At 63.1% G+C, this 56,238-nt stretch carries 54 protein-coding genes and 1 riboswitch (1 of these 55 running past the window's edge); of the genes, 17 read left to right on the forward strand and 37 right to left on the reverse strand.

From position 1 onward, the window contains the following. Positions 1-67 precede the first annotated feature (67 nt). A complete protein-coding gene (gene phaR, locus BLT09_RS12425) occupies positions 68-691 on the reverse strand; it encodes a polyhydroxyalkanoate synthesis repressor PhaR (protein WP_091593551.1) in 624 nt (207 codons plus the stop codon). A gap of 312 nt (positions 692-1,003) precedes the next feature. On the opposite strand from phaR, the gene BLT09_RS12430 reads away from it, so the two are divergent. Together BLT09_RS12430 and phbB are read left to right on the forward strand one after the other, a co-directional pair. Next, positions 1,004-2,182: an acetyl-CoA C-acetyltransferase gene (locus BLT09_RS12430; protein ID WP_091593553.1), complete on the forward strand. Its 1,179-nt coding sequence runs from the start codon at positions 1,004-1,006 to the stop codon at positions 2,180-2,182. Between the two features lie 122 nt (positions 2,183-2,304). Further along, positions 2,305-3,030 carry an acetoacetyl-CoA reductase gene (phbB, locus tag BLT09_RS12435; RefSeq protein ID WP_091593354.1) on the forward strand — a complete coding sequence of 242 codons (726 nt, stop codon included), beginning with the start codon at positions 2,305-2,307 and terminating at the stop codon, positions 3,028-3,030. Between the two features lie 87 nt (positions 3,031-3,117). On the opposite strand, the gene BLT09_RS12440 is transcribed toward phbB, so the two are convergent. After that, on the reverse strand, positions 3,118-4,320 hold the full coding sequence (locus BLT09_RS12440) for an FAD-dependent oxidoreductase (protein WP_236473460.1): 1,203 nt from the start codon (positions 4,318-4,320) through the stop codon (positions 3,118-3,120). Between BLT09_RS12440 and BLT09_RS12445 the strand changes: the two genes are divergently transcribed. The 6 genes from BLT09_RS12445 (at position 4,279) to BLT09_RS12470 (ending at position 11,153) form a co-directional block, all read left to right on the forward strand. Next, a complete protein-coding gene (locus BLT09_RS12445) occupies positions 4,279-5,037 on the forward strand; it encodes a TetR/AcrR family transcriptional regulator (protein WP_236473465.1) in 759 nt (252 codons plus the stop codon). The two genes, BLT09_RS12440 and BLT09_RS12445, sit on opposite strands and share 42 nt — an antisense overlap. Continuing rightward, positions 5,034-5,402 carry a hypothetical protein gene (locus BLT09_RS33660; RefSeq protein ID WP_139172591.1) on the forward strand — a complete coding sequence of 123 codons (369 nt, stop codon included), beginning with the start codon at positions 5,034-5,036 and terminating at the stop codon, positions 5,400-5,402. The genes BLT09_RS12445 and BLT09_RS33660 overlap by 4 nt, the downstream gene beginning before the upstream one ends. Before the next feature lie 324 nt (positions 5,403-5,726). After that, positions 5,727-9,113 (forward strand): helicase-related protein, encoded by a 3,387-nt coding sequence (locus BLT09_RS12450; protein WP_091593360.1) that lies wholly within the window; start codon positions 5,727-5,729, stop codon positions 9,111-9,113. Between the two features lie 14 nt (positions 9,114-9,127). Further along, positions 9,128-9,514 (forward strand): RNA-binding S4 domain-containing protein, encoded by a 387-nt coding sequence (locus BLT09_RS12455; RefSeq protein ID WP_091593362.1) that lies wholly within the window; start codon positions 9,128-9,130, stop codon positions 9,512-9,514. Positions 9,515-9,765: 251 nt separating this feature from the next. Then, positions 9,766-10,104 (forward strand): ferredoxin FdxA, encoded by a 339-nt coding sequence (gene fdxA / locus BLT09_RS12465; RefSeq protein WP_023803892.1) that lies wholly within the window; start codon positions 9,766-9,768, stop codon positions 10,102-10,104. A 467-nt stretch (positions 10,105-10,571) separates the two neighbouring features. Further along, positions 10,572-11,153, forward strand: coding sequence for a CarD family transcriptional regulator (locus tag BLT09_RS12470; protein WP_027152934.1), 582 nt, complete (start codon positions 10,572-10,574; stop codon positions 11,151-11,153). 194 nt (positions 11,154-11,347) lie between these two features. On the opposite strand, the gene BLT09_RS12475 is transcribed toward BLT09_RS12470, so the two are convergent. The 3 genes from BLT09_RS12475 to BLT09_RS12485 all read right to left on the reverse strand — a co-directional run bounded on the left by BLT09_RS12475 (position 11,348) and on the right by BLT09_RS12485 (position 13,733). Then, positions 11,348-12,121 (reverse strand): amino acid ABC transporter ATP-binding protein, encoded by a 774-nt coding sequence (locus BLT09_RS12475; protein WP_091593365.1) that lies wholly within the window; start codon positions 12,119-12,121, stop codon positions 11,348-11,350. Then, positions 12,118-12,798, reverse strand: coding sequence for an amino acid ABC transporter permease (locus BLT09_RS12480; RefSeq protein WP_023803896.1), 681 nt, complete (start codon positions 12,796-12,798; stop codon positions 12,118-12,120). The genes BLT09_RS12475 and BLT09_RS12480 overlap by 4 nt, the downstream gene beginning before the upstream one ends. 161 nt (positions 12,799-12,959) lie before the next feature. Further along, a complete protein-coding gene (locus tag BLT09_RS12485) occupies positions 12,960-13,733 on the reverse strand; it encodes an amino acid ABC transporter substrate-binding protein (protein WP_027152931.1) in 774 nt (257 codons plus the stop codon). A 345-nt stretch (positions 13,734-14,078) separates the two neighbouring features. On the opposite strand from BLT09_RS12485, the gene BLT09_RS12490 reads away from it, so the two are divergent. Next, complete coding sequence (locus BLT09_RS12490) at positions 14,079-14,942, forward strand: RNA polymerase factor sigma-32 (RefSeq protein WP_091593367.1); 864 nt, start codon at positions 14,079-14,081, stop codon at positions 14,940-14,942. Between the two features lie 230 nt (positions 14,943-15,172). On the opposite strand, the gene BLT09_RS12495 is transcribed toward BLT09_RS12490, so the two are convergent. From BLT09_RS12495 to thiB, 4 genes are all read right to left on the reverse strand, one after another. Then, entirely contained in the window at positions 15,173-16,600 is a 1,428-nt protein-coding gene (locus tag BLT09_RS12495) for a M48 family metalloprotease (protein WP_167366415.1), read from the reverse strand. 291 nt (positions 16,601-16,891) lie between these two features. Continuing rightward, a complete protein-coding gene (gene thiQ / locus BLT09_RS12500; protein WP_091593371.1) occupies positions 16,892-17,662 on the reverse strand; it encodes a thiamine ABC transporter ATP-binding protein in 771 nt (256 codons plus the stop codon). Beyond that, the gene (thiP, locus tag BLT09_RS12505; RefSeq protein WP_091593373.1) at positions 17,659-19,278 is read right to left on the reverse strand and encodes a thiamine/thiamine pyrophosphate ABC transporter permease; all 1,620 of its coding nucleotides are present in this window, start codon (positions 19,276-19,278) and stop codon (positions 17,659-17,661) included. Before thiP ends, thiQ begins: the two co-directional genes overlap by 4 nt. 93 nt (positions 19,279-19,371) lie before the next feature. Further along, positions 19,372-20,385, reverse strand: a complete 1,014-nt coding sequence (thiB, locus tag BLT09_RS12510; RefSeq protein ID WP_091593374.1) for a thiamine ABC transporter substrate binding subunit — start codon at positions 20,383-20,385, stop codon at positions 19,372-19,374. A gap of 43 nt (positions 20,386-20,428) precedes the next feature. Beyond that, positions 20,429-20,542: riboswitch (TPP riboswitch) on the reverse strand. 102 nt (positions 20,543-20,644) lie between these two features. Between thiB and BLT09_RS12515 the strand changes: the two genes are divergently transcribed. From BLT09_RS12515 to BLT09_RS12530, 4 genes are all read left to right on the forward strand, one after another. Further along, a complete protein-coding gene (locus tag BLT09_RS12515; RefSeq protein ID WP_023803904.1) occupies positions 20,645-21,289 on the forward strand; it encodes a thiamine diphosphokinase in 645 nt (214 codons plus the stop codon). A 1-nt stretch (position 21,290) separates the two neighbouring features. Further along, on the forward strand, positions 21,291-23,111 hold the full coding sequence (locus BLT09_RS12520; RefSeq protein ID WP_091593376.1) for an ABC-F family ATP-binding cassette domain-containing protein: 1,821 nt from the start codon (positions 21,291-21,293) through the stop codon (positions 23,109-23,111). Between the two features lie 63 nt (positions 23,112-23,174). Then, positions 23,175-23,417 (forward strand): type II toxin-antitoxin system CcdA family antitoxin, encoded by a 243-nt coding sequence (locus BLT09_RS12525; protein ID WP_091593381.1) that lies wholly within the window; start codon positions 23,175-23,177, stop codon positions 23,415-23,417. Beyond that, positions 23,417-23,716: a CcdB family protein gene (locus tag BLT09_RS12530; RefSeq protein ID WP_091593383.1), complete on the forward strand. Its 300-nt coding sequence runs from the start codon at positions 23,417-23,419 to the stop codon at positions 23,714-23,716. Before BLT09_RS12525 ends, BLT09_RS12530 begins: the two co-directional genes overlap by 1 nt. A gap of 26 nt (positions 23,717-23,742) precedes the next feature. On the opposite strand, the gene BLT09_RS12535 is transcribed toward BLT09_RS12530, so the two are convergent. Both BLT09_RS12535 and BLT09_RS12540 read right to left on the reverse strand, forming a co-directional pair. Next, the gene (locus BLT09_RS12535) at positions 23,743-25,377 is read right to left on the reverse strand and encodes a hypothetical protein (RefSeq protein WP_091593384.1); all 1,635 of its coding nucleotides are present in this window, start codon (positions 25,375-25,377) and stop codon (positions 23,743-23,745) included. Between the two features lie 73 nt (positions 25,378-25,450). Further along, positions 25,451-26,749 carry an adenylosuccinate synthase gene (locus tag BLT09_RS12540; protein WP_091593387.1) on the reverse strand — a complete coding sequence of 433 codons (1,299 nt, stop codon included), beginning with the start codon at positions 26,747-26,749 and terminating at the stop codon, positions 25,451-25,453. 316 nt (positions 26,750-27,065) lie between these two features. Between BLT09_RS12540 and BLT09_RS12545 the strand changes: the two genes are divergently transcribed. Continuing rightward, positions 27,066-27,956, forward strand: coding sequence for a DMT family transporter (locus BLT09_RS12545; protein WP_091593389.1), 891 nt, complete (start codon positions 27,066-27,068; stop codon positions 27,954-27,956). A 104-nt stretch (positions 27,957-28,060) separates the two neighbouring features. Here the strand turns inward: BLT09_RS12545 and serA are convergent, their stop codons facing one another. The 5 genes from serA to glmM form a co-directional block, all read right to left on the reverse strand. Beyond that, the gene (serA, locus tag BLT09_RS12550; protein WP_091593391.1) at positions 28,061-29,659 is read right to left on the reverse strand and encodes a phosphoglycerate dehydrogenase; all 1,599 of its coding nucleotides are present in this window, start codon (positions 29,657-29,659) and stop codon (positions 28,061-28,063) included. A 181-nt stretch (positions 29,660-29,840) separates the two neighbouring features. Next, positions 29,841-31,016, reverse strand: coding sequence for a phosphoserine transaminase (locus BLT09_RS12555; RefSeq protein ID WP_091593393.1), 1,176 nt, complete (start codon positions 31,014-31,016; stop codon positions 29,841-29,843). A 204-nt stretch (positions 31,017-31,220) separates the two neighbouring features. Then, positions 31,221-32,081 (reverse strand): outer membrane protein, encoded by an 861-nt coding sequence (locus BLT09_RS12560; RefSeq protein WP_091593395.1) that lies wholly within the window; start codon positions 32,079-32,081, stop codon positions 31,221-31,223. A 191-nt stretch (positions 32,082-32,272) separates the two neighbouring features. After that, positions 32,273-33,106, reverse strand: a complete 834-nt coding sequence (locus tag BLT09_RS12565; protein ID WP_091593397.1) for an outer membrane protein — start codon at positions 33,104-33,106, stop codon at positions 32,273-32,275. Between the two features lie 224 nt (positions 33,107-33,330). Further along, positions 33,331-34,683 carry a phosphoglucosamine mutase gene (glmM, locus tag BLT09_RS12570; RefSeq protein ID WP_091593398.1) on the reverse strand — a complete coding sequence of 451 codons (1,353 nt, stop codon included), beginning with the start codon at positions 34,681-34,683 and terminating at the stop codon, positions 33,331-33,333. 510 nt (positions 34,684-35,193) lie between these two features. Here glmM and BLT09_RS12575 point away from each other — a divergent pair. Next, positions 35,194-35,859: a hypothetical protein gene (locus tag BLT09_RS12575; protein ID WP_091593400.1), complete on the forward strand. Its 666-nt coding sequence runs from the start codon at positions 35,194-35,196 to the stop codon at positions 35,857-35,859. 435 nt (positions 35,860-36,294) lie between these two features. Here BLT09_RS12575 and ftsH read toward each other — a convergent pair whose 3' ends face one another. The 10 genes from ftsH to ybgC all read right to left on the reverse strand — a co-directional run bounded on the left by ftsH (position 36,295) and on the right by ybgC (position 46,723). Further along, positions 36,295-38,223, reverse strand: coding sequence for an ATP-dependent zinc metalloprotease FtsH (gene ftsH / locus BLT09_RS12580; protein WP_091593402.1), 1,929 nt, complete (start codon positions 38,221-38,223; stop codon positions 36,295-36,297). Positions 38,224-38,346: 123 nt separating this feature from the next. Then, positions 38,347-39,726 carry a tRNA lysidine(34) synthetase TilS gene (gene tilS, locus BLT09_RS12585; RefSeq protein WP_091593404.1) on the reverse strand — a complete coding sequence of 460 codons (1,380 nt, stop codon included), beginning with the start codon at positions 39,724-39,726 and terminating at the stop codon, positions 38,347-38,349. Positions 39,727-39,796: 70 nt separating this feature from the next. Continuing rightward, positions 39,797-40,858 (reverse strand): tol-pal system protein YbgF, encoded by a 1,062-nt coding sequence (gene ybgF / locus BLT09_RS12590; protein ID WP_091593406.1) that lies wholly within the window; start codon positions 40,856-40,858, stop codon positions 39,797-39,799. A 202-nt stretch (positions 40,859-41,060) separates the two neighbouring features. After that, positions 41,061-41,567: a peptidoglycan-associated lipoprotein Pal gene (gene pal, locus BLT09_RS12595; protein ID WP_027152911.1), complete on the reverse strand. Its 507-nt coding sequence runs from the start codon at positions 41,565-41,567 to the stop codon at positions 41,061-41,063. Between the two features lie 243 nt (positions 41,568-41,810). Further along, positions 41,811-42,188 (reverse strand): four helix bundle protein, encoded by a 378-nt coding sequence (locus tag BLT09_RS12600; protein WP_091593407.1) that lies wholly within the window; start codon positions 42,186-42,188, stop codon positions 41,811-41,813. A gap of 53 nt (positions 42,189-42,241) precedes the next feature. Next, positions 42,242-43,525 carry a Tol-Pal system beta propeller repeat protein TolB gene (tolB, locus tag BLT09_RS12605; RefSeq protein ID WP_236473501.1) on the reverse strand — a complete coding sequence of 428 codons (1,284 nt, stop codon included), beginning with the start codon at positions 43,523-43,525 and terminating at the stop codon, positions 42,242-42,244. 87 nt (positions 43,526-43,612) lie between these two features. Continuing rightward, on the reverse strand, positions 43,613-44,770 hold the full coding sequence (locus tag BLT09_RS12610; protein WP_091593411.1) for an energy transducer TonB family protein: 1,158 nt from the start codon (positions 44,768-44,770) through the stop codon (positions 43,613-43,615). Positions 44,771-44,777: 7 nt separating this feature from the next. Next, positions 44,778-45,236: a protein TolR gene (gene tolR / locus BLT09_RS12615; RefSeq protein WP_091593413.1), complete on the reverse strand. Its 459-nt coding sequence runs from the start codon at positions 45,234-45,236 to the stop codon at positions 44,778-44,780. Positions 45,237-45,245: 9 nt separating this feature from the next. Next, positions 45,246-45,956 (reverse strand): protein TolQ, encoded by a 711-nt coding sequence (gene tolQ / locus BLT09_RS12620; RefSeq protein WP_091593415.1) that lies wholly within the window; start codon positions 45,954-45,956, stop codon positions 45,246-45,248. Between the two features lie 293 nt (positions 45,957-46,249). Further along, entirely contained in the window at positions 46,250-46,723 is a 474-nt protein-coding gene (gene ybgC, locus BLT09_RS12625; RefSeq protein WP_091593417.1) for a tol-pal system-associated acyl-CoA thioesterase, read from the reverse strand. A gap of 126 nt (positions 46,724-46,849) precedes the next feature. Between ybgC and BLT09_RS12630 the strand changes: the two genes are divergently transcribed. Beyond that, the gene (locus BLT09_RS12630; protein WP_091593555.1) at positions 46,850-48,100 is read left to right on the forward strand and encodes a glycoside hydrolase family 5 protein; all 1,251 of its coding nucleotides are present in this window, start codon (positions 46,850-46,852) and stop codon (positions 48,098-48,100) included. Here BLT09_RS12630 and BLT09_RS12635 read toward each other — a convergent pair. The 6 genes from BLT09_RS12635 to BLT09_RS35795 all read right to left on the reverse strand — a co-directional run bounded on the left by BLT09_RS12635 (position 48,094) and on the right by BLT09_RS35795 (position 52,021). Next, on the reverse strand, positions 48,094-49,008 hold the full coding sequence (locus BLT09_RS12635; protein WP_091593418.1) for a metallophosphoesterase: 915 nt from the start codon (positions 49,006-49,008) through the stop codon (positions 48,094-48,096). The genes BLT09_RS12630 and BLT09_RS12635 overlap by 7 nt on opposite strands. Positions 49,009-49,133: 125 nt before the next feature. Further along, positions 49,134-50,171 carry a Holliday junction branch migration DNA helicase RuvB gene (ruvB, locus tag BLT09_RS12640; RefSeq protein ID WP_027152903.1) on the reverse strand — a complete coding sequence of 346 codons (1,038 nt, stop codon included), beginning with the start codon at positions 50,169-50,171 and terminating at the stop codon, positions 49,134-49,136. After that, positions 50,171-50,446, reverse strand: coding sequence for an AbrB/MazE/SpoVT family DNA-binding domain-containing protein (locus BLT09_RS12645; protein WP_091593420.1), 276 nt, complete (start codon positions 50,444-50,446; stop codon positions 50,171-50,173). Before BLT09_RS12645 ends, ruvB begins: the two co-directional genes overlap by 1 nt. A 41-nt stretch (positions 50,447-50,487) precedes the next feature. Then, positions 50,488-51,108 carry a Holliday junction branch migration protein RuvA gene (gene ruvA, locus BLT09_RS12650; protein ID WP_091593422.1) on the reverse strand — a complete coding sequence of 207 codons (621 nt, stop codon included), beginning with the start codon at positions 51,106-51,108 and terminating at the stop codon, positions 50,488-50,490. 10 nt (positions 51,109-51,118) lie between these two features. After that, a complete protein-coding gene (ruvC, locus tag BLT09_RS12655) occupies positions 51,119-51,628 on the reverse strand; it encodes a crossover junction endodeoxyribonuclease RuvC (protein WP_091593423.1) in 510 nt (169 codons plus the stop codon). A gap of 9 nt (positions 51,629-51,637) precedes the next feature. Continuing rightward, positions 51,638-52,021 (reverse strand): LysR substrate-binding domain-containing protein, encoded by a 384-nt coding sequence (locus BLT09_RS35795; protein ID WP_413468412.1) that lies wholly within the window; start codon positions 52,019-52,021, stop codon positions 51,638-51,640. Positions 52,022-52,310: 289 nt separating this feature from the next. On the opposite strand from BLT09_RS35795, the gene BLT09_RS12665 reads away from it, so the two are divergent. Continuing rightward, positions 52,311-52,598 (forward strand): hypothetical protein, encoded by a 288-nt coding sequence (locus tag BLT09_RS12665; protein WP_091593425.1) that lies wholly within the window; start codon positions 52,311-52,313, stop codon positions 52,596-52,598. A 247-nt stretch (positions 52,599-52,845) separates the two neighbouring features. Here the strand turns inward: BLT09_RS12665 and BLT09_RS12670 are convergent, their stop codons facing one another. The 5 genes from BLT09_RS12670 to BLT09_RS12690 all read right to left on the reverse strand — a co-directional run. Continuing rightward, positions 52,846-53,196, reverse strand: a complete 351-nt coding sequence (locus tag BLT09_RS12670; RefSeq protein WP_091593427.1) for a DUF2200 domain-containing protein — start codon at positions 53,194-53,196, stop codon at positions 52,846-52,848. Positions 53,197-53,606: 410 nt separating this feature from the next. Then, positions 53,607-54,137, reverse strand: a complete 531-nt coding sequence (rcdA, locus tag BLT09_RS12675) for a protease adaptor protein RcdA (protein ID WP_091593429.1) — start codon at positions 54,135-54,137, stop codon at positions 53,607-53,609. 401 nt (positions 54,138-54,538) lie between these two features. After that, positions 54,539-54,943, reverse strand: a complete 405-nt coding sequence (locus tag BLT09_RS12680) for a hypothetical protein (protein ID WP_091593430.1) — start codon at positions 54,941-54,943, stop codon at positions 54,539-54,541. A gap of 308 nt (positions 54,944-55,251) precedes the next feature. Further along, positions 55,252-56,022, reverse strand: coding sequence for a sulfite exporter TauE/SafE family protein (locus tag BLT09_RS12685; RefSeq protein WP_091593433.1), 771 nt, complete (start codon positions 56,020-56,022; stop codon positions 55,252-55,254). A gap of 111 nt (positions 56,023-56,133) precedes the next feature. Continuing rightward, positions 56,134-56,238 carry the 3' end of an Lrp/AsnC family transcriptional regulator gene (locus BLT09_RS12690; protein WP_091593435.1) on the reverse strand. The gene runs 354 nt beyond the window's last position, so the window shows 105 of its 459 coding nt (coding positions 355-459); its start codon lies off the right edge, out of view — the gene reads right to left on this strand; it ends in the stop codon at positions 56,134-56,136.

The raw sequence follows: 56,238 nt of genomic DNA on the forward strand, positions 1-56,238 counted from the left end.
TTCGAGCGGAGATTTCTGATACGGCCTGCTGATGAGAGATTTCGGCCGGGCTTGGTCCGGCCGGCGATCACGACATCGTGTCGAGCTTGCGCTGCATGGCGGCGATCTGTTCCTTCAGTTCCTGAAGGTCGTCGGGCTTTTCCGACGTCTCTTTCCTGGCCGGCTCCGCCGGCGCTGCGGAAGTGCCATTCGAGCCTGCGGGTGGGCCAGCGGGTGGGAATGGCGTGAACAGGCGCATGGCGTTCTGGAACATCTCCATATTGCGGCGCGTCTGCTCTTCCAGCGCCTTGATCGGCGTGGCGATCTTCATCATGTCCAGCGGCGACTTGCCCAACGCACCCTTCATCTGCTCGCGGAAGCGTTCCTGCTCCTTCGAGAAGGCGATCATCGACTGTTCGAGGAAGCTCGGCACGATCATCTGCATCTGGTCGCCGTAAAAAGCGATCAACTGGCGCAGGAACGGAATCGGCAGCATGTTCTGCCCTTCCTTGTTCTCCAGTTCAAAGATGATCTGGGTCAGCACCGGATGGGTGATGTCGTCGCCGGTCTTGGCGTCCTGGACGGTGAACTCCACGCCCTTCTTGACCATTTCGGCAAGGTCCTCGAGCGTCACATAGGTGCTGGTGCCGGTGTTGTAGAGGCGGCGATTGGCATATTTCTTGATGATAATCGGTTCGTCTTTCGCGGCCATCAGCATCCTCCCGGGACACCGGCGCACTTGAGGTAAGCTGCCGGTAACGATTGCGCCTTTTCAAGGATATGCGCAAAAGCGTCACAATTCCAAGCGGTTTGTGCAGTGCGGCATCAATTAATGCTGCACGGCGGGCTAAAAATGCTGCGCAGCAATGGGCCGGCTGTATCCACCACGATGCGCAACCTGCTTGCGGCGCATGGCCGGTATGCCCATTTCCGGTTTGACTTGGATCATTGAAAGGGCAAGAAAAGCCCTGACGATACAAACTGCGATACCAAAACCTCGATACCTCGAAGTGTGGAGAAGAACATGTCCGCTGCCATCGTTGTCGCCAGTGCGGCGCGCACGCCCGTCGGTTCCTTCAACGGCGCCTTCGCCGCCACGCCGGCGCATGAGCTTGGTGCCGTCGTCATCAAGGAGTTGCTGTCTCGTGCCGGTGTCGAGCCGGCGGAAGTCGACGAGGTCATCCTCGGCCAGGTGCTGACCGCGGCTCAGGGCCAGAACCCCGCCCGCCAGGCATCTATCGAAGCCGGCCTGCCAAAGGAAACCACCGCCTGGGGCCTCAACCAGGTTTGCGGCTCAGGTCTGCGCGCTGTTGCTCTCGGTATGCAGCAGATCGCGACAGGCGATGCCAAGGTGATCGTCGCCGGCGGGCAGGAATCGATGTCGCTGGCCCCGCACGCTCAACACCTGCGTGCCGGCGTCAAGATGGGCGACTACAAGATGATCGACATCATGATCAAGGATGGGCTGTGGGATGCCTTCAATGGCTACCACATGGGCAACACGGCCGAAAACGTCGCTCGCCAGTTCCAGATTACCCGCGAGGACCAGGACCAGCTCGCATTGGCCTCCCAGAACAAGGCAGAGGCCGCGCAGAAGGCCGGCAAATTCAAGGACGAGATCGTGGCCTTCACCGTCAAGGGCAAGAAGGGCGACACCATTGTCGACCAGGACGAATATATCCGCCACGGCGCCACGATCGAGGCGATGACCAAGCTGAGACCGGCCTTCGACAAGGACGGCACGGTGACCGCCGCCAATGCCTCCGGCATCAATGACGGCGCCGCCGCGGTGCTGCTGATGACCGAAGCGGAAGCCGCAAAGCGTGGCATCACGCCGCTGGCGCGCATCGTGTCCTGGGCGACCGCGGGTGTCGATCCGCAGATCATGGGCACCGGGCCTATTCCCGCCTCGCGCAAGGCGCTGGCCAAGGCCGGCTGGTCGGTCGGCGATCTCGATCTGATCGAGGCCAACGAAGCCTTCGCCGCCCAGGCCTGCGCCGTCAACAAGGACATGGGCTGGGATCCGTCGATCGTCAATGTCAATGGCGGTGCCATCGCCATCGGCCATCCGATCGGCGCCTCCGGGGCCCGCATCTTCAACACGCTGGTTTACGAGATGCGCCGCAGAAGTGCCAGGAAAGGCCTTGCCACACTGTGCATCGGCGGCGGCATGGGGGTCGCCATGTGCGTGGAAGCGCTGTGAAGTCATCTGCAAAGCGCCGTCAAGACGGAGCGAGCAAGCCGTGAAACAGTCGGTGGCGAACAGGCTCCGCCGTTAGAGCGTTTCCGTTCGCCGCCCGCCGATCGAGAAAAAGGGAGGATATTATGACAAAGGTAGCACTCGTCACCGGTGGGTCGCGCGGCATTGGCGCCGCGATCTCGATCGGCCTGAAAACCGCCGGCTATCAGGTCGCCGCGAACTACGCCGGCAATGACGAAGCGGCGCAGAAATTCAAGGCAGAGACCGGCATCCCCGTCTACAAATGGTCGGTCGCCGACTACGATGCCTGCGCCGCCGGCATCAAGCAGGTCGAGGCCGATCTCGGCCCGGTTTCCGTTCTGGTCAACAATGCCGGCATCACCCGCGACGCCATGTTCCACAAGATGACGCGCGAGCAGTGGAAAGAGGTCGTCGACACCAATCTTTCCGGCGTCTTCAACATGACGCACCCACTGTGGGTCGGCATGCGCGACCGCAAGTTCGGCCGCGTCATCACCATCTCCTCGATCAATGGCCAGAAAGGCCAGACCGGCCAGGTCAATTATTCGGCGTCGAAGGCCGGCGATATCGGCTTCACCAAGGCGCTCGCCCAGGAAGGGGCGCGGGTCGGCATCACCGTCAATGTCATCTGCCCCGGCTACATCGCCACCGAGATGGTCAGGGCGATGGACGAGAAGGTGCTCAATGAGCGCGTCATCCCGCAGATCCCGGTCGGCCGCCTCGGCGAGCCGGAAGAGATCGCACGCTGCGTCGTCTTCCTCGCGTCAGACGATGCCGGCTTCATCACCGGCTCGACCATTTCAGCCAATGGCGGCCAATATATCACCTGAGGCGTCGGCCTGTTGCCGGTGACCGTTGCACGGGTCTAACCACCCACACGGCCGAGTTCGAGGCCGGGATCCGGATTATTCCGGCTGTCAGGCGACACGCTTCAGCCCTGGTTCGGCTGCCGGCTTGGTCTGGGCGGCGACTGGACCCGGCTGGCGCGAAGGTGGCGGCAGGCGGGCAAGCGACGCCCGGCTGAGGCCCGACAGTTTCAAGGCGATGCGACGCTTCAGAAATGGAGTGAGGTTCAGCGCCGAAAGCACGAGATTGCGGACGAACCGCTTCACCGAATTGCGGGAAAGCGCCATCTCGGTCATCGTGCCCGCCAGTTCAAGCACCTCCTGGGCCGCCGGGCGGCGCAGCGTTTCGTAGAGGTCGAGCGCGGCTTCCGGGCGCACGCCGTTCACCACGTCGCCAAGCAACTGGCCAAGCACGACCGCGTCGATGATGCCGGTGTTCATGCCTTGCCCTCCCGCCGGGCTGTGCACGTGCGCGGCATCGCCGATAAGGAACAGCCGGTCCTTGCGGTACGAGCGGACCAGGCGGTGATGCACGCGAAAACGCGAGCTCCACGCCAGGTCGAGCACCCGGGTTCTTTTCTTGGTCGGACCACGGCTGTCGAGCAGCGCCTGGAGGTCGGTGACCGCGGGGTTTTCCGGTGCGTCATCCATTGTCGCGACGACCCGGTACGAACCGTCCGGGAGCGGCGCCACCACCACCAGCCCGGCCGGTGCAAAGAACAGCGACACTTCCGTCGGCCCAACCGGCCAGTCGAGACGAACATCGGCAAGTACGAACGAAGCGTCATAGGCGGCGCCGCCGAACTCGATGCCGGTCGACCTGCGCACCAGGCTGTGCATGCCGTCGGCACCAACAACGTAGCGTGCCGATATCGGTCTCTCGCGGCCGTTCTCGATCACCGTCACGCGTGCGCCGTCAGCGTCCTGAACGACTGCCTTGGCCTCGACCGAGCGATGAATCACGCCGCCCAGGGCTGCGATCCGTTCGGCGAACACCTGCTCGGTCAGGTTCTGAGGCAGCATCATCAGATAGGGATGCCTCCAAGGAAGCTTGCTGAAATCGAGCTTGAGCAGCGCCCGGTTGCGGTCGCGGATGGTGAAATTCTGCAGCTTCAGGGCAAACTCGCTCAGCCGCTGCGCGACGCCGAGACGCTCCAGCGTTTCCAGCGTCTGCGCGTGGATGACGCCAGCCCGCGAGGTCTGGAGGCCCTGCGCCAGTCTATCGATCAGGACATGATCGACACCGGCCTGGTGCAGCACGATGGACAGCGCCATGCCGGTCGGACCGGCGCCAACGATCAGGACTTCCGTGGTTTCGGGCAACATCTCTCTCTCCATTTATCAACGATCGTTGACTTTCTAGGCGAAGCCATTGCATTTGTCAACGGCTGTTGGCATAAGCATTTCATGACCGAGAATCAGCCGAAAAAAACCGGCAAGTCGGACCGCACGCGCGCCAAAATCCTGGAGGCCGCGAAGCTCCTGTTCGCCGAGCACGGCTATGAAGGCGCCTCGATCCGTGACGTCGCGGCGCATGCCTCGATCGATCCGGCCATGGTGATCCGCTATTTCCGCAGCAAGGACGAACTGTTCGCCAGGGCGGCGGTCGTCGACCTGCAATTGCCAGCACTGCGGGTGATCGACCGAAACGCCATCGGCGAAACGCTGATCAGGCGTTTTCTTGAAGTCTGGGAGGGCCCGGCCAGCGGCCCTGGCATGGCAATTCTGCTGCGTTCGGCGACGTCGAACGAATTCGCCGCGGAAAAATTGCGCGACGTATTTGGCAACCAGGTGAGGCCGGTGATTGCGGCGGTCGCTGACCCCGCCGATGCGGGTCGACGGGCCGGGCTCGTTTCGAGCCAGTTGCTGGGTCTGGCGATGTGCCGATACCTGCTGCGGCTTCCGCCCGTCGTCGCCCTGTCGCACGACGAAATTGTCCAGAACGTCGGCCCTACTTTGCAGCGCTATGCCGTGGGAGAGGATGCGCCTTGAACAAGCCGGGCTGGCATTCTGGTCCTCGTGCAGCGACTGCGCCGACCAACGGACGTGACGCCGATTTGTGCCGAAGCGGCACGCAAAAATTAACGGCGGCCGTGCAGCCTGTGCAAAACCCTGTTAACGGCGTGTGGATAACAGGTGGAAAACCTGTTCACGACACAACATATTGGGGTGAACAAACCGGGAAACATGCGCCAGCGCCGATTCGTAGCCGTTTCGTTCCGGCTTTGAGCGCACCGTTAACGACAAAGGCTGAAAACATCCCCAAATGGTTAAGGCGCGTTAGGAAAGAATTAATAATTTCAGTATGTTGGATGACGCCCGCCGACCTGCGTCGATCGTTCAGCGGCAAAGGTTAACGGCGACGTCAGCCCTGCATGAAACGGGCCAGTTCGGCGATTCAGCATGTGGTGAGACTCGCCGGCGAAAAATCCAGATGTAGCCGTGAACAAAACCTGAATCTGCGCGAGTCAGCGATTCGTAGCCGATTCGTTCCAGACTCGTTCCAACTGTTAAATCGGAACGGCGGAACGGCATGTCGACGCCGACGGAAGGCTTCGAGCTGCCATCGGAATATTCTGCTTTCGCTTCACGCCCAAAATCCCTATGTGTCGGCTGTCACCCGCGCCACCACGGGGCGTGCTCCCGACAACGCGAGGCAGAGAGCCTTAATTTCCAGGTCGATGAACATCCAGCCGAAACACACTGAGCCACTGATCCTGTCAGGCCGCGACGTGACCGCTGTGCTCGGGCCAACCAACACCGGCAAGACCCATCTCGCCATCGAGCGCATGGTGGCGCATGAAAGCGGCATTATCGGCCTGCCGCTCAGGCTGCTCGCCCGCGAGGTCTACTCGCGCGTCTGCGAAAAAGTCGGCGCTCACAAGGTGGCCCTCATCACCGGTGAGGAGAAGATCCAGCCCGACGGCGCCAGATATTCGGTCTGCACCGTGGAAGCCATGCCGCGCGAGACCGACGCCGCCTTCGTTGCCGTCGACGAGGTCCAACTGGCCGGCGACCTCGAGCGCGGCCACATCTTCACCGACCGCATCCTGCATCTGCGCGGCCGCCAGGAGACGCTGCTGCTCGGCGCAGCGACCATGCACGGCATCCTCCAGCGTCTGCTGAAGGGGGTGTCGGTGGTGACGCGGCCACGGCTGTCGCATCTTGCCTATGCCGGCTCCAAGAAGCTGACCCGCCTGCCGCGACGTACGGCGATCGTCGCCTTCTCCGCCGACGAGGTCTATGCCATCGCCGAACTGATCCGCCGCCAGCAGGGCGGTGCGGCAGTCGTGCTCGGCGCGCTATCGCCGCGCACCCGCAACGCGCAGGTGGAGCTGTTCCAGTCGGGTGATGTCGATTATCTGATTGCCACCGATGCGATTGGCATGGGCCTCAACCTCGATCTCGATCACGTCGCCTTCGCCCAGAACCGCAAGTTCGACGGCTACCAGTATCGCAACCTGACGGCGGCCGAGCTCGGCCAGATCGCCGGCCGCGCCGGCCGCCACTTGCGCGACGGAACTTTTGGCGTCACCGGCCAGGTCGATCCACTGGACGAGGAACTGGTCAAGAAGATCGAAGCGCATGATTTCGACCCGGTGAAGGTGCTGCAATGGCGCACCGCGCGTTTCGATTTCGCCAACCTCGACGCGCTGAAGCGCTCGATCGAGACCAACGCGCCGGTTGAAGGCCTGACGCGCGCGCTGCCGGCGGTCGATGCGCAGGCGCTCGAACATCTGTCCCGCGACGAGGACATCCGGGCGCTTGCCACCGACGCCAGGCGCGTGGCGCTGTTGTGGGAGGCCTGCGCCCTTCCCGATTACAGGAAGATCGCGCCGGCTCAGCATGCCGACCTGATCGCCTCGATCTACATGGACCTTGCCAGGCATGGCCATGTCGATGAGAATTACATGGCCGAGCAGGTGCGCCGCGCCGACACCACCGAGGGCGACATCGACACGCTGTCGCACCGGATCGCCCAGATCCGCACCTGGACTTTCGTTTCCAACCGGCCCGGCTGGCTGGCCGATCAGGCACACTGGCAGGAAAAGACGCGCGAAATCGAAGACAGATTGTCGGATGCGCTGCATGAGCGGTTGACGAAACGCTTCGTAGACCGCAGGACTTCCGTCCTCATGCGGCGCCTTAGAGAAAATACCATGCCTGAAGCCGAAATCAGTCCAACCGGAACCGTCCTTGTCGAAGGCCATCATGTCGGCGAGTTGCAGGGGTTCCGCTTCACCGCGGACCAAAGCGCCGGCGGCGAGGACGCCAAGGCGGTGCGCACAGCAGCCCAGAAGGCGCTTGCAGCCGAATTCGAGGCGCGGGCCGAACGCTTCGGCGCCTCGGCCAACGGCGACATCGCGCTCGGCTCCGATGGCACGCTGCGCTGGATCGGCGCGCCAATCGGCACGCTGGTCGCAGGCGACGAGCCGTTGAAGCCGCGCCTGGTGCTGCTGGCCGACGAGCAGCTCACCGGTCCCGCCCGCGACAAGGTCGCGGCGCGCGCCGAGCGCTTCGTCAATTTCCAGATCGAGTCGCTGCTGAAGCCGCTGGTCGACCTCAAGAACGCCGAGCAGATCACCGGCATCGGCCGCGGCATCGCCTTCCAGCTCGTCGAGAATTTCGGCCTCATCAACCGCCGCGACATCGCCGAGGAGATGAAGTCGCTCGACCAGGAGGGCCGCGCCGCCCTGCGCCGGCTCGGCGTGCGCTTCGGCGCCTACCACGTCTTCGTGCCGGCGCTGATCAAGCCGGCTCCGGCCGGACTGGTGACGCTGTTGTGGGCGCTGCAGAACGACGGCAAGGACAAGCCTGGCTTTGGCGACGTGGTTCACGCGCTGGCCTCCGGCCGCACCTCGGTGGTCATCGATCCCACCTTCGACAAGACCTTCTACAAGCTGGCCGGCTACCGCAATCTCGGCCGTCGCGCGGTGCGCGTCGACATCCTCGAACGGCTGGCCGACCTGATCCGGCCAGCAACCAACTGGAAGCCGGGCCTCGGCCAGCGCCCTGATGGCGCCTATGATGGTCAGTCCTTCATGGTGACGCCGCCGATGATGTCGATCCTCGGCGCCACGGCCGACGACATGGAAGAGATTCTGAAAGGCCTCGGCTACCGGGCCGAGCCGAAGCCGGCTGTCGAGGTGAAGGCACGGCTCGAGGCACAGGACAATGCCGCGCGCGAAGCCGCCGCGGCCAAGCAGGCGGCGGAAGAACAAGCCGAACAGGCCAAGGCAGCTGAAGCCGCGATTGCCGACGCAGCCGCCGAGGCGCCGGCCGACAGTTCTGAGCCGGATGCAGTGGCAGAAGCCACGGCGGAGGCTCTCGCGGAACCCGCTGCCGAAGCGGAACCTGTCGCAGAAGCTCAGCTGCAAACTCCGCCTGAGGTCACGGTAGAGGCACTGCCTGCAGCTGAAGCCGCAGCTCGAGAGGCAGCGCCCGAAACCGCCGAGGTTGAGGTCGCACAGGCGGAGCCGGCTTCCGAAGCCTCGCCCGCAACGGCAGCAGTCTCGGCCGAACCTGCCGCGGCGGCGGAAGCCGCCACCGGCGAGGCTGCTCCAGAGGCCGAGAAAGAGGCCGAAGAACCAAAACCCATCCTGTTGTGGCGGCAGGGCCGCTTCGACCAGCGCCCACGCCACCGCCACCACGACAACCGGCCCCGTGACAGGGACAATCGCCCGCGCAGCGGACAAGCCGCGCGCGATGGCCGCAGCAACGCGCCGGCAGAGGCCGGGCAGCAGGCCGGCGCTCCAGGCGACCGGCCCGCCCGTGAAGGACGCCGCGACGGCGACGGCGCCGGCAAGCCGCGCTTCGACCGCAGCAAGTTCAAGCCCAAGCCCCAGGGCGAGCCAGGCGAACGGCGCGACGGCAAGCCGCAGGGCGAACGTCCCGATCGTCGCGAAGGCCGGCCCGACTGGAAAGGCGGCAGGCCGGACGGCAAGGGTGGCGCGCCTGGTGGAAAGCCCGCGTTCCAGCCGAAGCCTCGCGAGGAGCGTCCGGTGCGCTTCGACCCGGATTCCCCCTTCGCCAAGCTCGCCGCGTTGCGCGACCACCTGAAGAAGTAAGTTCGTTCGCTCCGATGGTCACTGATGCCCGCCAGCGCATCGACAAATGGCTGTTCTTTTCGCGTGCGGTGAAATCGCGCTCGCTGGCGGCGAAGCTGGTGGTGGCCGGACGCGTTCGCATCAATCGCGACAAAGCAGCGCAGGCCTCCGATCTGGTCCGCGCCGGCGACGTCCTGACCATCACTCTCGAGCGGCGCATCTTCGTCTGGAAGGTGCTCGGCACCGGCAGCCGGCGCGGTCCCGCCGAGGAAGCGCGCTTGCTCTACGAGGATATTTCGCCGCCGCCGGCACCAAAGGGCGAGGCCGTTGCCGATGCGATTCCCGCACTGCGTGATGCCGGCAGCGGCCGCCCGACCAAGAAGGAACGCCGGGAGACCGACCGGTTGTTCGGCGACGACTGACGCATAACCGGCTTTCGTCGCATCGCCGGCTGGAAATCCATTCCGGAAACACCGGCATCACACGCAATGGCCGCCCTTGCAAGCTGCGGGCAAAGACGTTACCTCACCAAGAAAGCCTACCGCATCGGCCCGAAAATCGATATCGATTTTCCAAGCGCACGATGCGTGGTTTCAAAGTGTTACAGCGTACCTTGTGCGTCCGATTGGACGCCACGTCGCCCTGATAAAAGGGGACGTCCCGGAGCCGACCGATGACCTATGTCGTGACCGATAATTGCATAAAATGCAAATACATGGACTGCATCGAGGTCTGTCCGGTCGACTGTTTTTATGAGGGCGAGAACATGCTCGTCATTCATCCCGACGAGTGCATCGACTGTGGCGTCTGCGAACCGGAATGCCCGGCCGACGCGATCAAGCCGGACACCGAGCCAGGGCTCGACAAATGGCTGCAGATCAACACCGAGTACGCCGATAAATGGCCCAATATCACCGCCAAGAAGGAGCCTCCGGCCGACGCCAAATCCTTCGATGGCGAGGCCGGCAAGTTCGAAAAATATTTTTCCCCCGAGCCCGGCCAGGGCGACTAGCGCTCGACCGCGAAAATCGAAATCGATTTTCGGAAGGACCATGCGCCAGATCAAAGTGTCACATCGTCCTTGCGCGTCCAAAACGGGCGCGTGGCACCGTAACGGCGACGCCGGTTTGATCGGCATCACGCGTGCTGACAGGCACCGCACGTTAACTGCCTTGACAGGCGGAGATCGCGCTTGACCTTCGCGCGTGCAGCAAAACCTTGATTCTTCCGACTTTTTGTGCTACACGAACCAAACATGCCGGTGACACAACGTCGATTTATGGCGCAAACGCCCCAAATCACTGAAAGGTGAATTTTTCAATCCGGACCAGAGTGATCTGGGGCAGGCAGTCGCGACTATGCGATTTGCCGCCCTCGGCTTTTCCGGTGGGTTCGTAGTTGTGCGGCTAACGATCGGTACCCGATCGCGCGAGTTCGACCGGCAGAATGCCGGTTCCACACCAAGGAGTTCATGGCGTAATGGCAACAATCACCCCGCAGAAGAAGTCCAGCGCAGCGCGTCACGGTTTTAAGACGGGCGAGTACATCGTCTATCCGGCGCATGGCGTCGGCCAGATCGTCTCGATCGACGAGCAGGAAGTTGCGGGCCACAAGCTGGAACTGTTCGTCATCGACTTCCAGAAGGACAAGATGCGTCTGAAGGTTCCGGTCGCCAAGGCGACCTCCATCGGCATGCGCAAGCTGTCGGAAGAGGATTACGTCGATCGCGCGCTGAAGGTCGTGCAGGGCCGCGCCCGCGTCAAGCGCACCATGTGGTCGCGCCGCGCCCAGGAATATGATGCGAAGATCAATTCCGGCGACCTGATCTCGATCTCGGAAGTTGTGCGCGACCTCTACCGCGCCGACAATCAGCCGGAGCAGTCCTATTCCGAACGCCAGCTTTATGAGGCGGCACTCGACCGCATGGCGCGCGAGATCGCGGCCGTCAACCGCATGTCGGAAACCGAAGCGGTGCGCCTCATCGAGGTGAACCTCAACAAGGGACCGAAGCGCGGCGCCAAGGCCGACAACGAAGAAGCCGAGCAGGAAGAAGCAGCCTGAGCGCTTCTCGCCTTCGAATTTGAAAAAACCCGGCTTCGCGCCGGGTTTTTTTATTCCTAAGATCGTCGCGTTTGACTGGATGCGACGCGCTTTAGGTTGTTGTTGTTATGCATGTCGTGATCGCAAAACCACCGCGCGCCCTGCATTAGTGATCGTCACCCCAAAACCGCTATGCACTTTTTGGGCGACATGCCTTAAATTTCGCCACCGGTTTCCTTCTCTGCCTCCTGCTTCAGCGTCGCGATAAACCGCTTGGTTCGCTGGCGCTCCGGATTGCTGAACAAAACCGCGGCGGGGCCTTTCTCGACGACGCTGCCGGCGTCGAGGAACACCACCTCCTGGGCGATTTTGGAGGCGAGGCGCAAATCATGCGTCGCCATCACCATGGTGGTGCCCTCGCTGGCGAGCTGGCCGAGCACGTCGACCACCTCCTGCGCCAGTTCCGGATCGAGCGCCGAAGTCGGCTCGTCGCACAGCAGCACTTTCGGCGATGGCGCCAGCGCCCGGGCGATCGCCACGCGTTGCTGCTGGCCACCTGACAACGTCGCCGGCCAGGCGTCGGCCTTGTGCGCCATTCCAACCTTTTCGAGCAGGGCGAGCGCCCGCTCGCGCGCTCGCCCGGCCGGCCATTTCAACACCGTCACCAGCCCCTCCATGACGTTTTCGATCGCCGTGCGGTGCGGAAACAGCTGGAAATTCTGGAACACCATGCCGGTCTGCAGCCGCAGGCGCTGGATGGCCCTGCCGTGAACCTTGCCGCCGGGGTGGAATTCAAGCGCGTCGTCGCCGATGCGCACCGTGCCCGAGGTCGGGATCTCGAGCAGGTTGATACAGCGCAGAAGCGTGCTTTTCCCACCGCCCGAGGGGCCGACAAGGGCGGTGACGCTGCCTTCCTCGATGGTGACGGTCACGCCCTTCAGCACGAGATTGTCACCAAAACGCTTCTCGATGTCGGTGAGGCCGATCATGAGCGCGCCTCGAGGAAGCCGCCATAGCGGTTGAGCCGCTTTTCCAGGCGCGTCTGCAACGCCGACAGCACCGAGCTAAGCGCCAGATAGAGAGCCGCCGCCTCGACATAGAGGATCAGCGGCTCGTAGGTGGTGGCGACGATGCGCTGCGCCGCCTGGAACATCTCCGGCACCGTGATGGCGGCGGCCAGTGATGTATCCTTGACCAGCGAGATGAAGGTGTTGGACAGCGGCGGCACCGCGACGCGGCCCGCTTGTGGAAGGATAGTGCGTCGCATCGCCTGGCCCCAGGTCATGCCGATCGAATAGGCCGCCTCCCACTGCCCCTTCGGCACCGAGCCTATGACGGCGCGGATGATCTCCGACGTATAGGCGCCGATATTGAGTGTGAAGCCGATCAACGCGGCTGAAAAGGCGTCGAGCAGGATGCCGACCGAGGGCAGGCCGTAGAAGATCAGGAAGAGCTGCACCAGAAGCGGCGTGCCACGGAAGATCCAGACATAGAAGCGGACCACGGCGACCAGCGGCTTCGGGCCGAACAGCCGGACGAGCGCTGCGACCAGTCCTACGAAGAGACCGAATGCGAACGACAGCAGCGTTAGCGGCACGGTGAAGATCAGCGCGGCCCATAGCAGCGTGGGCAACGAATCCAGCATCAATTGCAGCCAGTGCGGCACGAAAACTCTCCTTGCGAGATTGCCGCCCAAAAAATCGGCCGGCAGCATCGAGGCGCGACCATACAGTCGTCATATCACGCCAAAAGCGGCGGCCGTCAAAGACGGCTCGCCGCGATACTTGGCCATGCGGGCCGGCAACCGGCCCGCTCCGGGAAATGCGCTTACTTCGAAACGTCCTGGCCGAAGTAAGTGTCGGCGATCTTCTGGTAGGTGCCGTCGGACTTGATATCGGCCAGCGCCCGATTGATGGCGGCGACCAGTTCCGGATCGCCCTTGCGCACGAGGACGCCGGAATAGTCGGCGTTTTCTTCCTGCGCGGCGATCTTCACATTGGCGTCGGGCTTGTGCTTCTTGAAATCGAGGAAGGACAGGCTGTCGTTGATGGTGGCATCGGCGCGGCCGGTAAGAAGCAGCTGGATCGATTGGTCGAAACCATCGGTACCGACGAGTTCGGCGCCGTTCGCTTCGGCGAGCTTGCCGAAATTCGAGGTCAGCGACTGCGCCGCCTTCTTGCCCTTCAGGTCGGCAAAGCTCTTGATGTCGGTATTGTCGCCGCGCACGATCAGCACCGCCTTGGAAGCAATATAGGGATCGGAGAAATCATACTTGGCCTTGCGCTCCTCGGTGATGCCGACCTGGTTGATAACAGCGTCATAGCGCTCGGCGTCGAGGCCGGCGATCAGCCCATCCCATTTGCCTTCGAGGAATTCGGCCTTGACGCCGAGCCGCTCGGCGATCGCCTTGGCAATCTCGACGTCGAAGCCGACCAGTGCGCCCGAGGCATCATGATAGGTGAAGGGGGCATAGGTGCCTTCCGTGCCGACCTTGAAGACACCGGCCTGCTTGATCTGATCGAGATTGGCGCCGGCATGGCCTGATGTGCCTGCCAGTACCTGCAGTGTTGCGGCGACGATAAGCGATTTGAGCCATTTCATTTTTCTGTGATCCCGTCATTGGCCGGCGTCCGGGGCCGGCGTCCGGCGCATTTGTGAGCGCCGGAAACTGACAGATGCAGCCTGGCGAAATAAGGAACCAGATTTCAAAAATGAGACACTTTCGAAATCCAATTCTCAAAACCACATCGACTCACGCCAACCGGCCGAGGAGCGACCGCCGCATCGAGCTTTCGAACAGTGCAATCCACGCGACATCAGCGGCGGAACCATTCGCGCGGGTGGCACGTTTGTTGGCTGTTGTAGGGCGCGGCGTCGCCAATTCAACCACGATGCCAGCTCAGGGGCGAGCGATCGCACCGCAACGCCCGGAACAGGGAGCGTGGCATGATGGAAGATACGGCAGGGCGAACCATGGTCCGCGCGGCGATGAAAGCCCCCTATCTCGAGCGCGACGAGGAGCATCTTCTCGCGCTGCGCTGGAAGGAAGACAACGACCAGCAGGCACTGCACCAAATCGCCATGGCGCATATGCGGCTGGTTATTTCCATGGCCTCGAAGTTCCGCCACTATGGCCTGCCCCTCGGCGACCTGGTGCAGGAAGGCCATGTCGGCCTGCTGGAGGCAGCGGCCCGTTTCGAACCGGAGCGCGAGGTGCGGTTTTCGACCTATGCGACGTGGTGGATCCGTGCCTCGATGCAGGACTATATCCTGCGCAACTGGTCGATCGTGCGCGGCGGCACCAGTTCGGCGCAGAAGGCGCTGTTCTTCAATTTGCGGCGCCTGCGCGCCCGCTTGGCGAACGGTGCCGAGCCGATCTCGAACACCTCGCTCTACCGCGAGGTGTCGGTGGCGCTTGGCGTCTCCGAGGCCGACGTGGCGATGATGGACTCGCGCCTTTCGGCCCCGGATAGTTCGCTCAACCAGCCGCTCGCCGACGATGCGGGCGCCACCGAGCGAATGGATTTCCTGGTTTCGGACGATCCTTTGCCGGACGAAGTCGTGGGTGACACGATCGATGTCGAACGCCGCTCTATCTGGCTGAAAACCGCGCTCGGCGCGCTCAATGCCCGCGAGCTCAGGATCATCGAGGAACGCCGGCTGAGCGACGAGGGCGCGACGCTCGAAGCCCTCGGCGAGGCGCTTGGCATCTCCAAGGAACGCGTCCGCCAGATCGAGGCACGCGCCATGGAAAAGCTCAAGATAGCGCTGGTAAAGCAAAACCCCGAGTTTCTGGCGACCGCCGCCTAGGGTGTGTTGCGATTCAGGTTAGGACGAGTCGGAGTCGAAGACGGGCGCGAAGCGACCAAACCAGGTGGTTTCCGAGAACCGGAGCGGAGCGTACATAAAGTACGTGAGCACCGGCCTACGCCGGCCGTAGCCTTACTGCCGCGACCGCTCATGAGTGCTCCGGCCGGCGAAGGTCGGAAGCGCAGGAAATTGCCGTTTGCGGGCCGGCATCACCTGAATATCGACACACTCTATCTGTCGGTGATGATCTTGACCTTGTCGCCGGCCGAAACGGCTGCGCCGGGCGACATTGCATTGAGCACCCTGAACAGGTCGAGCTTGCGGTCGACGCCGACCATCTGCGCCGCGAGCGAACCCATGGTCTGTCCGGGCCGGACCGTGACGACGCGGATATGCAGCGGCTTCAGCGCTGCTTTTTCGGCCGCGCTCAAGATCCGGAACGAGCCGCTGACCGAGCGCGCCACCGCGTCCAGCGAGGTGCTGGCGGAGGGGGCTGCCGTCAGCAGCCGGTAGACCTGGCCGCCGGCGCGGATCACCGCGATGCCGAACTGCCAGCCCTCGGCGCTGGCATGCGCCGTCGCCGCCTCGTTGCCGTTGATTGTTTCCTGGCGCACGCTGCTTTCATCGAGACCGGCCACCCAGCCGCTGCGGAGGTAGTCGGTCAGCGATCGGTTCCTGTCGATCGAAACGCCGTCGAAGCGGATCGCTATGTCGCCCGGCCCGGTTGCCGTCACCGCCGCGGCCGAGTTGTCGATGATGAAGCCGTCGGGCACCGAGAACGACACGCCGAGCCCCGGATGCAGGAAGGTTTCGCCACGCACATAGCCTTCCTCCGGCGTGTCGCCGTAGAGCAGCCCGTCTATGCCGGCGAGGAAGGCGTCGCGGTCGCGCGTGCCGACGCCGGGCGCGCCGAACTGGCGGGCATGGCGCTGCGCCAGATCGATGCGTTGCGGCGTGTTCGGGTGCGTTGCCAAGAAGTCGAGGCTGGCGTCGGTGGCGCCGCTGATCGAGCGGAAATCGGTGTAGGCCGACATGGACTGCAGGAAGCGGCCGGCGGCAAACGGATCGAAGCCCGCCTCGCCGATCGACTTGATGCCGATGCCGTCGGCCTCCAGCTCCTGATTGCGCGAGAACTGGGCAAGCCGCAGCTTGCCGCGGATCAGTGCCGCCTTGGCGGTCGGGCTGTCGCCGAGCACATCCGAGACGACTTTTGTCGCAAAGCCTTCCTCGGCCTCGAGCTGCTGGCGCTGCAAGCCGTGGTTTGCAGTGACATGGCCCATCTCATGCGCGATGACCGCGGCGAGCTCGGCCGAATCGTTGGCCAGCGCCAACAGGCCGCGCGTGATGTAGAGATAGCCGCCAGGCAATGCGAAAGCGTTGACGTTGGGCGAATTGAGGATCGTGATGCGGTAGGTCTGGCTCGGGTTGGCCGAAACCACCGTCAGGCTGCCGACGACCTTGGCGACCATGCGCTCGAGCTTGGGATCGGAATATTCGCCGCCATAGGTCGCGAGGATGCGCGGATGCTGCGCCTTGGCCATTTCGGCGACCTTGCTGTTGGCGGCAACATTGTCGACGGTGACCGGTTTGCTGGAAGGCTGGAAGCCGGATTCCTGAACGTCCGGAGGCGTGAACATCTGGCAGCTTGCCAACACCATGGCAAAGCCGGCCAGCGCCAGGAAGCGCGCCAGCGGTTTCCTTCTCACTCTGTCTGTGCCGGTCGGCAGAACAGCTTCCTTTCGGCTCTCAGCACATGGCCCGAAAATCGGGCATCGATTTTCAGATCATGCGCAAAATCAACTGCCACAGCGTCCTTCGAGCCCACGAGCGCGGATGGCACCGTAGTGGCAAATCACAACCTATGCCGGACCAGTATCGGAGGACCTAGCCACACTACTTTGACCATGGCAAGCAAACGCCACATCGCCTGAAGCCGGTTTGGCCGTAAATTATGTCCGCTTCCGGGCAACATCTCGTGATCCTGCGCCAAACGGACCTGCACCGATATAGTGCCGAAAGGCTTCCGGTCCAGCCTTGGTAAAGAAATCGGCGACAGTCCCGGTTGCGGCAACCGTGCCATTGTCCAGGAACACCATGTCCTGGCCGATACGGTGGGCGTCCTCCGGCTGATGGGTGACGAACAGCACCGTCATGCGCCGCTCCGCTTGGAGGTCGGCTACCAGATCGAGCATGTCGTCGCGCAAGGCCGGTCCGAGCGAGGCGAACGGTTCGTCGAGCAAGAGCACCGGCCGGTCGCGCACCAGGACGCGGGCGAGCGCGACGCGCTGCCGCTCGCCGCCGGAGAGTTCGCGCGGCAGGCGCCGTTGCTTGCCGGCAAGGCCGACGCGCTTGAGCGCCCCGGCGATTGCAGCGTGGTCGGCCTCGGTCAGCTTGAGCGACGGCGAGCGGCCAAGGCCGACATTTCGTTCGACCGAAAGATGGGCGAAGAGATTGTTTTCCTGGAACACCATCGACACTGGCCGCGCCGAAGGCGGTTTGCCGCCGACATCGCCGCCACCGATCAGCACGCGGCCCGATCGCGGCGTCTCGAAGCCGGCCACCAGGCTGAGCAGTGTCGATTTTCCCGAGCCGCTCGGCCCCATGATGGCGGTGATCTTCGAGGCGGCGAACTCGACATCGAATAAAAACGGCGCTTCGCCATAGCTGAACGAGGCCTTTTCCAGCCGCACAGCCGTGCCGTTTTCGCTGTTGAGCATCATGATCTTTCTCCCCGTCCCAGCCAGTCCGCGGCCAGGACAAGCGCGAGACAGACCAGGCCGAGCAGCAATGCCAGGCCGGCCGCGTCCATCGTGCGGTAGCTGCCCATGCGGGCCAGCAGGAGATAAGGCAGCGTCTGCAGGGAGTCGCTGCCAAACAGGGCAATGACGCCGAGATCGCCGAGCGACAAAGCCATCGCGAACGCGAAACCGGTGGCGAGCGGCCGCCGCAGCGACGGCCAGTCGACCAGCCGGAAACGGTTCCAGCCCGAAATGCCAAGCAGCAAACAGAGCCGTTCGTGGCGTTCGCTCGCCGCATCATAGCCGGGCCGAATGGCGCGGATGGCAAACGGCATCGCCATCACCGCATTGACGGCGACGACCATGACAGGGGCAATGGCAAAGACGTCGCTGACGGTCCGCAGGAGCAGGAACCAGCCGGCGCCGATGACGACGGGCGGCACGACGAGGACGAAGCCGGCGCCGGTATCCGTGGCGTATTCGAGCAGCGTCCTGGCGCCGACGCGACGCCTCAAGGCCAGCGCCCGGCGTGCCATGACCAGCGACAGCGACAGCGCCACTGCAAGCAGCGCCGCCAGCAAGGCGAGCACGGCGCTGGTCAGCGCCGCTTGCCGCACCGCGCTCTCGCCGGCCAGCCGGCCGAGATCGGCGCCAAGGCCTGACGTGACCGTGGCCGCCATCGGCCCGGCGACGAACAGCAAAGCGAGAATGATCAATGCTGCGTTCAGCACGGTCTCAGCGGCGCCGGCCGAAAGATAGCGGCGCGAAGCCACCGGCAGGTTGGCGTCGCCGACGGTATTGGCGCCGAGCCGCATCAATGCCAGCACGACGACGAAGGTCAGCGCGATCTGCAGCACTGTCAGCGTCACCGCGCGGGCAGGATCGAAATCGAAACGCAGCGCCTGGTAGATGGCGACCTCCAGCGTTGTCGCACGCGGCCCGCCGCCCAGCGTGAGTATGATGGTAAAGGATGTGATGCAGAGCATGAAGACAAGCCCGGCGACGCCCGGCAGCGCCGCGCGCAGCGTTGGCCATTCGATCAGCCGGAAGGCGGGCCTGGCGCCCATGCCGAGCTGGCTCGCCAGCCGCCACTGGTCGGCCGGCACTGTCGCAAGCGCTTCGAGGAACAGCCGCGTGGCCAGCGGCAGATTGAAGAAGACATGGGCGACGAGGATGCCGGACAGGCCGTATATGCCCGGCCAGCCCTGACCGCCGATCGCGCTGAGCACGCCGGCAAAATAGCCTGCACGGCCATAGAGTGCCAGAACCCCGAGTGCTGCGACGATGGCCGGCAGCGCGAGCGGCACGGCGAAGAGCTGCAGGATCAGGCCGCGACCAAAGAAGCGCGGATGCCGCGACAGCGCCCGCGCCACGAACAGCGCTGGCACGACGGAGAGCAGTGTCGACAGCAATGCCTGCCACAACGTGAATCGGGCGACGCGGAAGAGGTAGGAATCGAAGGCCGACGCGGCGCCGGACGGATCGCGGGCGCCTTCGACGATGAGCCCGGCGAACGCGCCGCCGATCAGCAGCGCAACAGCGGCAAGCGCAATTGTGCCGGCGGTGACGCGGGGGTCGGCAGGATATCCGGTACGCATGCCGCCCTGCCTAGTTCAACGATCGTCGAAGCAGAAAATATGGCTGAGGCCGAGTTCCCGGGCGCCGTAGAGTGATCATCTCTCAATCACAAGCTACTTGCTCATCACCGACAGCCATTCGTCGACCCAGGCCTTGCGATTGGCGGCGACCTCTTCGGGGCTGAAAAGCAACGTCTTGGTCGGCTTGACGAGCTTGTCGAAAGCCGGATTGAGCGGCTTCTCGGTCTTGCCGGCAGGGAACATCCAGTTGGTCTCGGGAATGACATCCTGGAATTTCGGCCCGGTCATGAAAGTCAGGAACTGTTTCGCCAACGGGTTCTTCGCACCTGATTTGGTGATGCCGGCAACCTCGATCTGCAGATACGCGCCCTCGTCGAAGGACGCTGCCTGATAGCGTTGGGTGTTTTCGGCGACCATGTGATAGGCCGGCGACGTGGTATAGGACAGCACCATCGATGCCTCGCCCTTGGTGAACAGGCCGTAGGCCTCGCTCCAGCCCGGCGTCACGGTGAGCACCTTTGCCTTAAGCTTGGCCCAGGCTTCGGGCGCCTTGTCGCCATAAACCGACTTCACCCACAACAGCAGGCCGAGACCGGGCGTCGAGGTGCGCGGATCCTGAATGACGATCTTTTCATCGGCATTGCCCTCGACCAATTCCTTCAGGCTCTTCGGCGGCGTCTTCAGCTTTTCGGTGTCGTAGACGACGGCGAAATAACCATAGTCGAACGGCACGAAAATATCGTCGCTCCAGCCGCCCGGCACCTTGACGTCGATGACGGCACCATGCGGCGAAAACAGGCCGGTGGCCTTGGCTTCCGCCGTCAGATTGGTGTCGAGGCCGAGCACGATGTCGGCCTTGGTCGCGGCCCCTTCCAGCCTGACGCGGTTGAGCAGGGCGACGCCGTCGGCGACCGCGACGAATTCGAGAATACAGCCGCATTCGGCCTCGAACGCCTTCTTGACCGCCGGGCCTGGACCCCATTCGGCGGTGAAGCTCTCATAGGTATAGACGGTGAGTTTTTCCTGCGCGGATGCCGGCCCGGTGCCGGCGAGAACGGTCGCCGCGAGCAGCACTGCCGAAACAAGTGTGTATAAAAACGTGCGCATCGGCGCCTCCTTCGTTGGCGTTGAAGGGAATTGAGGCGTCGGGTTGTCCGAAACGTCTAATCCCTCCGCCGGTACAAACCGGATCAGGTTCAGCGGGTTGGCAGGTTGCCTCTCAGCCGGTCCGCGAAGATCGCGTCCAGCACCCCGTTAGAGCGCTTCGACACATAGGCCCGGCCCATCTGCGGCGCAAGCGGAAGTTTGCCGGGCATCCAGACCGCGGCCTTCCGTTTCGCAAGCAGGGCTGGTAAGGGCCACGCATATGAGCAAATTCACCATCCTGCTTGGCGGCGACCTTATCCGCACGCCGCTGCTCGACCGCCAGGTCGAAGGCACGCGTGTCATCGCCGCCGACGCCGGCATCAGCCATGCCCGGACTCTGCGCCTGACGCCGGAACTCTGGGTCGGCGACTTCGATTCGGTGCCGGCGGATTTGCCGGACGAGCTCGCCGCCGTGCCGCGCCAGGTGTTTCCGGCAGAAAAGGACAAGACCGACGGCGAACTGGCTATCGCCGCCGCGCTCGAACGCGGCGCGACCAGCCTCGTGCTCGCCGGCGCGTTCGGCGGCAAGCGCACCGACCACGCCTTCCTGCACCTGGCGCTCGGCGTCCGGCTGGCCGAGGCAGGGACAGAGGTGCTTTTGACCAGTGGCGCACAGGAAGGCGTGCCCTTGCTTCCCGGAAAGGCCGGCTTCGACTACGCCGACGGCACGCTGTTTTCGATTCTCGGCTTCTCCGACCTTGCCGGTCTGACCGTGACCGGCGCCAAATGGCCGTTGAACCATGTCGAGGTGGCGTTCGGCTCGTCGCTGACCATTTCCAACGAGGTCAAGGGCCGGCTCGAAGTCGCGCTGGGCAGCGGCCGCGCGCTGTTGCTCGCCCATCCATTCCCCCTACCTGAAAGCTGACATGGCGCCGCCGCTTCTCAATCTCGACGGGATAAAACTGACCTTCGGTGGCACGCCGCTGCTCGACGGGACGGAACTGACGGCGTCGGCGGGCGACAAGATCGCTCTGGTCGGCCGCAACGGCTCGGGCAAGTCGACGTTGCTGAAGATCGCTGCGGGATTGATCGAGCCGCAGGATGGCGAGGTGTTCCGCCAGCCTTCGGCAACAGTGCGCTACCTGCCGCAAATGCCCGACATGGATGGTTTCGCCAGCGTCCGCGCCTATGTCGAGGCGGGGCTCGGACCCGCCGACGATCCCTACCGCGCCACCTATCTGATGGAGCATCTCGGCCTGTCCGGCGAGGAACGGCCGAACGATCTCTCCGGCGGCGAAGCCCGCCGTGCTGCCCTGGCCCGCGTCATGGCGCCGGAGCCCGACATTCTCCTCCTCGATGAGCCGACCAACCATCTCGACCTGTCGGTCATCGAATGGCTGGAGGAGGAGCTTGCCCGCACCTCTTCGGCGCTGATCGTCATCTCGCACGACCGCCGCTTCCTCGAGCGCGTGTCGCGCGCCACCGTCTGGCTCGATCGTGGCCAGACCCGCAGGCTGGACAAGGGTTTTGGCCATTTCGAGGAATGGCGCGACACCGTGCTGGAAGAAGAAGAGCGCGAGCAGCACAAGCTTGGCCGCCAGATCGTGCGCGAGGAGCACTGGTTGCGCTATGGCGTGACGGCAAGGCGCAAGCGCAACATGCGCCGGCTCGGCGAACTGCAGACCATGCGCCAGCGCTTTCGCGGCCATCGCGGCGCCGAGGGTGCGGCGACCATGGTGGCCAGCGACGCCGCCGAATCCGGCAAGCTGGTGATCGAGGCCAGGAACATCGAGAAGAGCTTTGGCGACCTCACCGTGGTAAGGGGTTTCTCGACCCGCATCCAGCGCGGTGACCGCGTCGGCCTGGTCGGCCCGAACGGCGTCGGCAAGACGACGCTGCTGAAGATGCTGACCGGCGAATTGAAGCCGGACTCAGGCACGGTGCGACTCGGCACCAATCTGGAGATCGCCACGCTCGACCAGAAACGCGAGGCGGTCGACCCGCAAGAGACGCTGGCGCAGTATCTCACCGACGGCCGCGGCGAGAACCTTGTCATCAACGGCGAGCAGCGCCACGTCGTCTCCTACATGAAGGACTTCCTGTTCAAGCCGGAACAGGCGCGCACGCCGGTGCGCGAGCTTTCGGGCGGCGAGCGGGCGCGGCTGCTGCTCGCCCGTGTGCTGGCGCGGCCGGCAAATCTTTTGGTGCTGGACGAGCCGACCAACGATCTCGACATGGAGACGCTGGAACTGCTGCAGGAACTGGTCGCCGGTTTTGCCGGCACCGTCATCCTGGTCAGCCACGACCGCGATTTCCTCGACCGCACGGTGACCAGCCTGATCGCGCCGGAAGGCGGCGGCCGCTGGATCGAATATGCCGGCGGCTATTCCGACATGCTGGCTCAGCGCGGCGGCACCAGGCTGGACGACCGCAAGGCACGGCCGAAGGCCGAGACGAGTGAAGTGGCGGCGGCAGCCCGGACCGAGGCAATTGCGCCGAAGGGCCCGGCGAAAAAACTGTCGTTCAAACAGAAATTCGCGCTGGAATCGCTGCCCAAGAAGATCGACGCGGTGACCGCCTCGATATCACGGCTGGAGGACAATATCGCCGACCCGGCCTATTACGAGCGCGACCCGGCCTCATTCCAGAAGACCATCGCCGCGCTCGACAAGGAGCGCGCCACGCTGGCAGCGCTCGAAGAGGAATGGCTGGAACTTGAAATGCTGCGCGAGGAGATGGAGGGGTAGACGCTTCGCCGTTGCTCCACCACGACAATGCGCATACATTATGCGCATTCTGCGGAGGTTATCATGCGAAAGATAGCTATGAATGCGGTTCGTCAGCCGGCAAATCTGTCGATCGACTCAAAGCTCATGAAGGAAGCCAAGGGACTCGATGTGAATGTCTCGCGCGCCGCCGAAGCCGGTATCGCAGAGGCGGTGGCTGCCGAAAAAGCCCGACTATGGAAACTTGAGAATCGCGCCACAATAGAAGCGTGGAACGAATACGTCGAAAAGCACGGTATTCCGTTGGAAGAACATCGGCAGTTCTGATGGCACGCTATGATGTCTTCGCGGGTCGGGTCGAAGGCAGCTATTTGCTGGACGTCCAATCCGACCTGCTCGACGATTTTAGAACACGGGTGGTGATCCCGCTGCTTCCGACAACAATGACGCCGCCGCCGATGCGAAAGCTCCATCCCCTCATCGAGATCAATGGGCGAAAATTGGTTGTGGCCACCCATCTGATCGCCACGGTTCCGGCAAAGGAATTGGGCGAAAGTCGACTGAATATCTCCAGGCATCACGACGACATCGTGGCCGCGCTCGACATGCTGTTCCAGGGCTTCTGAGCCGAAGGGAGGCTGGTGAGCCGGCCTCAGCCCGCCTCTTTTGTTTGCCAGGCCTTCAGCGCCTCGTCGAACACCTTCTCGCCGGGAATGCCCTTTTCCATGGTGAGCAGCGCCCGCCGTCCGGTCTTGTAGACGACCGGCACGTCGATCCATTTCTGGCCCCGCAGCAGGGTCAGATTGGCGTCTTCGTCCGGCTTTGTGTCGTTGAGAGCGACCAGGAAGAAGCCGTCGGCGATCTTGGCCGGGATGCCGATCAGTGGACTGCCGGCATCCTGTTCAGAACCCTTCATGGCGACGCGCAGGATGTTGTCGACACCGCCGCCGTCGAAACCATCGGGCGTCAGGAAAATCATCTCGATGATGTGGCTGGCCGGCAGCGTCTGGTCGGTGTTGCGGCGGATGGTCATGCGCAACTGCACGTCCTTGCCCGGAATGCTCGCCTCGGCGCGGATTGCCGGCTCGGGCGGCAGGTTGCCGCCGGGCGATTCCTGCACCAGCGACCAGACGATGCTGCCGGGCTCGGCCGAGCCTTGCGCGGTGCTGGTGCGCTCCTCGTAGAAGATCGCCTTCTGGCCGACCGCCAGTGCGGATTCCGCAGGCGCGGCTGTCGGTGCAGCACCCGGCGCGGCACCCGGCGCCGGTGCTGCCGGCGCGGCTGCGCTATCGGTCGGCGCCGCCGGCGCCGGCGTGGCGGCATCGGCAGGCGGTGTTGCGGGGGCCGCGCCCGGTGCGGGCACATTCGTGGCTGGCGTGCCGGCAGGCGCTGCTGGCGCAGGTGCGGCCGGCGGCGGCGTGGTCAGTGCTGCGACGGATTCGCCCTCTCCGATGCCGCCTTGTCCTGAAGCGGGGCCGGGATCGACCTCACCGCCCTCAGGTGTCAGCCGCTGGGTGAACTTTGTGCCCTCGGCATCGGCTGGAGCCGCTGCGGCCGGGGCCCTTGCCGCAGCATCGGCAGCCGGCCGCTCGGCCGGGCTCGGCTTCACCAGCGGTTCTACGGTTGCGACCGTCGTGCTGTTGAGACCCAGCATGTTGCTGAACGCGTCCTTGTTCAGCCAGATGCCGTAGCCGCCGCCCGCGATGACGAGCAAGGCGACGACAGCGGCGATCAGCCCGCCATAGCTGCGCCTGCGCTCGGCAGGATGCTGAAAAGTGTCCGGCGCCGGCTCCTCGTCGTTGGGGAAGACATCGTCTCTAAAGCTATCGCTGTTCTCGTACGCCGCTGGAAGATCCGCGTCCGAAGGCTCCGCATCGGTGTCCTCTGGAGGCGGTTTTTGCCAATTCAGCCCGGCTTTGGCGGCAGGTGCCGGCTGCCATTCCGGCTCGGTCTTGGCCGGTTGCCATGCCGGCTCGGCCTTTGCCGGCTGGCGGACATGGCTGGGTTGGTTCTTGTTGCGGTCGATGGAGGAGAAGATGTCTTCCAGCTCCGACAGCGGATCGGATGCCGGCGCAGGCTTGGCGTAGCTCTGCTCGACGCTGGCGATGGCATCTTCCAGAGTGCGCTTATGCTGGGCAACGACCGACGGCGCCAGCGGCGGTATGTTCTTCGCAAGCTTGTCCGCGATTGTCGAACGGGCCTTGTCATAGACCCTGGCGCGTATCTCCGGCGTCGGATTTCCAAGGCCGTCGAGCGTCTTTTTCAGAGCACCAACAAAATCTGCCATGCTTCAGTCGACCTGCATTTCGTTTCTGGGCCGGCCCCCGCAAACGGCCGCGATGCCCGGAACAGCTTGGAATCTAGTCTTGAAACGGATCGGTCACAAGTATTGTGTCGTCCCGTTCAGGGCTGGTGGAAAGGAGTGCGACCGGCGCGCCGATCAGTTCCTCGATGTGACGGACATATTTGACTGCCTGGGCCGGCAGATCGTTCCAGCTTCTGGCGCCGGCGCTGGTGCCTTTCCAGCCCTCCAGCGTCTCGTAGATCGGTTCGACGCGCGCCTGCGCACCCTGGCTGGCCGGCAGATAATCGATCGCCTCGCCATCGAGGCGGTAGCCGGTGCAGACCTTGATCTCGTCCAGCCCGTCGAGCACGTCGAGCTTGGTCAGGGCGATGCCCTTGATGCCGTTTACGGCGACGGCTTGGCGAACCAGCACGGCATCGAACCAGCCGCAGCGGCGCTTGCGGCCGGTGACGACACCGAACTCGTGGCCGCGCGTGCCCAGGAACTCGCCGATCTCGTTCTTCTGTTCGGTCGGGAACGGACCTTCGCCGACACGCGTCGTATAGGCCTTGGTGATGCCGAGCACATAACCGATGGCACCCGGGCCGACGCCGGATCCGGCGGCCGCTTGGCCAGCCACCGTGTTGGACGAGGTGACGAACGGATAGGTGCCGTGGTCGATGTCGAGCAGCGTGCCCTGCGCGCCCTCGAACAGGATGCGTTCGCCGGCACGGCGCTTGTCGTCGAGGATCTTCCAGACGCGGTCCATATAGGGCAGGATCTCGTCGGCGACCGAAATCAGCTCACTCATGATTGCCTCATGCGTGACTTCGGCGTGGCCGAGCCCGCGGCGCAGCGCATTATGATGCGTCAGCAGCCTGTCGACCTTCAAGGGCAGCGTTTCCAAATCCGCCAAATCCATCACCCTGACCGCGCGCCGGCCCACCTTATCCTCATAAGCGGGGCCGATGCCGCGACGGGTCGTGCCGATTTTCGTTCCCGAATTGGAGGCGGCGTCTTCGCGGAATCCGTCCAGCTCCCGGTGCAAGGACAGGATAAGCGCGGTGTTTTCGGCTATTTTCAGGCGCTCCGGTGTCACCTCGACGCCTTGCGCCTTCAATTTCGCCACTTCCGCGACGAAGGCATGCGGGTCGAAGACGACGCCATTGCCGATGATGGACAGCTTGCCTTGCCGCACCACGCCGGACGGCAGCAGCGACAGCTTGTAGACCTTGCCGTCGACGACCAGCGTATGGCCGGCATTGTGGCCGCCCTGGAAGCGCACGACGACGTCGGCGCGTTCCGACAGCCAGTCGACGATCTTGCCTTTGCCCTCGTCGCCCCATTGCGAGCCGACGACCACCACATTGGCCATGTTTCTTTTCCCTTGAGGCGCCGCTCCGAGCGGCTTGAATGGTTCGAAACGACAGGCTTCTATCGCATCGGCCAGAAAATCGGAATCGATTTTCGGAAAGCACGACGCGAACGTTCAAAGCCTTGAGACTCGTACTTTTGCGCGTCCAGGTGGACGTACGTCGTTTCTATAACGTCAACACCCGGCGAGCGCGACCATTCTTTTGCCGCCGAAAGCGCCCTCAGGCACAACAATTTTCGCGTTTGACATCATTTACTTGGGCGAAGCACCGCAATAGGTCGGCAATGACCCTGCCCACCCCGGCTGGAATTTCGCGATGCATCGAACCGCCTACCTGTTCCTGCTGTTCACCACCTTGCTGTGGGGCGGCAACTCCGTGGCCGGCAAGCTGGCAGTCGACCATATTTCGCCGATGACGCTGGTCTTCCTGCGCTGGGTCCTGGCCGTTCTGATCATGCTGCCGATCGGCTGGCGAACGCTGCGCGAGGACTGGCTGGTGGTGCGCAGGCATTGGTTGCTGCTTGGCGGGCTCGGCGCTTGCGGCTTCACCTTTTTCAACGCGATCTTCTACACGGCGCTCAACTACACGACGGCGATCAACGTCTCGATCGAGCAGGCGGCAATCCCGGTCGTCATCATCCTCGCCAATTTCGTGCTGTTTCGCCTGCGTGTGAACTGGGTGCAGATCGCCGGTGTCGTGCTGACGATCATCGGCGTCGCCCTGACCGCCAGCCACGGCGATCTGCGCCAGCTTCTCAAGCTGGACCTCAACTTCGGCGACGCCATCATGCTGATCGCGGTGCTTTGCTACAGCTTCTACTCGGTCGGGTTGCGGCTGAAGCCGGCCATACGCTGGCAAAGCCTGATGCTGGCGCTGTCGATTGCCGCACTGGTGACCTCGCTGCCTTTCTTCCTCTGGGAGGTGGCTGCCGGCAAGGTCATCATCCCCGATGCGCGCGGCTGGGCGATAGCGTTCTACACTGCGATCGGCGCTTCGGTCGTCTCGCAGATTTTTTATATCAGGGGCATCGAACTGATCGGCGCCAACCGGGCCGGCCTGTTCATCAACCTGGTGCCGATCTTCGGCACGCTGCTGTCAGTGCTGATCGTCGGTGAGACATTCCAGCTCTATCAGGGCGTGGCCCTCGTGCTGGTGCTCGGCGGCATCAGCCTGGCCGAATACAGCGGACGTAAAATGGCGATTTGACAGCCGGAAACCTGTGACGCCGTGAAAGAACTCTGTCGATATTTCGACGCCATTGTCGAAACGCCCTGTGGGCTTACAAAGCCCGCGGGGCGCTCGCGCATGATTCAGGCGACGCCGACGTCGAAATGCAGCCGCTTGGCGGAGTCGATCGACTTGTGCGCCCGCACCTGTTCCAGCACCTTCTCCGGGAACGGCGCATCGAGATAGAGCAGCGCGATGGCATCGCCGCCAGGCCGGTTGCGGCCGAGCTGGAAGTTGGCGATGTTGACGCCGTTCTCGCCGCAGACCGTGCCGAGCAGGCCGATGATGCCGGGCGCGTCGGCATTCGTCGTGTACAGCATGTGCTGACCGACCTCGGCGTCGAGGTTGATGCCCTTGATCTGGATGAAGCGCGGCTTGCCGTCCGAAAAGCAGGTGCCGGCGATCGCACGCGTCTTGTGCTCGGTCTTGACCGTCAGCTTGATATAGCCGTCGAACACGCCCGATTTGTCGCGCTTGACCTCGGCGACGATGATGCCGCGCTCCTTGACCATGATCGGCGCCGAAACCATGTTGACGTCGGAGACCTGCGGCCGGATCAGCCCGGCAAGTGTGGCGCTGATCAGCGCGCGCGTGTTCATCGTCGCGGTCGAGCCGTCGAACAGGATCTCGACCTCCTTGATCGGATCCTCGGTGACCTGGCCGACAAAGGCGCCGAGCACTTCGGCCAGCTTGACGAAGGGTTTTAGGCGCGGCGCTTCCTCGGCGGTGATCGACGGCATGTTGATGGCGTTGGAAACGGCGCCCTTGATCAGGTAGTCGGCCATCTGCTCGGCGACCTGCAGAGCGACATTCTCCTGCGCCTCCATCGTCGATGCGCCGAGATGCGGCGTCGCCACCACATTCTCCATGCCGAACAGCTCGCTTTTCTCCGCCGGCTCGACCTCGAACACGTCGATGCCGGCGCCTGCCACCTTGCCGCTTTTCAACGCCGCGATCAGGTCGGCCTCGACGATCAGCCCGCCACGGGCGCAGTTGATGATGCGCACGCCGGTCTTCATTTTGGCGATCGCCGAAGCGTCGATGATGTTGCGCGTCTTGTCGGTCAAGGGCGTGTGCAGGGTGATGAAATCGGCGCGGGCGAACAGCTCGTCGAGTTCCACCTTCTCGACGCCGAGCTCCTCGGCGCGACTGTCCGACAGGAACGGATCGAAGGCGATGACGTGCATCTTCAGGCCAACGCCGCGCGTAGCGACGATCGAGCCGATATTGCCGCAGCCGATGATGCCCAGCGTCTTGCCGGTGATCTCGGTGCCCATGAAGCGGTTCTTTTCCCACTTGCCGGCATGGGTCGAGGCATTGGCTTCCGGTATCTGGCGGGCCAGCGCGAAGATCATGGCGACGGCATGCTCGGCGGTGGTGATCGAATTGCCGAAGGGCGTGTTCATCACGATGATGCCCTTGCGGCTCGCCGCCGGGATGTCGACATTGTCGACGCCGATGCCGGCGCGGCCGACCACCTTGAGCCTTGTGGCAGCGTCGATCAGCTTTTCGGTGACTTTGGTCGCCGAACGGATGGCGAGGCCGTCATACTGGCCGATCACTTCGAGCAGCTTTTCCTTGTCCTTGCCGAGATCGGGCAGGTAGTCGACCTCGACGCCGCGATCCCTGAAGATCTGCACGGCGGTGGTGGAGAGTTTGTCTGAGACGAGAACGCGGGGCATGGGCTTCTTCCTTTGCGATTGGCGCCCCTCCCCTGACGGGAGGGTCGGCGCGAAGTGCCGGGGTGGGGTGGTTGCGGCCGGGCGTGGCCGAAATCTTTTTCCTCTGGATGGCGGACCGTTGAGTTGGGTGGAGGCGACCCCACCCGGCCCCTCGGGCCACCCCCCCCTCAAAGGGGAGGGATCAGGCGGCCGCCTTGAGCGACGCCTTTTGCGCGGCAAAGGCCCAGTCGAGCCACGGCAGCAGCGCTTCGAGGTCGGAAGTCTCGACGGTTGCGCCGCACCAGATGCGCAGGCCCGGCGGTGCATCGCGATAGGCGCCGATATCGTAGGCGACGCCTTCCTTGTCGAGCGCCGAGACGATGCCCTTGGCGAACGCCGCTTGTCCGTCGGCATCGAGCGCGGCGACGTCCGGGTCGGTGAAGGAAAGACAGACGGACGTGTTCGACCGCGTCGCCGGGTCGGTGGCCAGATGGCCAAGCCATGCGGATTTGCCGACGAAACCGTCGATAATTGCGGCGTTGGCGTCGGCGCGGGCAATCAATGCGTCGAGACCGCCGATCGACTTCGCCCAACGCAGCGCGTCGAGATAATCCTCGACGCACAGCATCGACGGCGTGTTGATGGTTTCGCCCTTGAAAATGCCTTCGATGAGCTTGCCGCCCGAGGTGAGGCGAAAGATTTTCGGCAGCGGCCAGCCAGGCTTGTAGCTTTCCAGCCGCTCGACGGCGCGCGGGCTGAGGATCAGCATGCCATGCGCACCTTCGCCGCCCAGCACCTTCTGCCAGGAGAAGGTGACGACGTCGAGCTTGCCAAAATCGAGCTCTTGCGCAAAGGCCGCCGACGTGGCGTCGCAGATGGTCAGGCCCTTGCGGGCCGCCGGGATGAAATCGCCGTTCGGCACGCGCACGCCCGAGGTCGTGCCGTTCCAGGTGAAGACCACGTCGCGGTCGAAATCGATTTTCGTCAGATCCGGCAGTGCGCCGTAGCCGGCTTCGATCCTGCGCACATCGGCGAGCTTCAGCTGCTTGACCACATCGGTGACCCAGCCGGAACCGAAACTCTCCCAGGCGACCATGTCGACGCCGCGTTCGCCGAGCAGCGACCACAGCGCCATCTCGACGGCGCCGGTGTCCGACGCCGGCACGATGCCGATGCGATAATCTGCCGGAATTTGGAGAATTTCCCGCGTCAGCTCGATCGCCTGTTCGAGCTTGGTCTTGCCGATCTTGGCGCGGTGCGAGCGTCCGAGCGCGGCATTGGCCAGCGCCTCGACTGACCAGCCGGGGCGTTTTGCACAGGGACCTGAGGAAAAATTGGGATTTGCCGGGCGCAGTCCGGGCTTCGTATGGATCGTCATCGTGGTCTATCCTTCCAGATAGTGGCCCCTCGTTGGGGAGGGGTGGCCCACGGACGGCGATATGCGTTCAGGCTCCCGGCGTCAAGAGGAAAGTTTTTGTCGCTGACGGGATACTGGTCCCATACGGTGAAAATGCCACGGCTTAAAATGCAAACGGCGGTTCCTTAAAATCCGCCGTTCAAATTCTTCCGGCTTTCGCCATGCTTACCAGAGATCGTAACGCAGCCCGACCTTGACTGTCTGGTAGTCTATGCCCTTTTGGATGTTGAAAGCGCCATCGTCATAGGCGACGTATCTTGCGTTGGGCACGGCGAAATATTCGTAGCCGAGGTCGACCGAGAGGTTCTTGGTCACCCGATAGGAAAGGCCTGCGCCGATCGAGTAGGCGAGATTGAATTTGGCTTCCGAGTCGGTCTCGCCCTCGTACCCTGCAGGGTCATCGCAAATGAAGCCACCGGTTCCGGAGGAGTTTGGGGACACCTCGACGCAATCGCGCGCGCCGGTGCTCTTGTAGTATTTGTTATAGGCGACACCAAGGCCGCCGCCAATATACGGAGTTATCCCCACATACGTGCCGAGATCTACATAGCCGTTGGCCATGATGCTGTAGCCCTTGTTGGAGGCATTGTTGGAGAGATCGCACGCCTGTGTTGCCGGCACGGAATTGATGTTCCCTAAGATGTCGGCTTCGAGTGTCGAGCCGTCGCAAGTGGCTGCCAGCTTCTGATGTTCCCCGAATTTGTCGGTCGGGAGGATCCCACCGTTCAGCTCGACCCTAAGATAGTCATTGACGTGATACCCCATACCGATGCTGCCTGTGAAAAGGCTGCTCTCTTCGGTAAAGCTGTCAAGCGGGCCAGTCACCGTTTCCTTATGTTCGAACGGGTGGCTGAACGCGTAGCCGACATCGCCGCGCAGATACCATCCCGAACCGACTTCGACCGGCACATAGTCCGGCGCCTGGTCGACATAGATCGGCGGATCGTAGTCGGCGCCAAGCGCCTGCGACAACGGCGTCAGGGCGATTGCTGCAAGCGCCAGTGCTATGCGCGATTTGACTGTCATGATCCCCGGCTCCCGAAGGTGGCGCCATTCGCGATCGCGAGCGCCGTTTCAGGGCATTGTTAACCATAGTGGTTAAGTGGCGGTTAAGGATAACAGGGCGTTAGCGAATTGATTTTTATGCGCGTTGCCGCCACAACGAAAAAAACCGCCCGGCTTTTGCCGGGCGGTCCGCAAACCTGCTCTCGAAGCGATTACTTGGTGTAAACCGGTTCGGGTTCGTAGGCGATCGGCTCCGGCTGGGCGCAGTCCGAGTTGCCGAACTGGTAGCGCAGGCCGCCGCGCACTTCGTGCACATTGATGCCCTTGTCACGGCCAGGACCGACATTGCTGGCGAAGTCGAACATCTTGCCGCCCTCGATATGGCTGAAGCGGTAACCCAGATCGAGCTTGACGCGCTCGGTCAGGCAGTAGGAGGCGCCCGCCATGGCCGCATAGGCAAAGCGCCAGCCCTTGCCGCCGCTATGCTCAAACGTATCGTCCTCAATGGTGTTGTGCAGTTTATCCCACCTGACCCAGGCACCGCCGATGCCGGCGCCGACATAGGGCGTGATGCCGTGCCAGGTGCCGATATCGACATAGGCGTTGGCCAGCAGCAGCAGCGCCGTATAAGACGACCTGTCGGTCGAAGTGCAGGGCGTCTGATTGATGCCGCAGAAGCCGCTGGTCGAGCCGCGGAAATCGGATTTGCTCATCCAGTCCGCGGTCAGGTCGGTACGGAAATGCCGGTTGATCTGGTAGCCGACGCCGGCGCCGGCCGAGAAGGCGCCATCCAGCTTGCCGCTGTCAAAGCTGCCAGTGCCTGGAACCGCCCCGTAGGTGATGTAGTCGCCGCCGCGGAACTTCGACCAGTGGTAGTCGATGTCGCCGCGAATGTACCAGCCGCCATATTCGACCGGCTGCTCGTAGACGGGCGGCGGCGGGGCCGGCTCGACCACGGGCGGCTCGACAAAGTCGGCGGCGAACACTGGTCCGGCCACGCCCGCGAGCAGCGCGGCAAAGACGGCCATTCTTGCTGTATTGAACATGCTTGTCACCCCTGAGAACCCTCGGCACAGCGAACGCGTCCGAATCTGATTGGCTTCAGTCGTGGATAATGAATGGGAAAAGTTAAAACGCGTTTAACCCTATCGCTTAACCATGAATCTCTAAATCTTTCAGGATTCTCGCGTTTTCCGCCAATGATTTGGCGTGCGGACACACGAAAAAAGCCCGCCGGAGGGCGGGCTTTTCACCTGGCAAAAACTGGGGATCAGGCGGCGCTGCGGGTTTCCGAAATGACCTCGACGATGTCGTTGACTACGGCCTCGACCAGTTGCTGATCGTCGCCTTCCGCCATGACGCGGATGAGCGGTTCCGTGCCGGACGGCCGGATGACCAGGCGGCCAGCCTGGCCCAGGCGGTGGCGTCCATCTTCGATCGCCGCCTTGACCAAAGCTTCCTCGAGCGGTTTGCCGCCGGAAATATGAACGTTCTTCAGCAATTGCGGCACCGGCGCGAACTTCTTCGACAATTCGCTGACCGGTCGGTTCTGCCGCTTGATGCAGGCGAGCACCTGGAGCGCCGAGACGAGGCCGTCGCCGGTGGTGGAAAAATCGGACAGCACGATGTGGCCCGACTGTTCGCCGCCGACATTCAGGCCGTGCGCACGCATGTGCTCGACGACATAGCGGTCGCCGACCTTGGTGCGGTGCAACTGTAGGTTCATGTCGCCGAGGAAGCGTTCGAGGCCGAGATTGGACATCACCGTCGAGACGACGCCACCGCCGGCCAGCCGTCCGCTCTGATGCCAGGACTCGGCGATCAGCGCCATGATCTGGTCGCCATCGACGATCGCGCCGTTCTCGTCAACGATGACGACGCGGTCGGCGTCGCCGTCGAGCGCGATGCCGATATCGGCGCGCACTTCATGCACCTTCTTCTGCAGGCCGGCCGGATGGGTCGAGCCACACTCCTTGTTGATGTTGAAGCCGTTGGGCTCGACGTTGATGGCGACAACTTCGGCGCCAAGTTCCCACAGCGCCTCGGGCGCCACCTTGTAGGCGGCGCCATTGGCGCAATCGACGACGATGCGGAGGCCCGACAGCGACATCGACCGCGGCAGCGTGCGCTTGGCAAATTCGATATAGCGGTCATGAACGCCGTCGACGCGCTTGGCGCGGCCGAGCCCGTCCGAATCGGCGAGCGCCAGTTCGATATCCTTGTCGAGCATCCCCTCGATGCGCTCTTCGATCTCGTCGGAAAGCTTGTAGCCATCGGGGCCGAACAGCTTGATGCCGTTGTCGTAGTAAGGATTGTGCGAGGCCGAGATCATCACGCCGATGTCGGCGCGCAACGAGCGCACCAGCATGGCGACCGCGGGCGTCGGAATCGGGCCGAGCAGGAACACGTCCATGCCGGCGGCACACAGGCCCGACACCATCGCATTCTCGATCATGTAGCCGGAAAGTCTGGTGTCCTTGCCGAGCACGACGCGGTGGCGATGGTTGCCGCGCTGGAACGAAAGGCCGGCGGCCATGCCGACCCTCATGGCGATCTCCGCCGTCATTGGAAATCTATTGGCGCGCCCGCGAATGCCGTCCGTTCCGAAATAACTTCCTGCCATGCTAGTCAGCTTCCCGATGGTTCATTGCCGGCACGTCATGCCACACATTGGCCCGAGCCCTATCATCACAATTCATGATTATAGGGCACCATTCCTTAGAAAACTGTTGTCTTGTGTGTTTTGTGCCACGTCAGTGCTTTGATTTTGCCTGCCCTGGTTGCGCCAGCAGCGTTCAGAACCTTCAGACCGCATCTGGATTCTTTCATGTGCCAATCAGCGGCATCGAAGTCGGAACCCGCCGCGTTATTCTGGACTTGGCATTCAGGTCCGCCGCACTGGCCGACCCGCTCGGCCCGTCATGCGAGGCAGTTCCCGGAGAGTGGTCCGCTCTATACAAGTTTTCCGTGCATATGCGCCCAGGAAATTGCCTGGGGGCAGGAGCTGGCAACAAGTTCATCCAAAATAATGCACTTTCCGAAGGGTTTTACGCCATTTGGCCTCTGGCGCAACCATTCGTTGAGTGCTATTGCTTGCTTGGTACATAACGTGAACATCAGAGGGAGAAGACACATGCTTATCCATCGACTTGCAACTTTGACGGGTCTTGCCGTCGTGACTTTATTCCTGGCGGTGCCCGCCAATGCGCTGACCATGGCTGAATGCAGCACCAAGTATAACGCGGCAAAGGACGCGGGAACACTTGGCGGGCAGAACTGGAACCAGTTCCGCAAGGCAGAATGCGGCACCGTCGCCGCCGCAACCGACGCCACGCCAGCCAAGGCGAACAGCACCAGCGCTGTAACGCCCGATGCGGCCGCCGCGGCGACGACCAAGGCAGCGGTAACTTCCAACGCAGGCAGCGGCCTCAGCAGGGCGGAGTGCGGCGCCAAATATCGGGCGGCCAAGACCGGCAACACGCTGAACGGCATGAAGTGGAACGACTTCCGCATGAGCCAGTGCGGTGCCAGCGCCTTCGACGACGACACCAAGCCGGCAGCCGATCAGGCAAGCCTCACCAGCCAGCCGAAAAAGCCGACCGTGACCGCTCCCCAGGGAGTGACGTTTCCGAAGGCGATCTCCACCAAATATAGCAGCGAAACTCCGGCCAAGGCCCGCATGTACACCTGTCGCGACCAGTACCACGCCAACAAGGGGGCCGGGACGCTGGGCGGCCTCAAATGGATCCAGACTGGTGGCGGCTTTTACAGTCTGTGCAATGCCGCACTGAAGAGCTGATCGGCATCAACATTCGAAGATAGCAAGGCCCGCGAACCGCAAGCTTCGCGGGCCTTTTTGTTGGCCGACTTTCCAAGAGGCTACCTGCGTTGCGAGGAGCAGCATCGACGCTGCCAATCCCCCCGTCGTGGGGAGATGCCCGGCATGGCAGAGGGGCGCGAAGGATCGCTAACCTTCCCATTATCCGCCTCGCTGATTGGGATTAGTTAGCGTGGGCATGGCTGCGCTACGTTGACAGGTCGGCGGGACAGCGCCCCCCTCTGTCCTGCCGGACATCTCCCCACGAGTGGGGAGATTAGCCGCTATGCCGGCTTTCGCCAATCGCCAACTGCGCGTGCAAGGCCGCGGACAACTCCGGCAGCCCTCTCCAACTTCAAACAGAAACGCCGCGGTCCAGGCCGCGGCGTTTTCGAAATCAATCTTCTGAGCCGAGCCCTAGCTTGACGGCTGAGGCTCCATGCCGCCTTCGGGCTCCGGGCCCTTCTTGCGGCGGCTGCCGGACTTCGGCACGGCCGAGCCCCGGCTCGGCGGCGTGTCGTCGCCGAGATCGCGTGCCGGCTTGTGGCCGGCGATCAGCTGCTTGATCTCGTCGCCGGACAGCGTCTCATATTCCAAAAGCCCCTCCGCCAGCGCGATCCATTCCTTTTTCTTCTTGGTCAGGATGGATTTCGCCGTCGAATAGGCCTCGTCGATCAGCCGGCGCACTTCGGCGTCGATGATCTGCGCCGTCTCTTCCGATACGTTCTGCGTGCGCGCCACCGAATGGCCGAGGAACACCTCCTCCTGGTTGTCGCCATAAGCGACGTGGCCAAGCTTGTCGGAAAAACCCCAGCGCGTCACCATGGCGCGCGCCAGCTTGGTTGCCTGCTCTATGTCCGAGGAGGCGCCCGAGGTGATGTTCTCCTTGCCGAACTTGAACTCCTCGGCGACGCGGCCACCCATCATGATGGCGAGGCGCGAGATCATGTATTTGTAGCTCATCGAATAGCGGTCGCCTTCCGGCAACTGCATGACCATGCCAAGCGCCCGGCCGCGCGGGATGATGGTCGCCTTGTGCAGCGGATCGGCCGACGGCACGTTCAGCGCCAGGATGGCATGACCGGCCTCGTGATAGGCGGTGAGTTCCTTCTCGGCCTGGGTCATCGCCGACGAGCGGCGCTCGGCGCCCATCATGATCTTGTCCTTGGCGTCCTCGAACTCGGCCATGGTGACAAGGCGCTTGTTGCGCCGCGCCGCCATCAGGGCGGATTCGTTGACGAGGTTCATCAGGTCGGCGCCGGAAAAGCCCGGCGTGCCGCGTGCGATCACCTTGAGGTCGACATTGGGGGCCAGCGGCACGTTGCGCACATGCACCTTCAGGATCTTCTCGCGGCCGACGATGTCGGGGTTCGGCACCACCACCTGGCGGTCGAAACGGCCGGGCCTGAGCAGCGCCGGATCGAGCACGTCCGGCCGGTTGGTGGCAGCGATCAGGATGATGCTTTCGTTGGATTCGAAGCCGTCCATTTCGACCAGCAACTGGTTCAGCGTCTGCTCGCGCTCGTCGTTGCCGCCGCCGAGGCCGGCGCCGCGATGGCGGCCGACCGCGTCGATTTCGTCGATGAAGATGATGCAGGGCGCATTCTTCTTGGCCTGGTCGAACATGTCGCGGACGCGGCTAGCGCCAACGCCGACGAACATCTCGACAAAGTCCGAGCCGGAAATGGTGAAGAACGGCACGTTGGCCTCACCGGCGACCGAACGGGCAAGCAGCGTCTTGCCGGTCCCGGGAGGGCCGACGAGCAGCACGCCGCGCGGAATCTTGCCGCCAAGCCGCTGGAACTTCTGCGGATCACGCAGGAATTCGACAATCTCTTCCAAATCCTGCTTGGCTTCGTCGACGCCGGCGACATCCTGGAAGGTGACGCGGCCATGCGCTTCAGTCAAAAGCTTGGCCTTCGACTTGCCGAAGCCCATGGCGCGGCCGGAGCCGGACTGCATCTGGCGCATGAAGAATATCCAGACGCCAAGGATGAGGATCATCGGCAGCCAGGAGATGAGATAGCTGAACAGCGAATTGGAACCGTCGGATTCGGGGCGCGCGTTGATGGTGACGTTCTTGTCCTGGAGTCTCGAAACCAGCGACGGATCACCCGGCGAATAGGTCTGGAAGCCGGTAGAGGTGTCGGTATAAGTGCCCGAGATGCGGGCGCCCGCGATGGTCACCGTCTTTACCCGGCCGGCCGCGACATCCTGCAGGAACTGCGAATAGGGGACGTCACTCGCTGCTCCGCGCGTCTGCGGCGTCTGGAACAGATTGAAGAGAGCGATGAGCAGGACCGCTATGATCGCCCAGAGCGCGAGATTGCGATAATTCGGATTCATCAATTGTCCCGTTGGTGTCCGCCAGCGGACACGCGTCGTGAGAGGAAACTTGGGTCTAACATAGGGATGGCGCCCTTCATTGCCAAGCAGAACAGCATGTCGCGGTTAAGCTTTCGCCCATGATCAACCGGCAGTGTGGCCGCCGAAAGGCGGGGCAGGAAGTCGCGGCGCACCGATCAGCGCGGCGACACTTCCGGCCGGCGCCAGGTCGAAGGACGGCAGGAAGCGGGCAAAGGGCGCGACGACCGGGCATACCGCCATTCCCGGCAACATCGGGCTGTCGCCTGGATGTTCGCTTGCGCGCCACAGCACCGGCTCGGCCGCCAGAGCCGCGCGGACAAGGCTTGGCTGCGTTCCGTTTTCGGCAATTGCCTGTCTTGCGGCACGCGCCGCGCCGAGCGGCGCGATCAAAAATTCACCCGGTCTGTCCGCCAATGTGATCCTCCGGCGACCGTCCCAAAGGGCATTGTTCACGGCAGGCGCAGCGGGCGGCAGGTTGCGGGTTTCGCGACGCAGAAAAATGCCGGCACGCCGCGCATCGACCACCGTCCGCGACAATGTGGCGCAAAACGGGGTAGCCAAAATTGGGGTTGTGCCAGGTGGTCCGGGCCTCAGCCGGTTGAGCAGCGCCTCGCTGCGAGCCTGGTCGGTCAGAAACGCAACGCCGCCGATAGTCGCCAGCAGGATGCGCAGCGCGTATACGGCCGCCGCCTCGTCGACGGCCGTCGCAAAGCCCGGATCGAGACGGACAAGGCCGGCTGCGGGCCTGCTGGCAAAGCCACGGATCAGCGCGGCGGCGCGATGGCCAAGCTGCTCGCGCTCCACCGCAGCCCGCGCGGCCAGCACCAACGCGTCTTCCCGCGCACCATTGCGGTCGGCAAGCGCTGCGCGGATACGCGGCCGCTCGAAAGCCTCGTCTTCATTGGTCGGGTCTTCGGCCCAGCCGACATTCGCGCGCCGCAGGACTTCGCGCAGCGCCGCACGCCGTGTGCCGAGAAGCGGCCGTGCGATCCAGATCCGCCAGTCATAGAGGGTGGCCGGTGCCATGCCGGCTAGACCTCGCTCTGGCTCTCGCGCCCCCTCCTGGCGAGCTTGCCGCATCAGCACCGTCTCGGCCTGGTCGTCGGCCGTGTGGCCGGTCAGGATCAGGCCGATACCTTCCGCCTGTGCCGCCTCGGCCAGCAGCCGGTAGCGTGCCTCTCGCGCGGCAGCCGGCAGGCCGGTCGACGGCTTGCGTCCGGACCAGAGCAGGATGCGGTGGGCAATGCTGCGCCCGGCGCAAAACCTGGCCACGGCCTGTGCTTCCGCTGCCGAGCCCGGCCGCAGACCGTGATCGATGGTCACAGCCAGCAATTTCGTTGCCGGCGCGGTACGGTCGAGGTGATCTTTGAGGAGAAGGAGGAGGGCGGTCGAGTCGCTGCCGCCGGACACGGCCGCAACAGCGCCGCTGGTAAAGTCGATCTGCGAAAAAACCGAACGGTCAGGCTCGGTTTCGGGCGTCAATGCATGTCGCCCAAAAGTGGCCCCGGATCTGGGGCAACAAGTCTTGGGGCAACGACGTGCAGGAGAAAAACTAACACGCCGCGAGCGCCCTTTCCTGCTTGACGCGTTCCTTGAGCGTGCCGGAAACGTTCGGATAGCGCTTGCCGATCTCGCCGAAAGTGGCGCAGGCCACGTCGCGCTGGTTCAATCCGACCAGCGACACACCGAGCTTCAGCAGCATGTCGGGAGCCTTCTTGGCCTTCGGATAGTCCTTGCTGGCGGCGAGGAAAGTCTCGGCCGCGTCGCGGTACTTCTGCTGGCCGAGCAGCGACTCACCCAGCCAGTAATGCGCGTCCGCCGTCTTGGCGTCCTTGGGGAAGCGGGCGATGTGGTCGCGAAAACCCTGTTCGGCAGTGCCGTAGTCGCCCGACAGGATGAACTGATAGGAATTGCGGTAAAGTTCCTCCGGGTCATCGGTGGCGGGCAGCGCCGCGACCACCGTATCGTCGGACTTGCCGGCCTGCGTGCCAGCGGCCTGGTCGCCGGGGACAGGGGCGGTGTTCTGCGCCGGTGCATGTGCCTGCGTGTTGCCCTCGATCACATTGCCGTTCTTGTCGACGGTGATGGTGCCGAACGTCTTCGGCGGCGTGCCCGGGATCACCGCGCCGGGTTCGCCTGTCGGCGATTCGACGATCACCTCCTGGCCGCCGGCGGGCGGTCTGCCCGCATCGGCCGGCGCATGCGTCCCCGGAGCCTCGGCGACGCTGCTGTCGGTGTTGGTGGTGGCGTCCGACTTCTTCTGCTCGCGTGGCTGCTGCGCGCCTTGTGAGCCGCCTTCCAGCTGCTGGAAACGGAACTCGTTATCTTCCTGCTGCTTGCGGATCTGCTCCTGCATCTGCAGCACCTGGAAGTTGAGCTCCTCGATCTTGCCGTTCATTTGCCGGAGTTGTTCCTCCAGCCCCGTAGTGCCGGTGCCATCCTGCGCAAATTGCACCTGATCCGATTTCTTTTTTTCACCGAAAATGCCGAGCGTCGGTAGGCGGAAGGAAAAACCGCTTTTTTCTGTGCCTTGCTCATTGCCTACTGCCGGGGCAGCGACGCTTGATACGAGCAGCAACGCAAGCGTGCCGCTCAAGACCGATCTGAAATGCATGTGCCTCTCGCCGTGGATTGTTTGCCTGTTGCATGCCTTCCGATCGGAGTGGACCGTCAGGCGCCTCGGTTATTACCAAGGACGCAGGACTTCGGCCAAATTTTGTTTCAAGTCCCACATCCGGGCGCCGGACATGAAAAAGGCGGCCGCAGCCGCCTTTCACACGTAGGTGTTGCATTTCTGCCGATCGGAAAATTGCCGATCAGGAACCGGCGCCGCTGATCGTGGTGACGGCGCGGCGGTTCTGCGACCAGCAGGAGATGTCGTCGCAAACCGCGACCGGACGCTCCTTGCCGTAGGAAATGGTCTTCAGGCGCTGGGCGGAAACACCCCTGGCGACGAGGAAGTCGCGGGTGGCGGCGGCGCGGCGGGCGCCGAGCGCCAGATTGTATTCGCGCGTGCCGCGCTCGTCGGCATGGCCTTCGATGACGATGGCATACTGCCTGTACTGGTTCAGCCATTGCGCCTGGCGCGAAAGCGTCGTCTGCGCGTCGGCGCGGATCGAGGACGAATCGGTGTCGAAGAAGATGCGGTCGCCGATGTTGACGGTAAAATCCTGGGCCGATCCGGGCGTTGCCGCCCCGGCGCCGCTGAGACCGAGATCGGCGGCGCTGTTCAGGTTCTTCTTCGAGGCGCAGCCGGCGATGGCGAGCAATGCCACCAGCGCGATCATCGCCGGGTTTCTGGTAAGTGCTGCGATACGGCCCATGCCGCCTCTCCTTCGCAATTCGAGTGATTTCGTTGATCGTCCAGTAACCACGTTTGGGTTAACCGGCGTTCAAGAAACACGGTTAAAATTCGGTTTCGGCTGCCGTCCACAGCCGTTTTGCCCAAGGGGAATCCGAGGAGGCAACAATGCGCGCGGACCGTAGGCAGAAATGCGGCTGAAACGCGACCAAGCCGTGGAAAGTTGGAATTGAAGAATTGAAGAAATGAGGAACCTGCCGAGAGGTCACTTTAGTTTCTCTCTCAGTTTCACCAGCATTCCATGGATGTTGGCATAGCATTGCAACCACTCGTCGCGTTGCGCTTGTGTGATGTACCCTAGGTCGAACGCGTATGAAACCCACGTTTCCACTTCACTGCACGACCCCAGAGCCATCGAAATAAACCGTGCGAATTCGAACTTGGAGTGGGTCTGTTTGGCAAATCCCTCAGCCAAATTGGCGCAGATCCCCTTGCTGGAACGACGCAATTGATCGGCCAATGCGTATTGCTCAATTTTCGGGAAAGCTAGGGTGGCTCCGTGCACGTCAAGAGAAACCGCATAAGCGCGCTTATAGACCTCTAGATCCCTCGCTCGCTTAATGTAGCCTCCCGTTTTCTCCATCTCTTCAATTCTTCATTTCTCCAATTCCTCAATTCCCCAATTCCCCTTCCTGCCTATTCCAGCAGCGGCGACCAGGCCGGGTCCGAAGCGAAATTCGAGGTCGGGATCGACTGTTCGTTGCGGCCGGTAAGATCGACCGAAACGAGTTTCGGGCCGCCGGCAGAATCGCGGAAGAACATCAGCACCCGGCCGTTGGGCGCCCAGGTCGGCCCCTCCTGCTGGAAGCCGGTTGAAAGGATGCGCTCGCCCGAACCGTCGACGCGCATGACGCCGATCTGGAACTCGCCGGCAGTCTGCTTGGTGAAGGCGATGAGATCGCCACGCGGCGACCATACCGGCGTCGAATAGACGCCGTCGCCGAAGGAGATGCGGGTCTGGCCAGAACCGTCGGCGCCCATCACATAGATCTGCGCGCGGCCGCCGCGGTCGGAGGTGAACACCACTTTGCTGCCATCCGGCGAATAGGACGGCGAGGTGTCGATGGCCGTCGAGTTGGTGAGCCTGGTCGTCGAGCGGCTTCTCAAATCCATGGCGAAGATGTTGGAATTGCCGTCGTCGCGCAGCAAGCTCATGATCACCTTCTGGCCGTCGGGCGAGAACCGCGGCGCAAAGGTCATGCCGGGAAAGTCGCCGACCAGTTCGCGCTGCCCGGTCTCGATCTGCAGCAGATAGACCTTCGGCTGGCCGCTTTCATAGGACATGTAGGTGATTTCCTGCCGGTTTGGCGAGAAACGCGGGGTCAGCACGATCGACCTGCCGTCCGATAGGTAGCGGATATTGGCGCCGTCCTGGTCCATGATGGCGAGGCGCTTCTTTCGCGCGTTCTTTGCGCCCGATTCGTCGATGAAGACGACGCGCGTGTCGAAATAGCCCTTCTCGCCGGTCAGCCGCTCATAGATGGCGTCGGCGATGATGTGGGCGACGCGCCTCGTGTTGGCGTCGTTGGCGAAGAACTGCTCGCCCGACATCTGCTGGCCGGCAAAGGTGTCCCACAACCGGTACTGGGCACGGACGCGGCCATCGGCCTCCTTGCTGACGCTGCCGGTGACCAGCGCCTGGGCGTTGATCACCTTCCAGTCCTCGAAGCGAGGCGCGGCATCCGGGTTCGAGATTTTTTCGATGAAGGCGCTCTTGTCGATCGGCGCGAACAGGCCGGAGCGTTTCAGGTCTGCGCTGACGATGCCGGAAATCTCCGCGCCCAACGCATCGCCGCCCTGGAAATCGGTGATGGCGATCGGCAACGGCTCGACATTGCCTTTGTTGACGTTGAGCTCAACGAGCGCCCGCGCCGGCAAGGTGGCGGCGGCAGTCATGCCCAGCGCCATCGCTACGATCATCAGGAGCGGCTTGAGGATGGATTTCATGTCTTCTCGCTTCTCTTCAATGATTCTACGGGTCTTCAATGATTCTACGGGGCGCCAAGCCTACAGGCCCAGCATCTCCCTCGGATCGAACGTGACCCGGACGTCGGCCCAGATGTCTTGTTTGCCTGCGGGAACCTGCAGGCCGGCCACATCGCATTTCTGAACAGCGCGCACGGCACTCTCGTCGAACGGGCGGTTGCCGCTCGACTGTTCGACAGATGGCCGCCCGTCCAGCTTGCCGGAGGCGTCGAGGTTGAACCGGACGACAACGATAAAATTCTCCGAACCCTCGAGCCCTACCGGCAGGGTCCAGCAGCCACCAAGCTGGGCCTCCAACGCACCCTGCTCCGATCTCGAAAGCTTCTGGCCCTGATTCTTGTCCCCGCCGAGCGATGCTTGCTGGGTCGAGCGCTTGGCGCCGCCGCCTGACGGCTTGCGCTTGTCGAGCAGCGCCGAAATCTCGTCGGCGTTGAACTGCTTGTCTTCCGATTTCGGCTTGGACGAGGCTTCCTTGACCGGCTTGTCGGCGTCCTTGCGCTCGGGCGCCTTGGCGCTTTCGGCCTGGGCCGGCTGCGGCTTCGGCCGCGCCTGGGGGGCGGGCGCCGAGTCCGGAAGCTGCGTCTCCTCGGTTGGCGGCTCCTTGGCAATCGCTTCGGCGACGGCATCCGGCTTGACCTCAGGCTTCGGGTCGATGGCGGCGGTCTTGTCCTGCGGCGGCGTCGGCGCCGGTTCCCTGGCCGGTGTCGGTTTTGGCTCCGCCTGCTTGACCGGCTCGGGCGTGACCTCTTCCTTCGGCTGCGGCACCGGTGCGACCTCGGTCGCCGGGACAGGCTTGGGCTGCTCCTTCGGCTTCGGCACGTCCTCGGGCTTCGGCTTTTCTTTCGGCGTCGGCGCGGGCGGCGGCGCCTCAGCCTTGTCGACCGGCTGGGGCTTGGGATCCGGCGTCGGCGGCTTGTCGGTATCGACGCTGTTGTCGCCCACCGTCTGCGCGTCGGCCACGATGTCGGGACGCTGGGTCGGCAATGGCGCCGGCTTTTCGCTCACCGCAGCTTTCTTGTCGCCTTTCTGTATCTGCGCGATCGCTTCCATCGGCACGATCTCGACCGCCAGGGACTCGGCATCGGACGCCGGCAACGCCGCCGGCGCCGACAGCGTGAACAGGCCGAAGCCGATCGCGACCGCATGCAAGATCACCGATGTGGTGAGGCCGGTTCTCATTTAGCGTCTACTGATCCTGTTCCTGCAACGAGACCAGGCCGATGTTCTTGTAGCCGGCGGCCGAGATACGGGCCATCACCCTCATTGCCGTGCCATAGTCGGTGGACTTGTCGCCGCGGATGAAGATGCGCTCGTCATAGCCGGTCTTCGAAATCGCCTGCAGCTTCGCCACCAGTTCCTCAACCGGGATTTCAGTCTCCTGGAGATAGATCTGGCCGGCAGAGTTGATGGAGACGGTGATCGGCTGCGTGTCGACATTCATCGCCTTGGCCTGCGTGTCCGGCAGGTCGATCGGCACGCCGACCGTCAGCAAGGGCGCGGCGACCATGAAGATGATCAACAGCACCAGCATCACGTCGACCATCGGCGTGACGTTGATTTCCGATATCATGGCGTGATGGCGGCCGCGCCGCCTGTGGCCGCGACCACCGCGTCCCCCGCCACCCGCGCCTACAGACATTCCCATGATTGTTCCTCAGGCCTTCTGCGCGACTTTTTCATCGATTTGGCGCGAGAGTATGGCGGAGAACTCGTCCGCGAACCCTTCCATGCGCACGGCGATCTTGCTCGCGTCCGACGACAGCTTGTTGTAGGCGATGACGGCGGGGATAGCCGCCAGCAGGCCTATTGCCGTGGCCAGCAGCGCCTCGGCAATGCCGGGCGCGACCACCGACAGGCTGGTGTTCTTCGATGCCGCGATCGCCTGGAACGAGGTCATGATGCCGATCACGGTGCCGAACAGGCCGATGAACGGCGCTGCCGAGCCGGTGGTGGCGAGAAAGCCAAGCCGTCCTTCCAGTTTTTCCATTTCGCGGGTCAGCGCCAGGTCCATCGCCTTGTCGATGCGGGTCTGCAGGCCAAGCGGCGATTTCGCCCCCTTCTCGAAACTCTTCTTCCATTCGCGCATGGCGGCGACGAAGATGGCGCCCATGCCTGACGTCTTGCGGTCGGCGAGCGTGCGGTAGAGCTCTTCCAGCGACTGCCCGGACCAGAACACCTGTTCGAAGCGATTGAGCGCGAGCCGCATGCGGCCATAGGCGACGAGCTTGTCGACGATGATCGCCCAGGTCCAGATCGAGGCGCAGAGCAGCCCGATCATGACCAGCTTGACCACCCAGCCGGCCTGCGTGAACAGCGCCCAAATCGACAAATGCGCGCCCGGTTCGGCGAGTGCGATATTTTCCATGGTTACGTCCTTAAGAATTTTCCGGGCACGGCTGGCGGCTGGCCCATAGGCATCCCTTGTAATCCGTTCGCGCAAAGCTTGCGGAATAACCCCAAAATGCACCGTAGGCGGCCTTTTCAGGGCAAATCTTGGTGAAAGGAAGGCGCTGGATTCCTCCAATCTTCACCACTCTCTTCATGAACCGTTATGGTTAAGGATGGGTTAGGACGCACAGCGCGGCGCATTGCCGCGCCTTGGGCGAGCCACCTGGCATCGTCAGCGGATCATTGGGATCGGTAGCTTGCCGATTTGAACTACCGATTTGTCTTGGGCATGAAGGTTGCGATCCATTTCTTCGGAAAGCGCCTTGGCCGGCCGTTCTCGCCGATGATCGCCGCCTCGACGCGCGCCTCGACCAGCACCTTGCCGCCGCGCTTCAGCTGCTGAGCCATGAAGATGCGGGCGCCCGAAATGTCCTCGGTGCGCGTCTCGATGGTCAAGACATCGTCCATGCGGGCGGAGCCGCGAAAGTCGATCTCCATGCGCCGCACCACCCAGATTATTCTTTCGCCGTGCTTGCCGTCGGCAAGCTCGGTGTGGTGGACGCCGGCAAGCCTGAGATAATCGGAACGGCCGCGCTCGAAGAATTCGAGATAGCGCGCGTGATAGACGACGCCGGAGAAATCGGTGTCGGCATAGTAGACCCGCGCCATCAGCCGGTGGCCGAATTCGGTCAGCGCGCCGGAAAGCCCGGCGCAGAGCGCCGCCGATTCACCATGATCGTCCATCGCGCTTTCCTTTTTTGGCCTGGCCGGGCACCTAAAGCGCGACGCGGTTCAGGTTCCGGGCGCGTCGTTGTCGCAAAACCGCTGCACAGTTTTGGGCGACACGCATTAACTTGGCGCATGAAACCGATGGCACTGTTGACGGCGATGATCAAGACCTCGATGGCGGCGCTGCTTGTGCTGGCCGCGCTGGTGCCGCCGGGCCAGGCGGCGAGCTTTATGATGAAGCGCGGCCTCAATCTCGACCAGTGGACGACATGGCCGGGCGAGGACAAATGGGGCGACCGCCGGGCAATCCTGCCCTATCCGGAATGGCGCAAATTCCTCAACGACGACGACCTCAAGGCACTGAAGAGCGCCGGCTTCGATTTCCTGCGCATGCCCGTCGATCCGTCGCCGTTTCTGTCCGGCGAGACGCTGGCGCTGCGCGACGAGCTCTATGCCAGCGTGCTGGCCTCGGTGCGCATGATCAATCGCGCCGGCTTGAAGGTGATCGTCGACATGCACCTGATCCCTAGCGGCAGCAGCCGCAAGATCGGCATGGGAGAGGTGATGGACGATCCACAAATGTTCGACGCCTATGTCGAAATGGTGCGCAAGATGGCGCGCACGCTGGCCGATGAGGATCCGCGCCAAGTCGCTTTCGAGCCGATGAACGAGCCGGTCATCGACTGCGACGCCGACGGCACCGGCCTGTGGCCGGAGCGCCAGCAGAAACTGTTCGCGGCGGCGCGTTCGTCAGCCACCAGGCTCACCCTGATCCTGACCGGCGCCTGCTATTCCAATGCTGTATCGCTGGCAAAGATCGATCCGAAGGCGATCCCCGACGACAACATCATCTGGACCTTTCACTCCTACGACCCGTTCCTGCTGACCCATCAGGGCGCGACCTGGGCCGGCGACTTCATCCCCTATGTGACCGGCCTGCCCTATCCGCTCAGCGCCGTCCCGCGCGCCCAGCTGGATGCTGCGCTCGATACGATCCGCGCACGGATCAAGGCCGAGGCGCCATGGGCGCGCCAGAGCGGCCTGCTTGCCTATCTCGACGAGCAGGTCGCCAGCCTGGACACGGACGAGGAGCTGCGCGAGACGATGGAGGCGCCGTTCACCAGGGTCGAGGCCTGGGCAAAGGCCAACGGCATCAAACCGGAGAACATCACGCTCGGCGAATTCGGCATGATCCGCCAGGAATACGGCAATCGCTACGTGATGCCGGCCGAATACCGTGCCGCTTATGTCAGGGACATGATCGCGCGCGCCGAAGCCCATGGCTTCGCATGGTCGGTCTGGAGCCATGGCGGCGCCTTCGGCATCGTCGACGCTTTCGATGGCGACAAGGCCGAGCCGGATGTGATGGATGCGATCAGGTCACTTCATTGAAGCGCCGAACCCAATTCGATCGAGAGAATCTCTGGGCGCATCCCGAAACGCACCGGCAGGATGCTGAAACCGAGACCTCCGGAGACGATCAGGTTGCGGTTCTCCTCCACGACATGGCCATTGGCAAAACGGTTGCCGAAGCGGGATGGCACGACCGGAGAATAGCCGAGCAACCGCACCTGTCCGCCATGGGTATGACCCGAAAGAGTCAACGATACCCGTGATGGGACCTTCGGAAAAATGTCCGGCTCATGTGCCAGCAGGATAACAGGAGCCTTGTCGCTCACCTTTGCCAGCGTGCCGTGCAGGTCGTCCAGTCCTGTGAACCTGCTGCGGCCCCAAGCCTTGCCCGGCCGCAGCGCAAGTTGGTCCGCAAGTCCGGCGACCCAGAAGCCATGCCCGTCTTTTTCCAGGCGCACCACATCGTTTTCCAGGACCGGTATGCCGGCGCTCTCGAGCGCCCGGCGCGCCACCGTCGGCCCCAACCCGGCCTTCTGCGCGGAAAGGTCCTCCCACCAGTCGTGATTGCCAAGGATTGACCACACCCCGAGTGGCGCCTTCAGGCCTGACAATGCCGGCGCCCATTCGGAGGCATCCACCCAGTCCGTAACCAGGCGTGTGCCGGCCGCATAGTCGCCAAGCAGGACAATCAGATCCGGCTGCAGGCTGTTCGCCCGTTCGGCAAGCGACCTGATCCGCTCCGGCGTCATCCATGGCCGACAGGCATGAATATCGGCGAGAGCGACGACGCGAAGCCGCAATCCTGCAGGCCAGTTTGGCGGGGCCACTGAATAGCGCTTTACATGCGTCAGCAACATCGGCTCGAGGCCAACCGCATAAGCACTGAGCGACACGGCCGATAGGAAGGAACCGCCGATGAGGCGCAGGAAGCCGCGTCTGGTGATCATTGCTCAACCCCGTCATTCGCGGAACCGACGGTCCCCACAGCGAAGCGTTAGAGCCGGCAAATGCGCCGGCAAGCTGACCAGGATTAGGAGATTTTGCGCAGGAATGGAGCCGCAAGGCCGCGCGGCTACTCTTCCTGGAACAGGCTGATCTGCTGCTGCGCAAGGTCCTTCGGCGCATCGAGGCCGAGATGCCGCCAGGCATTGGCAGTCAGCACGCGGCCGCGCGGCGTGCGCTGAATAAAACCCTGCTGGATCAGATAGGGCTCGATGATGTCCTCGATGGCGTCGCGCGGCTCGGAAAGCCCTGCCGCGATGGTCTCGATGCCGACCGGGCCGCCGCCAAAATTCCGCGCGATCATCGAGAGATAGCGGCGGTCGAGCGCGTCGAGGCCGAGCGCATCGACCTCGAGCCGCGTCAGTGCCTCGTCGGCGATCTGCCGGTCGACGTGACCGTCGCCGGCGACCGAGGCAAAATCGCGCACGCGGCGCAACAGCCGGCCGGCGATGCGCGGCGTGCCGCGCGCGCGTCTTGCGATCTCCAGCGCGCCATCGTCGCCGAGCGGCATGGCAAGGATGCGGGCGCCGCGCCGCACGATCTGTTCCAGTTCCTCGACCGAGTAGAAATTGAGGCGGACCGGAATGCCGAAACGGTCGCGCAGCGGATTGGTCAATAGGCCGAGCCGCGTGGTGGCGGCGACCAGGGTGAAGCGGGCAAGATCGATCTTGACCGAACGCGCCGCCGGCCCTTCGCCGATGATCAGGTCGAGCTGGAAATCCTCCATCGCCGGATAGAGGATTTCCTCGACCGCCGGGTTGAGCCGGTGGATCTCGTCGATGAACAGCACGTCGCGGTCTTCGAGATTGGTGAGCAGGGCTGCGAGATCGCCGGCCTTGGCGATGACCGGGCCGGAGGTCGAGCGGAAATTGACGCCGAGCTCACGTGCCATGATCTGCGCCAGCGTCGTCTTGCCGAGGCCGGGCGGGCCGACGAACAGCACATGGTCGAGCGCCTCGCTGCGGCCCTTGGCGGCCTCGATGAACACTTTGAGATTGGCCCGCACCGCCGCCTGGCCGACAAAATCGCCGAGCGTCTGCGGACGCAAGGTCTGCTCGGCGTCCTCGCCGCGCTTGTCGGGAGCAATGAGGCGTGGCGAAAGGCTCATCAGGCGCGCCCACTTCCATCGCGATCGCCGGCGGCGTGGCGACCGACGGCATCCCCTAGCGCGGCGTCGATTTCCTCCAGCGTGGCAGGCCCGCCGGGCGGATTGCCCAGAAATCCGGCAAGGTCGGCAAATCTAAGATTGCGCGGCGTTCCTATCAGAAGACCGTCCATGACCGTCCACGCAACCGTATCGCCCGCCTTGAGCGACAACGCGTCCCGGACTTTCTTTGGAATCGTAAGCTGCCCCCTGGAGGTCAAGCCCGCATATCTGCCCATGCTCTTGTTCCTAGTCGGAATTTATTTCTCGGGCAACGGTCTCACCGCGCCAGTTCCTTCAGCCCGAAGCGGATCAGCTTCGACGCATCCGCATCCTCGCCGGCGTTTTTCAGCGCCGCCGCCACCGCATTGGCGGCGGTATCGCGCGAATAGCCGAGATTGACCAGCGCTGAAACGGCGTCACTGATCGGCGCCGGCGCGACGCCTTCGCCAAGCTCCTGCTTCAAGCCGATGGTGCCGGAGGCAGCGCCCGCAAAGGCCGGCGCCTTGTTCTTCAGTTCGGTGACGATGCGCTCGGCCACCTTCTTGCCGACGCCGGGCGCGCGGCTGACCATGGCAATATCACGCAGCGCGATGGCATTGGCGAGATCGGCCGGCGCCAGCGTCGAGAGAATAGCCAGCGCCACCTTGGCGCCGACGCCCTGCACATTGCTCATCAGCAGCCGGAACCATTCGCGCTCCAGAACCGACTGGAAACCGTACAGCCTCAACATGTCTTCGCGGACATAGGTCTCGATGAACAGCACCACCGCCTCGCCGGGGGCCGGCAAGGCGGCCAGCGTGCGCGTCGAGCAGTGGGCGACATAGCCGACGCCGTGCACGTCGACGATGCAGAAATCCTCGTCGATCTCGTCCAGCGTGCCTTTTAGCTTGCCGATCATGTGTGGTCCTTCATGCCAGCGCCGCCAACCTGTAGACAACGCTCTGCCGGTGATGCGCGTGGCAGACGGCAATGGCCAGCGCGTCGGCGGCATCGTCGGTGTCGAACGTCGCCTTCGGCATCAGCACCTTGACCATCATGTGGATCTGCTTCTTGTCGCCATGGCCGACGCCGATCACCGCCTTCTTGACGGCGTTGGGCGCATATTCGGCAACGACCAGGCCGGCCAGCGCCGGCACCAGCATGGCGATGCCGCGCGCCTGGCCGAGCTTCAGGGTCGCGGCCGCATCCTTGTTGACGAATGTCTGCTCGACCGCCGCCTCGTGCGGCATGGCGGCGTGCAGGATCTCGGCAAGCCCGTCATGCAACTGGCAAAGCCGTGTCGCCAGCGCCGCCTTGTCGTCTGAACGCACGGTGCCGGAGGCGACGAAGCGCAGCGAGTTGCCGAGGCTTTCGACGATGCCCCAGCCGGTGCGCCTCAGCCCCGGATCGATGCCGATGATGCGAATCGTTTCCCCCATCCGCCAAGTCTACCCGTGGCGGACAGCGATGCCAGCGAAATGTGAACAAACCAGAAACGATTCCGCTGCGTCCCACAGGCTGTTTGAGAATTCGTTCTGACGAGACAGACGGCGTGGTTTGCGAGAACCGAAGCGGAGCGGACATTTGGGTCCGTGAGCCGCGCGTAGATCCCCTCGCTTCAATTCCGATGTCGTAGCGTCGACGATGACCTTGAACGCGGGAAGATTTTGACGACGGCTCGGATAGTAGAGGAAATAGCCTTCAAAAAGCGGCAACCAATCGTCCAGAAGCTGAACCAGCTTGCCACGTGCGATGTGCTGCTCGACGATGTTCTCCGGGACGTAGGCGATGCCGTATCCACTGGCCGCCGCGCGGACACTCTGGCCGGGCAGGCCAGATGCTTATCATCACGAGCGGTCAGGGCTGGGTGCAGGAAGAGGGCAGAACCAGCTAGCGCCGAGCAGCAGACGCGCTCGGCCGAAGAGTCTGGCACCTGTCGGTGATCGGTCGGGCCCAAGCCAATTTCCTGCGCTCCACTTTACTGCAAGACGGTCAAATTTGAGCTTTCGCATTCATGTTTTGTCGAGCGTATCTCTTAGAGTCGCCTAAACCTTCTGCGCCGTAAGCTGTAACCGTGCTGAATCGCCGTCAGCGCCGATGACGACGAAATAGGAGAACGCAATGCCTCGCAATCACGTTGAACGTCTTGAAGAGTTCAGGGAAATCCTGGTCGCGACTCGACGCGAAGGAGTCCGTAACGTGCACCATACCCGCGACGCAATGCGGGCAAGCGGCTTTCAGATCGGGGACGGCGATGGCTCCAGCTACGGAGCCAAGCTAAAGGAGCTCCAAGAGGAAATCGAGGCAGTCGATCGCGCCCTCGAAGACGAGAAACGGCTGGCCTTGGCCCTTGAAAGGGCGGCTCAACCCCGCCGACCAATCAAGCCGAGAATCGTAAAGGGAACATAGAGTCGGCGACGGCCCTTGCTGCCCGTCGCGTGGATATGCCTGCGACATCGTGTCGGGCTCGTCGCCGCCGTGCTACCGAGCCGTGAACGTCATCCGTCGCCATCAAACGGGGCGGCCGAAGCCGCCCTGTGTCGATGTCGAATTTCGTTGTGTCCATCGTTGTCGATGCCGTCGCTACCCTCGCCAACAGCGTTCTTCAGGTATCCGATCTGAAACGGATCGCGGTCGATGCGATCGTGCGATCGCGTCATTTCCGCAAGATCTTCTCCATCGCCTTGCCCCTGGCAAGCTCGTCGATCAGCTTGTCGAGGTAGCGGATTTCCTTCATCAGCGGGTCTTCGATGTCTTCCACCCGGACACCGCAGATCACCCCCGTGATCAAATTCCGAGAAGGATTCAGTTGAGGCGCCTGATCAAAGAAATCCTTCAGGCTGGTTTTCTTCCTCAGCTGGGTGTCCAGCCGCTTCTGGGTGTAGCCCGTCAGCCAGCGGATGATCTCATCGACCTCGGCTTTGGTGCGTCCTTTCTTTTCCGCCTTGGCGACATAGTGCGGATAGACGCTGGCAAAGCTCATGGAATAGATTCGATGCTCGGTCATTGCACCCCCTTATGCGGGCTGGACCAGAGGTTTGAAACAGCGCCGCAGATGTCGATGCTGTCCGCGTCAATTCTACCCGTGCTCGTCGCCTCGGCAATGCTTTGATCGCGTCGATCGCATCCTGCGACGAGTGGATCCGGACGTCGTTATTGATCTTGCCTTCAACGGATGACCGGTTGCGCTACTCGGGCACAGGTTTGGCTATCCTACCGGGCAATGCAAGATCTAGTGCCTGTCTAGCCTGCCACTGGGCAGTATGGGGACTAGTGAGCGCATAAATGGCGCGTTTGCGCAATTATGCTCGAAACCAGCCCGGCGGCTTGCGGCCCCATTTCGGCCCAAACACGATTTGAGGATTGGCCCACAAAAGGACGCTCCTGGCGCTTAGCGGAGAATTATCGAGCAGTCTCTCAGCCGCGGGCGAAAGCCGTGTTGAGCAGCGTGATCTGATCGGAAACCGGATTGATGCGGCGGCCGGATGGAGCGGCCTCGGCCACGGCGCCGCCGTAGATTTCCTCGTCCATGCGACGCACCAGCGCCTGCAGGCGCAGCGAGCGGTCGATGAGGTCAAGAAAATCCTTGGGCAGTTCGACCCAGCCTGCGGCATCGTTGTTGGCGGAAGCGGTATCGAGACGCACCTTGGATTTTTCGGAAGCAACCTGATCGCGAGTCATCTCGCCGGAATTCGCGGCGCGCTGCAGAAGCAGCCATGAGGCGACCTGCATCAGCCTCGTGGTCAGTCGCATCGACTCGGCCGCATAGAGCGTCGCCGCCAGCCTGGACAGTTTCTTCGCCTCGGCCCGGCCCTTGCCGTCCAGATATTCGGCCGCCTGCTCGACCAGGCCCATGCCTTCCTGGTAGAGCGGCTTGAAGGATTGGGAGAAAACCCGGCGCTCCGCCAGCTTGATGGTTTTCGCGCTTCCCATCGAAGGATCGTTCATCGATACGCCCTGCACTTGCCTTACAGCCGGCCGAATCGGCGTCATCGCCGTCACGCCTGCACCCTATATGACCGAGGCTTGAAAATGCGCTTCGCCGCCGGTGAAGGCAAGCACATGTTTAACAAACGGTTAACGGCGGCGCAGCGGCACGGGCGACCGGCAATCCGGATCGCCGAAAAAAAAGAGCCGCGGATAAGGCGGCTCTCAGGAGTTTAACAGGGAGGCGTCAAACAAAGTGGCTCCAACCACTCGGTAAGAATCCAGATCACTGGATGCGCATAGTAAACGCCCGTAAAGCTTAATGAAGCCTTAACAGCGTGGATATTTTTTGAACAAGCGTCGCCCGCCTGTGCCGTAACAGCACAACAACTCCAGGCTTTTTGGGGCCTAGACCTTTGGACTCAGGCCTTTTGCGTCTCGGCATGCCGCTCTGCCTTCCACACCACCGGCAGCGCGATATAGGCGAACAGCAGCAGCCCCGCGTAAAAGCCCATCGAGGATGTTGCCACCAGCGGCTCGATCGCCGGGTTGCCGGCAAGCATGATGTAAAGGCCGATCAACAGGCCGGTGCCACTGATTGCCGTCAACCAGAAATGCACGGTGGCAAGCGTCTTTTCCGCGACTGCCGGAAACAGATGGTAGAAGAAGGCGAACACCGCCGACATCAGCCATCCGGCCACCATGATGTGGGCGTGGGTTGGCATCTGCGCATGATCTTTGCTGATCGCCATCTGCAGGCCGAGCGCCATTCCGACCAGTGCGTAGACAACGGCCAGCGTGAAGAAGTTTCGTGCTACCTTTTGCATTGTGTGCCCCGATTTGCCTTTTCCCGTCATGGGAATGGGTTGAGATCAGGCGGTCGCCCCGCCACCGGGTCCCCGGCATCGGCGCATTAGCATCGGCAATGTTTCTGGACGATGTCGCATCGCGCCCGACCCTTCCCCGGCGCTGCCACAATAGCCGAAAACGGCGGGACGCGCTTGCGCAATCCTCGAGCGGTTCCCTTCCGGCCGTGTCTCACAGGACGCCGAACAAAGCCGTCTCCCGCGCAACATCGTTCCGAAACAACGCTGCTGACGGCTCGGCTGCCGGCGGCTTCCAACCGGCTGGCAATCTAGAAAAGGCCGGCGGTCCCGTCCCACAGGAGCTTGACCGCGACGACCGCTACGGTCGCATAGGTGAAGGGGTAGAACAGTTCCGGTCGCATCCGCCGCACCAGCCAGGCGCCGGCGATGGTCGAGAGCGGCGCCAGCGGTACCAGAACCGCCGATGCGATCAGGTTGGTGGTGTCGAACTGTCCGAGCGCAAAATAGGGGATGAGCTTCAACGCGTTGGTGGCAGCAAAGAAGATTGCGGCAGTGCCCGACAGCACTTTCGGATCGAGCCGGATCGGCAGCGCATAGACCTGAAACGGCGGGCCGCCGACATGGGCGACGAAGCTGGTGAAGCCGGCGACCGTCCCCCAGAAGGCGGCAGCCGCGCGGTTGGGCTCGGCTGAGTGGCGCGCACCGTGCCGCATTTGTAGATAGACCCAGCGAAGCACGAAGATGATTGCCACGGCGCCGACGATCAGCCGCACCATTTCCGCTGTCACCAGCGCCGCGGTCAGCCAGCCGAGGCCGATGCCGATCACCGCGCCCGGCATCATGTCCGCAAGCATCTTGCGGTCGTAGACACCCCGCCATGTCCACACCGAGACGATGTCCATCAGGCACAGTATGGGCAGCAGGATGGCGGCTGCCTGTACCGGCGGCATGGCCAGTGCCATCAGCGGCACGCCGACGAATCCGACCGCACCGCCAAAGCCGCCTTTGGACAGACCGACCAGGATGACGGCTGGAATGGCGGCGGCATAGAACCAGGGATCGAGTAGCAAGCCTGACATCGTCGGGGAGCAGTTGGAGGGAAAGCGTGCAGACGCTGGAATAGCCGATAAACCTTCGCGCCGCGACTGCAAATGCGCACACGACGCTGTGGTCGTTCGTGCTGAGGCCTGTCACGGTTTTGAGGAGGCAGTTGCGCCGAGTGGCGGCGGGCGCCTGCGGATCGGCTGCGCCTTGATGATGGCTGTGCTCGTTTCGGCCTTGTCGGCGATACGGTC

This window comes from Mesorhizobium muleiense (assembly GCF_900099905.1).
GTDB lineage: Bacteria > Pseudomonadota > Alphaproteobacteria > Rhizobiales > Rhizobiaceae > Mesorhizobium > Mesorhizobium muleiense.

Bases quoted from the DNA above. Each gene is read 5' to 3' on its own strand.
- phaR (WP_091593551.1), bottom strand. From the start codon at position 691: ATGGCCGCGAAAGACGAACCGATTATCATCAAGAAATATGCCAATCGC.
- BLT09_RS12430 (WP_091593553.1), top strand. From the start codon at position 1,004: ATGTCCGCTGCCATCGTTGTCGCCAGTGCGGCGCGCACGCCCGTCGGT.
- phbB (WP_091593354.1), top strand. From the start codon at position 2,305: ATGACAAAGGTAGCACTCGTCACCGGTGGGTCGCGCGGCATTGGCGCC.
- BLT09_RS12445 (WP_236473465.1), top strand. From the start codon at position 4,279: ATGATCGACACCGGCCTGGTGCAGCACGATGGACAGCGCCATGCCGGT.
- BLT09_RS12440 (WP_236473460.1), bottom strand. From the start codon at position 4,320: ATGGCGCTGTCCATCGTGCTGCACCAGGCCGGTGTCGATCATGTCCTG.
- BLT09_RS12450 (WP_091593360.1), top strand. From the start codon at position 5,727: ATGAACATCCAGCCGAAACACACTGAGCCACTGATCCTGTCAGGCCGC.
- BLT09_RS12455 (WP_091593362.1), top strand. From the start codon at position 9,128: ATGGTCACTGATGCCCGCCAGCGCATCGACAAATGGCTGTTCTTTTCG.
- fdxA (WP_023803892.1), top strand. From the start codon at position 9,766: ATGACCTATGTCGTGACCGATAATTGCATAAAATGCAAATACATGGAC.
- BLT09_RS12470 (WP_027152934.1), top strand. From the start codon at position 10,572: ATGGCAACAATCACCCCGCAGAAGAAGTCCAGCGCAGCGCGTCACGGT.
- BLT09_RS12475 (WP_091593365.1), bottom strand. From the start codon at position 12,121: ATGATCGGCCTCACCGACATCGAGAAGCGTTTTGGTGACAATCTCGTG.
- BLT09_RS12485 (WP_027152931.1), bottom strand. From the start codon at position 13,733: ATGAAATGGCTCAAATCGCTTATCGTCGCCGCAACACTGCAGGTACTG.
- BLT09_RS12490 (WP_091593367.1), top strand. From the start codon at position 14,079: ATGATGGAAGATACGGCAGGGCGAACCATGGTCCGCGCGGCGATGAAA.
- BLT09_RS12495 (WP_167366415.1), bottom strand. From the start codon at position 16,600: ATGGTGTTGGCAAGCTGCCAGATGTTCACGCCTCCGGACGTTCAGGAA.
- thiQ (WP_091593371.1), bottom strand. From the start codon at position 17,662: ATGATGCTCAACAGCGAAAACGGCACGGCTGTGCGGCTGGAAAAGGCC.
- thiP (WP_091593373.1), bottom strand. From the start codon at position 19,278: ATGCGTACCGGATATCCTGCCGACCCCCGCGTCACCGCCGGCACAATT.
- thiB (WP_091593374.1), bottom strand. From the start codon at position 20,385: ATGCGCACGTTTTTATACACACTTGTTTCGGCAGTGCTGCTCGCGGCG.
- BLT09_RS12515 (WP_023803904.1), top strand. From the start codon at position 20,645: ATGAGCAAATTCACCATCCTGCTTGGCGGCGACCTTATCCGCACGCCG.
- BLT09_RS12520 (WP_091593376.1), top strand. From the start codon at position 21,291: ATGGCGCCGCCGCTTCTCAATCTCGACGGGATAAAACTGACCTTCGGT.
- BLT09_RS12525 (WP_091593381.1), top strand. From the start codon at position 23,175: ATGCGAAAGATAGCTATGAATGCGGTTCGTCAGCCGGCAAATCTGTCG.
- BLT09_RS12530 (WP_091593383.1), top strand. From the start codon at position 23,417: ATGGCACGCTATGATGTCTTCGCGGGTCGGGTCGAAGGCAGCTATTTG.
- BLT09_RS12535 (WP_091593384.1), bottom strand. From the start codon at position 25,377: ATGGCAGATTTTGTTGGTGCTCTGAAAAAGACGCTCGACGGCCTTGGA.
- BLT09_RS12540 (WP_091593387.1), bottom strand. From the start codon at position 26,749: ATGGCCAATGTGGTGGTCGTCGGCTCGCAATGGGGCGACGAGGGCAAA.
- BLT09_RS12545 (WP_091593389.1), top strand. From the start codon at position 27,066: ATGCATCGAACCGCCTACCTGTTCCTGCTGTTCACCACCTTGCTGTGG.
- serA (WP_091593391.1), bottom strand. From the start codon at position 29,659: ATGCCCCGCGTTCTCGTCTCAGACAAACTCTCCACCACCGCCGTGCAG.
- BLT09_RS12555 (WP_091593393.1), bottom strand. From the start codon at position 31,016: ATGACGATCCATACGAAGCCCGGACTGCGCCCGGCAAATCCCAATTTT.
- BLT09_RS12560 (WP_091593395.1), bottom strand. From the start codon at position 32,081: ATGACAGTCAAATCGCGCATAGCACTGGCGCTTGCAGCAATCGCCCTG.
- BLT09_RS12565 (WP_091593397.1), bottom strand. From the start codon at position 33,106: ATGTTCAATACAGCAAGAATGGCCGTCTTTGCCGCGCTGCTCGCGGGC.
- glmM (WP_091593398.1), bottom strand. From the start codon at position 34,683: ATGGCAGGAAGTTATTTCGGAACGGACGGCATTCGCGGGCGCGCCAAT.
- BLT09_RS12575 (WP_091593400.1), top strand. From the start codon at position 35,194: ATGCTTATCCATCGACTTGCAACTTTGACGGGTCTTGCCGTCGTGACT.
- ftsH (WP_091593402.1), bottom strand. From the start codon at position 38,223: ATGAATCCGAATTATCGCAATCTCGCGCTCTGGGCGATCATAGCGGTC.
- ybgF (WP_091593406.1), bottom strand. From the start codon at position 40,858: ATGCATTTCAGATCGGTCTTGAGCGGCACGCTTGCGTTGCTGCTCGTA.
- pal (WP_027152911.1), bottom strand. From the start codon at position 41,567: ATGGGCCGTATCGCAGCACTTACCAGAAACCCGGCGATGATCGCGCTG.
- BLT09_RS12600 (WP_091593407.1), bottom strand. From the start codon at position 42,188: ATGGAGAAAACGGGAGGCTACATTAAGCGAGCGAGGGATCTAGAGGTC.
- tolB (WP_236473501.1), bottom strand. From the start codon at position 43,525: ATGATCGTAGCGATGGCGCTGGGCATGACTGCCGCCGCCACCTTGCCG.
- BLT09_RS12610 (WP_091593411.1), bottom strand. From the start codon at position 44,770: ATGAGAACCGGCCTCACCACATCGGTGATCTTGCATGCGGTCGCGATC.
- tolR (WP_091593413.1), bottom strand. From the start codon at position 45,236: ATGGGAATGTCTGTAGGCGCGGGTGGCGGGGGACGCGGTGGTCGCGGC.
- tolQ (WP_091593415.1), bottom strand. From the start codon at position 45,956: ATGGAAAATATCGCACTCGCCGAACCGGGCGCGCATTTGTCGATTTGG.
- ybgC (WP_091593417.1), bottom strand. From the start codon at position 46,723: ATGGACGATCATGGTGAATCGGCGGCGCTCTGCGCCGGGCTTTCCGGC.
- BLT09_RS12630 (WP_091593555.1), top strand. From the start codon at position 46,850: ATGGCACTGTTGACGGCGATGATCAAGACCTCGATGGCGGCGCTGCTT.
- BLT09_RS12635 (WP_091593418.1), bottom strand. From the start codon at position 49,008: ATGATCACCAGACGCGGCTTCCTGCGCCTCATCGGCGGTTCCTTCCTA.
- ruvB (WP_027152903.1), bottom strand. From the start codon at position 50,171: ATGAGCCTTTCGCCACGCCTCATTGCTCCCGACAAGCGCGGCGAGGAC.
- BLT09_RS12645 (WP_091593420.1), bottom strand. From the start codon at position 50,446: ATGGGCAGATATGCGGGCTTGACCTCCAGGGGGCAGCTTACGATTCCA.
- ruvA (WP_091593422.1), bottom strand. From the start codon at position 51,108: ATGATCGGCAAGCTAAAAGGCACGCTGGACGAGATCGACGAGGATTTC.
- ruvC (WP_091593423.1), bottom strand. From the start codon at position 51,628: ATGGGGGAAACGATTCGCATCATCGGCATCGATCCGGGGCTGAGGCGC.
- BLT09_RS12665 (WP_091593425.1), top strand. From the start codon at position 52,311: ATGCCTCGCAATCACGTTGAACGTCTTGAAGAGTTCAGGGAAATCCTG.
- BLT09_RS12670 (WP_091593427.1), bottom strand. From the start codon at position 53,196: ATGACCGAGCATCGAATCTATTCCATGAGCTTTGCCAGCGTCTATCCG.
- rcdA (WP_091593429.1), bottom strand. From the start codon at position 54,137: ATGAACGATCCTTCGATGGGAAGCGCGAAAACCATCAAGCTGGCGGAG.
- BLT09_RS12680 (WP_091593430.1), bottom strand. From the start codon at position 54,943: ATGCAAAAGGTAGCACGAAACTTCTTCACGCTGGCCGTTGTCTACGCA.
- BLT09_RS12685 (WP_091593433.1), bottom strand. From the start codon at position 56,022: ATGTCAGGCTTGCTACTCGATCCCTGGTTCTATGCCGCCGCCATTCCA.